The organism is Janthinobacterium breve (assembly GCF_051380895.1).
Taxonomy (GTDB): Bacteria; Pseudomonadota; Gammaproteobacteria; order Burkholderiales; family Burkholderiaceae_D; genus Janthinobacterium.
Genome location: NZ_JBNYXY010000005.1, coordinates 1 through 56,497 on the forward strand (window position 1 = coordinate 1; position 56,497 = coordinate 56,497).

Sequence of the window (56,497 nt, forward strand, 5' to 3'; positions counted from 1 at the left end):
TCTGTCAAAAAATGCATCGCGTCATCAAGCATGTATCGCAGGTTAACAGGCTCTTCTGACGTTTACAAGCCGGAAAATAAAAATGCTGTTCAGTCTTAACTGAACGGCATTAGGCCTTGCGGCCCCTTTCTGATCGGATACAAGCTGAGTTAATGCAGCTTGACCTGCGGCGTGCTGCGCTTGATCAGGAAGCGGCCCATGGCCATGACGGCCGTGCGCACGCTGCCCAGCACGGCGTTGTGGTGCATCAGGTGCAGGCTGACATACATCATGCGCGCGACAAAGCCTTCCACGAACCAGCTCAGGCCCTTCAGGGACCCCATCAGGGTGCCCACCGAGGTGGTGCGCCCGAACGACACCAGCGAACCGTAGTCCAGGTATTCATACGGCTTGGTTTGCGGCGGCTTGCCCTTCGCTTGCAGCAGGAAGGTTTTCAGCAGGTAATCGGCTTGCTGGTGGGCAGCCTGGGCGCGCGGCGGCACCAGCTTGCCGTCCGGCCCCGTGCAGGCGGCGCAGTCGCCCAGCGCGAAAATATTCGCATGGCCCTGCACATTGAGCATGCCCGTCACTTCCAGCTGGCCGGCGCGATTGGTCGGCAAGCCCAGGGTCGACAGGAATTCCGGCGCGCGGATGCCGGCGGCCCACACGCAGATGTCGGCCGCATAGCTGGTGCCGCTGGCCACCGTCACCTTGTCGGACTCGATCGTGGTGACGCGCGTATCGGTCACCACGCTGATGCCATGCTGGTGCAGCAGTTTCGAGGCGGCGATGGAGACGCGCTCGGGCAGCGGCGCCAAAATGCGCGGCGCCCCTTCGAGCAGGGTGATGCGCACGTCCTTGATGGCGTTGAGATTCTGGAAACCATACGCGGCATACACACCGCTCGCTTCGCGCAGCTCGGCCGCCAGCTCCACGCCCGTGGCGCCGCCGCCGATGATGACGATGTCGACGCCGGGATGGCCCGCATCGCCCAGGCGCTGCTCGGCCATGGCCAGCAGTTTCAACAGCGTCAGGCGGAAACGTTCGGCGTCTTCCGTGGCATTCAGGGAAATCGTGTTTTCCTTGGCGCCGGGCACGCCGAAGTAATTCGAGGTGCTGCCCACGGCCAGCACCAGCTGGTCGTAGTGGATCTGCCGTTGCGGCAAGAGCTGCTCGCCCTTGTCGGTGGCGATGGCGCCCACGGTGAGGCTGTTCGACGCCGCGTCGAGCGCGATCAAGGGGCCATAGACATAGGTAAAACCATTGTCATGCGCCAGCATCTGGTAAGACAGGCCCTCCTGATGAATGTCCAGGGTGCCGGCCGCCACCTCATGCAGCGACGGTTTCCAGATATGGTACAGGCGGCTGTCGACCAGGATCACCTGGCCGGGGCCGAGCTTGCGGCTGAGTTTGCAGGCCAGCTCCAGGCCGCCTGCGCCGCCACCTACGATAACGGTTTTACTGTGCAAAGATTCCTCCTGCTTGCGTGTTTAGTCCCTGCGCCCATTGCCATTGCCATTGCCGTTGCCATTGTCGTTGCCATGGCCCCTGCCCGGTTTGTCGTCATGCTTGTCGCGCTTGCCTTCATGCTTATCCCGCTTGTCGTCGCGGCGGTCATCATGATGGTCGCGGTCGCCGTAGTCGGGGCGGCCATGCTGTTGTGGCGGACGTCCGGCTGGACGGCCATGGTCGCCATGCTGCTGGCGGTAACGGGGCACGTACTGATTGTTATACCAACTATCCTGAACGAAATAGACCTCTTGGTTACAGGCATTATACTTGCGGCAGTGCTTGGACCAGTTTTTCGCATGGCCGGGTGGCACGCGCAGATAGATGGGGCGGGCTGAATAGTATTGCGGACGCTGCACGATGACAGGCTGGGCATAGATCAATTGCGGCGCAGGATAGTCACCCACGTCGATGCGTCCGTAAAATCCCGGCTGGCCGATGCTGACGGAAACGCCCACCTGGGCAACAGCGGCGGTGGCGGCCGACAGCAAGACGGCGGCAAGAATCAGGGTTTTCATGGGGACACTCCTTTTATCAGTTATGCCTCGATTGTAGACCTTGTGCGCCGGCTAGTTTGTTCGCAAGGACACATAAGGAAAGCCGTGGCAAACTCACCACAGCTTGCCCAAAGGCACGACCAAGCCGCTGAACAGGGACCAGTCCGGCGACGCTGCCGTCAAGCCGCGCGCCATGCCGATATCGATGGCCAGCCGTGGCGTGGGACTGTACGTGGCCGCCAGCAACAACTGCGCCGTGGCCGCTGCGCCGCGCAAACGCGTGCCCGACACTTCCGCCGTGGCGCCCCAGCGCGCGCTGACGGGCGTGGAAAAGGAGGCCGCCCAGCCCGTCTGCACCCTGCCCGTGCCAGGGTCCGAGGCCCCCAGGCGCGTGGCGTTCAGGTTGGCGTCCATGTGCACGGCGCCCAGGTCGCGGCTGAAAATGCCGTTCAGCGACACGTCACTCTTGCCGCTGCCGATGCTGTCCTTGGCCGTCGGCAACTTCCAGCCCAGTTCCAGACCCAGCGCCGTGGCGCTGTCGAGCAAGAAAGCACGCTTGAGCACGACGGTCGTGTCGCCCACGCCCGTCTCGCGCCGGCCCGTTTCATCGCGCGCGCGCACAAAACCTTCGCCTTCGAGCAGCACGCCCCATTCGGGCGTGAATGCCAGTTTAAACGTGTATGGCAGGCTGGCGCGGCGCGTGTCGTCCGTTTTCGACAGCAAGCCACCCACCTCGAATTCCAGCTGGCCCGGCACGGGCAGCTGGGCGGGACTGGCCACGGAAGGCCGGTACGGCAGGACGGGATCGCCCTCCTGCGCCTGCGCCAATGGCGCCAGGGACAGCAATAGCAGGGAGAAACTCAACAACGGCGAGCGAAGAGACGGCATGGGGGACCCGGAAGTGGCAAATGCGTAATATCGACAGCCTACCACCAAGCCCATGTGTGCGTGTTGTGCCGATCCTGCCGCGTTCAGGCCAGGCGTCGCGCGCCCTGCCTGGCCGGGGGCGCCGGCCGGCGCAATGGCATGACGTTGCTGGCCGGCGCCACGGCCAGCTGTTGCGCCTGGGCATGCAGGCGAAACACGCCCACCAGTTCCGTCAAGGTCTGCGCCTGGTCTTGCAGCGATGCGGCGGCAGCCGCCGCCTCTTCCACCAGGGCCGCGTTCTGCTGCGTCACCTGGTCCATTTGCAGCACAGCCTGGTTGACTTGCTCGATGCCGGCGCTCTGTTCGGCGCTGGCGGCCGTGATTTCCTGCATGATGTCGGCCACCTGGCGCACGCTGGTGACTACTTCATCCATGGTCTTGCCCGCGTCATGCACAAGTCTGGAACCGATTTCCACCTGCTCGACGGAGTCGCCGATCAGGGTCTTGATTTCCTTGGCCGCACTGGCCGAGCGCTGCGCCAGGTTGCGCACTTCGGATGCCACGACGGCGAAGCCGCGCCCCTCCTCGCCCGCCCTGGCCGCTTCCACTGCCGCATTCAAGGCCAGGATGTTGGTCTGGAAGGCGATGCTGTCGATGACGCTGATGATGTCGACAATCTTGCGCGAGGAGGCATTGATCGATTCCATCGTCTGCACCACCTGCCCCACCACGGCGCCGCCCTTGCCGGCCACCTCGGAGGCGGCGCCGGCCAGTACATTGGCCTGGCGCGCATTGTCCGCGTTCTGGCGCACGGCCGACGTCAGCTGCTCCATCGATGAAGCGGTCTCTTCCAGCGAACTGGCCTGCTCTTCCGTGCGTGACGACAAATCCAGGTTGCCCTGGGCGATTTCGCCCGAAGCCGTGTTGATCGTGTCCGTACCCGAGCGCACCTGGCTGACGATGCCCACCAGCTTGTCGCGCATGGTTTTCATGGCGAACAGCAGGCTGGCGCTGTCGTGGCTGGCCGTGCGGATATCCACGGTGAGGTCGCCCCCGGCGATGGCGCCGGCGATCCTGACGGCATACGCCGGTTCGCCACCCAGCTGGCGCGTCAGTCCGCGCGTGATCAGCGCCCCCAGCGCCAGGCCGGCCGCCACGCTGCCCAGCACCAGCGCAATCATGAAGCTGCGGCTGGCCTCGTACACGCCGGACGCCTGCTCGGCGGCTGCCTTGGCGCGCTCTTCTTTCTGCAGCGAGAGTTTATCCAGCACACCGTCGAGTTCATCGGCATGCAGCCGCGTCTTGTTAAGCAGATCGACCAGTTGCGCGCTGTGCTGGGCCAGCGGCTCGGCCGCGGCCAGCGCCAGCGCCTGCTGCATGGTGGCAATATAGTCCGCTTCGACGGCGGCAAAACGGGCAAACAGCTCCTTGGCAGCCGGCGTGACGAACAGCGGCTGCGCCTTGGCCAGGTAGCTTTTATTCATGTCGAGGAATTTGGCGATATCGGCCTGGCGCGTGGCGCGCTCCTCGGCGGTGGTGGCCAGCAAGAAATTACCACGGGCGCGGCCCACCTTGATCAAGGCGATGTTGGCTTCCTTGATGTGCGACAAGCCCAGCAATTCGCTGTTGTACATCTGCCCCGCCATGGTATCGATCTTGCCCATGTTGAAGATGCCGATGCCGGCCACGATGGCCCCCATCAGCGCGACACAGAAAAATGCCGCCAGCAAGCGCGTTCCCACCTTCATCCGGTTCAACATGTTTTCTCCCGTAAACTGGCCGATACTCGATGTAACTGGAGCGTACTGGCTTGAATATAAAGAAAAAACACGGGAAAAAATGCTCGGATTGTCACCAAACAATAATTCCTTGATGTACAACAACATGCAAAACGGCTTGCCATGTTAGCAAGCCGTTCGCCGTCATTCCAGTGATGCCGGAAATTAATGCCCGTTGTGGCCGGCAGGCTTGCGCACCGTCATTTCCACGCCGCCCTTGGCCGGCAGCTTGCCCGTGGCCTGGCCGCGCACCGGTTCCGGCAAGGCGCCCGTCCATTCATAGGCCACGCTGCCGGCCGGGTGCTTGTACCAGCCTGGGTCGCGGTAGTCGCCCGGTTTCTGGTCCTTGCGCACCTTCACCGTGGTAAACATGCCGCCCATGCCGATGGCGCCGAAGGGGCCGTCGCCGGCCATCATCGGCAAGGTATTGTCGGGGATCGGCATCTGCATCTCGCCCATGTCGGCCATGCCCCGTTCGCCCATCACCATGTAGCCGGGCACGAGCTGGTTGATCTTCGCGGCCACGCCCTGGTGGTCGACGCCGATCATGGTGGGCACGTCATGCCCCATGGCATTCATCGTGTGGTGCGACTTGTGGCAATGGAAAGCCCAGTCGCCCAGGTCCGTGGCAGTGAACTCCACGGCGCGCATCTGGCCCACGGCAATATCGGTTGTCACCTCTGGCCAGCGCGACTCGGGCCGGGTCCAGCCGCCATCCGTGCCCGTCACCTCGAATTCGTGGCCATGCATGTGGATCGGGTGGTTCGTCATGGTCAGATTGCCCACGCGCACGCGCACCTTGTCGCCCTGGCGCACGACCATGGGGTCGATGCCCGGGAAGACGCGGCTGTTGAAGGTGAACAGATTAAAATCCGTCATGGTCATGATCTTCGGCGTGTAGCTGCCGGGATCGATGTCGTAGTTGCTGAGCAGGAAGACGAAATCGCGGTCCACCTTCATGAAATTCGGGTCTTTCGGGTGCGTCACCCAGAACCCCATCATGCCCATGGCCATCTGCGTCATTTCATCGGCATGCGGGTGGTACATGAAGGTGCCGGGCCGCTTGGCAACGAATTCATACACGAAGGTCTTGCCCGGAGGAATGCCCGGCTGGGTCAGGCCCGTGACGCCATCCATGCCGTTCGGCAAACGCTGGCCATGCCAGTGCACGCTGGTGTGTTCCGGCAATTTGTTGGTGACGAAGATGCGCACGCGGTCGCCCTCCACCACTTCGATGGTGGGACCGGGCGACTGGCCGTTGTAGCCCCACAGGTTGGCCTGCATGCCGGGCGCCAGTTCGCGCACGACGGGTTCGGCCACAAGGTGGAATTCCTTGACGTTGTTGTTCATGCGCCAGGGCAAGGACCAGCCATTCAGGGTGACGACGGGGTTGAATGGCCGCCCGTTCGGCGGCGGAGGCGGCGCTTTGGTATCGGCGCCGGCCATGCTGACGGCTTCCGGCAACGATGCCGCACCCACGCGGCTGACGGCCGCCGCGCTCAAGGCAACGGCGCCCGCATTCATGAAAAAGTTTCTACGTGTAATCATCATTATTCCTTCGCGGCAGAGCCGCTGCCATTGATGGCTGATTGCAATTCGGTTTGCGCGATCCAGAAATCACGCTGGGTGTCGATGGCGCTGTTGACGCTGGCGACCTGCTCGCGCGCGTCAGCCAGCAGTTCGAATACGCTGGCCAGCATGCCGTTGTAGCGCAGCAAAACTTCATGCGAAATCGTCTTGCGCAGCGGCACGACTTCATCACGGTAGTGGCGCGCCAGGTCATACGCCGTGCGGTAGCTGGAATACGCCTCGCGCACTTCGGAGCGTGCCCGCAGCGCCGTGCCCGCCGTGCGCTGCAGCGACTGCTCGTACAAGGCTTGCGCCTTGGCGTTGCGCGCCGAGCCCCAGTCGAACAAGGGTAATTCGAGGGACACCGCATAGCCGTTTTCACGCGGCGCTTCGCTCGTGCTCTTGTTGGTGTAGCCCACGTCGAGCACATTGACGAAACCCGTCACCTTGGCCAGGCCCAGCGCGTCGGCCGTCGCATGCGCGTCGAGTTTCGCTCTTTGCACGTCGAGGCGCTGCTCCATCGCCTGCGCCTCGATATTGCCCGCCTCAGCTGCCTGGGCCGGCAAGTCGGGCAGGCGCGACGGTAAAGTAAAGGCTGTCTGCTTGCCCCAAAGGCCAAGCAGGCGCGTCAGGTGCTCACGCGTGGCCGTGGCCTGGTGGCGCGCGCGCGCCAGGTCGCCGACGGCGTCCGCATAAAACACTTGCTGGCGCGCCTGGTCGAGGCGGCTCCAATTGCCCGCCTGCTGCAAGCGCGTGGCCAGTTCCGCGCCCGCCTCGGCTGATACCAGCGCCCGCTGCATGAAAGCTTCCGTCTGCACGGCCGCGACGGCATTGAAATACGCGCGGCGCGTGTCAGACGCCAGTTGCACGGCGCTGATGGCCGCCTGCAGCTTGGCTTGCTCGAAACGGCCTCGCTCGATGTTGACGCGCATCGGCATGGTCAGCAGTCCCGCCAGGTCGAAACTGACGCCGCGGTCGATTTCATTGCCATGGCTGCCATGCGAGCGGCCGAACGACAGGCCCGGGTTGCGCAAGCGACCCGCTTGCACCAGGTCCGCCTCGGACGCGCCCAGTTCGGCCAGCGCCACTTTCAGGCTGCGGTTGTTCATCAGGGCGATGCGCACGGCGCTGTCGGCGTCCAGGGGCTGGGCCAGCAGTTGCGTCAGCTTGTCCTCGCCGCCCTTGTCCGCCAGCGCGTCGGGAGCGCCCGTGCGGGCGTCGGCCAGTGCAGACACCGTCTGCATGCCGCCATCCTGGCTGAAGCTGGCGCAGCCGCTGAGCAGCAAGACGGCCGCCAGCGCCAGCGGCGTCAAACAAGTTGATTTTGTGAAACGGGCCATGTCAATGTCCTTCATGCTGGTGTTGCGGGGCGGACTGGGCGGCCGGCTTGGGACTGGACTTATCCATTGGCATCTTGTGGCCCTCCATCTTGTGGCCCTCCATCTTCATCATGCCCATGTGGCCGCCGGCCTTGCCGACTTTCTCGTTGACGGCGCGCCAGGCCTGGTCGGGCGTGGCCTCGTCTTCCACGGCAGGACGGTAGCCGGCAAAGGCGGAGCGGTACGTGGTGGCCGGCACGGGCGCTTGCGCCTCTTGCGGGGTGGGCTGGGGCTGGGACTGAGCGGCGGCGACCGGGCTGGCGGCACTGGCGGCCAGCGGCAGCACCAACAGCGCGAGGCTGAACAGGTATTTCATGGTATTCCTTGAATAGGGTGTGGCGCGGCGGGCGCGCAGGTGAAACGTGAGGGCGCGGCAAGCACGGCCGCGATGGACGTGCTGCAGCCGCACCGCCAGGTTCAACGGGCGGTCAGGCGGAGCGCGTGCTTCTCGGGGGACGTTCGGGACCAGGCGGGATATGCCCGTCGAACAGGGAGTCGGGCGCCAGCGCCGGTGGCGGCGCGCGCAGGGTCAAGGCGTGCAAGGCGGGCATGCCTGGGGGCGCTGTGGCGCCCACCGTGCAGGCGCCATGGTTGCTGCAATCGTGGCCATGCTGCGTGGCGCCGCCATCATCCATGGCCATCTTCATCTGCACCGACTGGTCCGCCATCTGCATGTCGGCCATGTCGTGGCACTGGGGTGCTTGCATTGCTACAGCGGTGACGGTGACCCTTACCGCCAGCTCGTCCACGCAGCAGCTGCGCATGGCCGACGCAAAGCCCTGCAAGGGCAGCGTGACGGCCAGCAGCCAGAGCAGCGAGCGGGCGAGAAAGCGGAAAAAGGCACGGTTCATGGCATGGACTATAAACCTTCCCACATGAGGAAGGTCAAGTCCCTATTTGCCCTCGTTGCCATGCGTCAGCCAGATGAGGTAGACGCCGTAATAGCCCTGCCCTTCGAATACGGCCTGGCCATCGGCAAACGACACTTGCTGCACCTCATTGATGGTGAAATAGGCGCGGCCATCGGCCGCCTCCACATCTCCCCAGTGGCGCGCACGCGGTGGCAGGTAGCCGCTGGCGCGCCCGATGGCGGCCAGCAAGTCGCCGATCATGAAGTCGACCAGCATCCCGGCCAGCAGCGGCCGGTGGCCCGCCAGCATGGCCGTGATGTCGGGGTAGCCGGCTTCCTTGAGTTCGGGCAAGTCGCTTTCCTCGTACTGCAGGTCGTCTTCGCGGCAAGTCTGCAGGAAACTGTTGAAGGGCTCGTCCAGCAGCCCCGCCAGCGCCGCTTCCGGCACGCTCAGGCGAAACGGGTGCAGCGGCAGCGCGCAGCGCTGGCCATAGTTGAGTTCGCGGCAGCCGAGGAAGGCCAGCGGGTGGCGCTGGCCAGCGACCTGACACTGCACGCCGGGCAATCCTGCGTCCGCCATCAACTGCCCATCCCCGCCGCCCGCATCAGCAGGCGCATCGCCCACGCGGCCAGGCCCAGGGCGGCCACGCTGAGCAGCCAGATGCCGGCCATCCAGGCCAGTCGTTTCCACCATGCTTGTTGTCCCTGTTTGATGTGTTTCATCAGTGATATCCATCTTCCGGGTGGACTTTGCCACGAAACACATAATAGGACCACACCGTATACATCAGGATGACGGGGATGATGAACAGCGCCCCCACCAGCGTAAAACCCTGGCTTTGTGGCGGCGACGAGGCTTGCCAGATAGTCACCGACGGCGGGATGATGTGCGGCCACACGCTGATGCCCAGGCCCGTATAGCCGAGGAAAACGAGCGCCAGCGTGCACAGGAATGGCATCGTTTGCTGCCCGCGCCGCAGGGCCCGCAGCAACAGCCAGCCCGCGCCCAGTACCAGCAGCGGCACGGGCAGGAAGCAGAGCAGTTGCGGCAGCGCAAACCAGCGCGCGGCGATGGTCGGGTCGACCAGCGGCGTCCACAGGCTGATGACGGCGATCACGCCCAGCAGCAGCCACACGAGCACGCGCGTGATGCGGCCCGCGCGCGCCTGCAGGCTGCCCTGCGTCTTCATGATCAGCCAGGTGCTGCCCAGCAAGGCATACGCCACCACCAGCCCGGCGCCCGTGAACAGCGAGAACGGCGTGAGCCAGTCCAGCGCGCCGCCCGCATAGCTGCGGTTGACTACCGGCATGCCCTGGATGTAGGCGCCCAAAGTCACGCCCTGGAAGAAGGCGGCGGCCACGGAGCCGCCGATAAACGCCTTGTCCCACACATGGCGTTCATGCTCGCGCGCCTTGAAGCGGAACTCAAAGGCCACGCCGCGGAAGATCAGGCCCATCAGCATGAAGCTGAGCGGCAGATAGCAGGCGCTGAGCACCACCGAATAGGCGAGCGGAAAGGCGGCCAGCATGCCGGCGCCGCCCAGCACCAGCCAGGTTTCGTTGCCGTCCCAGACGGGTGCGACCGTATTCATCATCACGTCGCGCTCGCTCTTCTCCTGGAAAAACGGATACAGGATGCCGATGCCCAGGTCGAAACCATCCATCACCACATACATCATGATGCTGAACAAGATAATGATGGCCCACAGTAGTGGCAGATCAATGCCCATGCGAATTTCCTCCTTCTGCTTCAACATGCGCGGCCGAGATGGGCCGCGCGGGCGTGCGTTCCTGGCCGGGCCCGCCATGCTCGACGCGCTCGCCCTCGTGCGGCTGCGGCCCCACGCGGATCAAACGCAGCAGGTAGCCGATGCCCGTGCCGAAGACGGCAAAATAGATGACGATGAACAGCACCAGGGTGATGCCCAGCTGCGTGGCGCCATGCGCCGAGACGGCGTCCTCCGTGCGCAGCAAGCCGTACACCGTCCACGGCTGGCGGCCGATCTCCGTCGTGTACCAGCCGGCCAGCATGGCCAGCAGCCCGCTGGGTCCCATCCACAGGGCGCAGCGCAGGAAGAGGCGCGAGCGCCACAGGGTGCCGCGCCAGCGCAGCCACGCGCTCCAGAGTCCCAGCGCGATCATCAGCATGCCCAGCCCCGCCATGAGGCGGAAGGACCAGAACACGACGGGCGAATTGGGCCGGTCGCGCGGCGCGAATTGCTTCAGGGCGGGAATCGTGCCATTCCAGTCGTGCGCCAGGATCAGGCCGCCCAGGCGGGGGATTTCCACCTTGTACAGGGTTTCCTCGCGCGCCATGTCGGGCCAGCCGAACAGGATCAGCGGCGTGCCCTCGTTGCCCGTGTTTTCCCAGTGGCCTTCCATGGCGGCCAGCTTCGCCGGCTGGTGCTCCAGGGTATTCAAGCCATGCAGGTCGCCGATCACGGCCTGGAGGGGCGCGACGATCAGCAGCATGGACAAGCCCATGCCCATCATCTTGCGGATGGCCCCATTGTCATTGCCGCGCAGCAAATGCCAGGCGGCCGACGCCACCACCAGCAAGGCCGTGGCGAGGAAGGCGGCCACGCTCATGTGCAGCAAGCGGTACGGGAACGAGGGGTTGAAGATGACGGCCAGCCAGTCAACAGGCACCACGCGCCCGTCGACGATGGCATGGCCCTGCGGCGTCTGCATCCAGCTGTTCGATGCGATGATCCAGGTGGCCGAGATCAAAGTGCCGAGCGCCACCATGGCTGTGGCGAACATGTGCAGGCCGGGCCCCACGCGGTGCCAGCCGAACAGCATCACGCCCAGGAAGCCCGCTTCCAGGAAGAAGGCCGTCAGCACTTCATAGGCCAGCAGCGGCCCCGTGATGCTGCCCGCGTAATCGGAAAAGAAACTCCAGTTGGTGCCAAACTGGTAAGCCATGACGAGGCCGGAAACGACGCCCATGCCGAAATTGACGGCGAAAATCTTCGACCAGAAGTGGTACAGGTCACGGTACACAGCGTCCTGCGTGCGCAGCCACGCCGCCTCCAGCACCGTCAGGTAACTGGCCAGGCCGATGGTAATCGCAGGAAAAATGATGTGGAATGAGATGGTGAAACCGAACTGGACGCGTGCCAGTTCCAGTGACGTAAGCCCTAACATGTGTTGCCTTCCCGACGTGTGACGTCTGTTTTACCCAGGCCTCCACTCTAGGCTTTGCCAGTAAAACATAACAGACTCAGAATCGGGAGTAAACATAGGATCAGTTTGACGTTTGCCGAATGACAAGGTCAAACCGATCCGGTGGGAAAAAGTCTCAGGCGGGCTCGGCAAGGCCCACGCGGTTGCGTCCATTTTCCTTGGCCACATACAGGGCCGCGTCGGCGGCCAGCAGCACGGCGTCCGTGCTGCGCGCACCGTGCGACGACGAGACCACGCCCAGCGAGACCGTGATGGCGCCCGCGCCGGGAATCACGGCGGCGGCCACCTTGGCGCGCAGGCGCTCGGCCACTTGCATGGCCACATCCAGGTCGGCGTCGGGCAGCAGCATGATGAATTCATCGCCGCCATTGCGGCACAGAACGTCGGCATCGCGCGAACAGGCGCGCATCAGCTGCGCCAGGCGCCGGATGACGTCGTCGCCCACGGCATGACCCCAACGGTCATTGACTTGCTTGAAATGGTCGATATCCAAGGCGATGACGGAAAAGGGCCGCGCCTGCGCCTGCCAATCGTCCAGCGCCGCCGCCATGCCGCGCCGGTTCGACAAGCCCGTCAGCGGGTCCGTCTGCACGTCGGTCTTCAGCTTGCCTATCCTGTTCTGCAGCAGCGCCAGGCCTTTCAGCAAGGCTTTCTTGATCTGCGCCGCTTCCACATACCACGAGCGGATGGCGGCGATGCGTTCTGCCGTGCCAGGCGCATCCATGCGCCGCGCGCCCTCGGCCAGCTGCATCAGGGGCCGTGAAATCAGGCTGGCCAGCCACCAGATGAATGGCAGGCTCAGCAAGGCGATCGGCAGCGAATGCCACACCGTATTGACCATCAACTGGTTCAGCGGGGCCAGCGTCATGGCCGTCGGACGCTGTGCCACGATGCCCCAGCCCGTCGACGGCATGATGGCGTAGCCAGCCAGCATGTCCACGCCCAGGCTGTTGTGCATGCGCCGGCTGCCGCCGCCCTGCTGCGCGATGATGGCGTCGATCACTTCATTGCTGCCGGCCACGTCGCCCAGGCGCTCGGGGTCCGGGTGGTATAGCAGACGGCGGTTCTGGTCCACCACGTACAGGTAGGAGCCGTCGCGGTAGTAATGCTGGCCCAGCATGGTGTACAGGATGTTTTTCTGTTTCAGGTAGATGCTGCCGCCCACATAACCGAGGTAGCGGCCATCCTTGCCAAGGATGGGATGCGAGATGAAGACCACCAGGTTGCCGGCCGAGGACATGTACGGCTGCGTCACCAGCGGGCGCCGCTCGCGCAGCGCCTGCACGGCGCCGGCCGAATCGAGCGTGCGGTGCTTGAGTGCCAGCGTTTCCGGCGACACGCCCAGCACCTTGCCCTGGGCATCGACGATGAGCACGGAATTGAAGCTGTTCGTTTGCAGGCGCAGCCGCTGCGCCTCGTCCGTCAGCCAGGCGTCGTCGCCCATGCGCGCCGGCAGCCCACCGGCGCTGTAAGCGAGCTGCTGGCGTGCCGACTGCAGGAAATCCTCGGCCGTGCTGGCCAACTTGCTCGCATACGCGTGGTTCGCTTCCAGCGTGGTATCGATCAGCAACTGGCGCTGCACGCTGTAGCTGGCATAAAACGTATTGGCCAGGGACACCAGGGCGCTGGCAAAGGCCACGAGCACGATCAAACGGCGCAAATTCATGCGCGGAACAGGTTTAGTCCACATGGCGTCGGCAAAAATGGGATGGTGGAAGTGTTGCGCTAAAGAAAAGGCGCATTATACCGAGACACCCGTGCCAATATTGAAATCTTGGCATCAATGGTCAAAGAATGTGTACAAGCGGCAACGCAGGACGCTGCCGCCTTGATTTGCATCAAGCGTGGATGGCGTGCTTCCTGACCCAGTCCACATAGCGCTGCATCCAGCCCTGGAAGAAGCCCAGACTGGCCGGGCCGATGCCGCCATGCTCGTCGAACAGACCTTCCTTGGCCTGGATAAACATCTCGGGCTGGCCCAGCAGGGGCACGTCCAGATAGGCCAGCACATTGCGCAAATGCTGCTGCGCCAGCGCCGTGCCCGTGGCACCCACGGAAACACCGAGCACGGCGCCCGGCTTGCCGCCCCACACGCTCTGGCCGTACGGACGCGAACCATGGTCGATGGCGTTTTTCAGCACGCCGGGGATGGAGCGGTTGTATTCGGGCGTGAGGAAGAGCAAGGCTTGCGAAGCGGAAATATCCGACTTCAGGCGCAGTACCTGCTCGGCCTGCGCGCCATCGTCATCCTGATTGTACAGCGGCAAGTCGCCGATGTCGATATGTTTAAAAGAAAACTCGGGCGGCGCCAGCTTGATGATGGCGTCGGCCAGCTTGCGGTTGAAGGAATCCTTGCGCAGGCTGCCGACGATGATTGCGACTTGATATTGGCTCATGAAAATCCCCGATGATGGTTAAAAAAAAGCCCTGAGGTGCGATGCACGTCAGGGCTATCTTGCCACACAATCATCGGTTTGGCGCTGCCTAGCGTGCGGCGCCGGCCAATCCCTGGTACTCGCGGTAATAGCGCCCGCCCAGGTTCGTCAACACTTCATAGCCGATGGTATTGGCCATGGCCGCCACGGCGTCGACCGGGTGTTCGGCGCAGATCAGGTCGACCAGGCTGCCCGGCACCACGCGCTCCTGCGCGATGGCGCTCACGTCCAGGGTAATGGAATCCATCGAGATGGCGCCGATCTGCGGCACTTTTACGCCGTCGACGATGGCCAGGCCCTGGTTGCTCATGCTGCGCAGCCAGCCGTCGGCATAACCGACGGAGACGGTGGCCACCTGGCGCGGCTCGCTGGCCGTGTAGCGGCGGCTGTAGCCCACGTGGTCGCCGGCGGCGATCGTGCGCGTTTGCAGCACTTTGCCTTGCAGTCGGACCACGGAGCGCAGGGGATTGGGTTCGCCGCCCTGCGGCCCGATGCCGTACAGGGCCGCACCGGGGCGCACCAGGTCGAAGTGATAGTCGGGCGACAGGAAGATACCCGAGGAATTGGCCAGACTGGCGCGGTACTGCGGCAAACGGGCGCGGATGGCGATGAAACGGGCCAGCTGCTCGCCATTCATGGGGTTGCTCCGCTCGTCGGCGCACGCCAGGTGGCTCATGATGTAGCGCACCTTGATGCCGTCAAGAAAGTGTGCATCCAGCAGCCAGCCATCGATTTCCTGCGGCGACAAGCCCATGCGCGACATGCCGCTGTCGACCTGCACGATGGCGTCCAGGGTGGTGCCCAGCGCTGCTGCATGCTTGCGCCAGCCCGCCACCTGCGGCTCGCTGTTGAGCACGGGCGTCAAGCCGTGGGCCGTGAATTCGCCTTCCGTATCGACGGGCGGGCCGTGCAGCACGAAGATGGCCGCATCCGGCGCCACGTGCGGGCGCAGGCTGATGCCCTCTTCCAGGTGGGCCACGAAGAAATGGCGGCAACCCTCTTCATACAGGGCCGCGCCCACTTGCGCGGCACCGAGGCCATACGCGTCGGACTTCACCACGGCCGAGCAGGCGGCCGGATGGGCCTTGTCGCGCAGCAGCCGGTAGTTGGCGCGCAGAGCGTCCAGGTCCACCGTCAGGATGGCGCCGCTACGCTCCTTGAGAGGCATGCTGGCCGCCATCTCAGGCTCCCGCGTATTGCAGTTTGCCGCCGCGCTGCGCGCCGCTGTAGCGGCTGACGGACAGGTCGTCGGCCAGAATCGCCGGCTGTTTCGACGACATCAGGTCGGCCAGCAATTGCGCCGAACCGCAAGACATGGTCCAACCCAGCGTGCCGTGACCCGTGTTCAGGAACAGGTTGCGCAGCGGCGTGCGGCCGACAATCGGCGTGCCATCCGGCGTCATCGGACGCAAGCCCGTCCAGAACGTGGCCTCCGCCGTGTTGCCGCCGCCAGGGAACAGGTCATTGACGACCATTTCCAGGGTTTCGCGGCGGCGCGGATTCAGGTCCAGGTTGTAACCGGCGATTTCCGCCATGCCGCCCACGCGGATGCGGTCGTCGAAACGCGTGACGGCAATCTTGTAGGTTTCATCGAGGATGGTCGACACGGGCGCCTTGGCCGCGTTGACGATAGGCACGGTGATCGAATAACCCTTCAGTGGATACACGGGGATGTCCAGCAGCGGCTTCATGAAGCCGGTCGAGTAGGAACCGAGCGCCACCACATAGGAATCGGCCTTGACGATTTCCGCGCCGCATTGCACGCCAGCAATTTCGTCGCCCTGCGTCAGCAGCGCGTCGATCGCCACGCCATAACGGAACTTCACGCCCAGCGCCACGGCCATCTCGGACAGGCGCGTGGTAAACAGCTGGCAATCGCCCGTTTCATCGTTGGGCAGGCGCAAGCCGCCGAACAGCTTGTCCTTGACACCTTCCAGGGCCGGTTCGGCGCGCGACAACTCGTTGCGCTGCAGCACTTCATACGGCACGCCTGCATCCTTGAGCACTTCGATATCCTTGGCGGCGTCGTTGTATTGCTTTTCAGTGCGGAACAATTGCATCGTGCCTTGCTGGCGGCCTTCATAGGTGATGCCCGCCTCGGCGCGCAGCACCTTGAAGCAGTCGCGGCTGTATTCAGCCAGGCGCACCATGCGCTCCTTGTTCACGGCATACGCTTCCGGTGTGCAATTACGCAACATCTGCCACATCCATTTCAGCTGGGCGGCGCTGCCGTCGAGCGAAATGGCCAGTGGCGCGTGGCGCTGCATCATCCACTTCACGGCTTTCAGGGGAATGCCGGGCGCGGCCCATGGCGAGGCGTAGCCGGGCGAGATTTGCCCCGCATTCGCGAAGCTGGTTTCCAGTGCCGGGCCCGGCTGGCGGTCGATGACGGTCACCTCATGTCCTGCCTTGGCCAGATAGTAGGCACTGGTGACGCCGATGACGCCGCTACCCAGAATCACGATACGCATAGTTTCCTCATTATATTTTTTAGGCTAACGCCAGATTAACCGCTATCATATTGGGAAAGAGCCAGTATTTGTTCACGTATAAATCGAGATATTCAGCAATAAATCATGAGAATCCTTAAAGAATCGGCACGTGGCCTCGACAAGCTGGACCGCCACATCCTGCGCATCCTGCAACAGGATGGCCGCATCTCGATGAAAGACCTGGGCGAACAGGTGGGCCTGTCCATCACGCCCTGCATCGAGCGGGTCAAGCGCATGGAGCGCGACGGCGTCATCACGGGCTACCACGCCAAGGTGAACCCGGCCGCGCTGGGCGCCAAGCTGCTCGTCTTTGTGGAGATTACGCTGAATCAAAAGTCGGCGTCCGCCTTCGAGCAATTCCGCCGCGAAGTGCTGCAAATTCCCGAGGTACAGGAATGCCACCTGGTGTCGGGCGACTTCGATTACCTGATCAAGGCGCGCATCCATGAAATGGCCGAGTACCGCAAACTGCTGGGCGACATGCTGTTGCAGCTGCCGGGCGCCGCGCAATCAAAAAGCTATGTGGTGATGGAAGAAATCAAGGAAACCCTGGCGCTCTCGACCGACGTATTACAGAGCCGGTAAAAGTACCGGCTACCTGTACTGGTGGCATCGTTTTGTGCGCCTTTGTATAATCTTGTAGCACATTCGTCGCGACACAAGCACACTCCCCTCCTGACATCACGCCCGTCCCCTCTGAGATTGGAAGCAGTGATGCACACTGGGAGTCCATATGAACACATTGATAAAACTGGCAGCTTCCTGCCTCGCGGGCCTGGCCGTGGCCATGTGCACCGCCAGTGAATACAAGGTCAACCGCGCGCCGGACAACGGCGCCATCTATCAGAACATCAAGGTCGGCAAGACCACCCGCCTCGACCTCGACGCGGCCCTGGGCAACGCCACCGTGGTCAGCTTCGATCCCGGCTATGAAGTCTGGGTCTACAAGAACCAGTTGCAAACGCCCAAGGTGACGCGGCTGATCCCCCTGCTGGGCGAAAAAGGCACGCGCGAAGTGGCCGTCATGTTCGACCAGGCGGGCATCGTCAGGAAATTCCGGATCCACGAGCCGCGCAAGTAGGCGCAAACCGGCGCTGGCCTCCAGCGCCCGGCCGACCGCGTGCGACAGCGAACGGACGCCGCCAGCCATGCGGCTATACTGGCTGCTGGCTCCGGCCGCCCACCGCTCACTCACCCAGCAAGGAGTTTCCATGCGCCTGCCCCTGATCGCCCCGAAAGACCTGACGCCCGAACAAAAGCCGCTGTATGACGATATGCGCAAAGGCATCGCCAGCAATTTCAACGATTTCATCGCCGTGCGCGAAGACGGCGCCCTGATGGGGCCATGGAATCCGTGGCTGCACGAACCGGCCATCGGCAAGGCCATCTGGGACCTGACCCTGGCCATGACGGCCAACGCCACGCTGCCCGACAATGTGCGCCAGATTGCCATCTTGGTGGTCGGCGCGCGCTACAACGCCGCCTATGAAATCTACGCCCACATCGCCGTCGCGGAGCGTGAAGGCATGTCGGCCGAGCGCCTGGCCACGCTGGTGGCCGACGTCAAGCCGGGCGACCTGGACAAGCACGAAAGCGTGGCCTACGACCTGGCCTACACGCTCAGCCGCGCCGGCACGCTGCCGGAGCCGGTATACCGGCTGGCACTGGCCACCTTCGGCCAGCACGGCGTCAACGAGCTGATTTACCTGGTGGGCCTGTACGCGCTGGTCTCGACCACGCTGAACGGCTTCAACGTGCCGGTGCCGGAACGCGACTGAAGACCACTGACCTTCATCCCGCCCTACCCGTGCCAGGCTTGATGCCGGTCAGCTTGGCGCCGCGCTGGCTTCCCGCTGCGGCCGGTGCGCCGCGGCGCAAGCCGCCACGCCCGCCAGCAGCAGAATCGTCGCAGCCGCTTCCACAGCCGTGGGCCAGCGCTGTTCCCACAAGTAGCCATACAACAAGGCAAACAGGAATTCAAAGACGATCATCTGCCCCATCATGGTCAGCGGCAAGACCCGGCTGGCATGGTTCCACAAGCCATTGCCAACGACAGAGCACAGCAGCGCGACACCCGTAACGACGCCGGCAAATTGCAGCCAGGCCGTGGCGCCATGCTGTGCAGGTGAGGCAAGCGCGACGGGAACGGCCAGCAGCAGCGCGGCAGCCCCCGTGACCACGCCCGTCAGCAAATTCCACTCCTGCGCCGAGACCGAGCGCAGCCGCCCCAGCCAGCGGCTGTTACCGACCGCATACACCGTCCACGACAGCAGCGCCGCCAACGCGCACAACAGCCCCAGCAGGGACGAATGTCCCGGATGCGCCAGCGACTGCCAGCTAATGCAGGCCAGCCCGCCCGCGCTCAGCAGCAGTGAAGGGATCAATTGTCGCAGCGGCACGGCATGCCGGTCGCGGCTGCCCACGAGTGTGACGACCAGCGGCAGCAAGCCGATCACCATCGACGTCATGGCCACGCCGCCCGCCTGCACGGCGCTGGCCAGCAGCACGTAATACACGATATTGCCGGTCAGGCTGAGCCAGATCAACCCGCGCCATTCGCGCCAGGTCAAGATGCGCAGCAGGCGCCGCCACGACGGCGCGACCAGCACGGCCGCGATCAGGCCATACGCCAGGTAGCGGCCCACGGACAGTTCCAACGGCTGGAATGCGGGGATCAGCGCCGGCGCCAGGAACACCAGCCCCCATAGCGCGCCCGCGGCTATGCCGGCCAGCATGCCCAGCCGGATCTTGTTCTCTTGATGCATGCTCAATCTCCTGAAAAGGAGATTGTGGCAAGTCTGCCGCGTCTATTCTTGGCGCCAGCTACTGCCTTATTGACCGTTTCTCGCGACATGCGCGCCGGTAGGCCGCTGGCGTCACATCCATGCTGTCGCGCATGGCACGCGTCAGTGCGCTTTGCTCGGAAAAGCCGGCCGCCAGCGCGATCTCGGCGAGGCTGGCGTCGCTGGCGCCAAGCAAGTCGCAAGCGCGCGCCATGCGCTGCTGCAACAGACAGGCATGCGGGCTGGTATCCATTTCCTCGCGGAACAGCGCGTGCAGGCGGCTGACGCTCAGGCTGGCAAAGCGCGCCATCGACGCCGTCGACCACGGCAAGCCCGGCTCGGCTTGCACGCGGGCAATCAGCGCGCCCAGGCGCGAACGGGGTTGCGGCTCGCCCAGCAGCAAGGTATCGAGCAATAGCGGCGTCCAGCCCGTGACGATGGCCGGCGTCAGCGCCTGCTGCTGCGCCATGACGCCCAGGTATTCAATCAGCTTGCGGGCGCCCAGCCCGATCGCCGTATAAGGACGCTCCAGCAGGCGCTGCCAGCTGCCCGTCGCTACGGCGGCCGCGGCCACATCGAGGATGATGGAATGGTTGGCCACCTTGCTATGCTGGGCATGCCAGGTGTGCGCCGGTATCACCACGCCCAGCTGCGTATCGACTTTCCCCTGCCGGCCGTCGATGTCCAGCAACAGCTGGCCGTGCACGGGCAGCACCAGCTGCACGAAATCATGCCGGTCCGGCGCGCCGATTTCCGCGTAGCTGCGAAGGCTGAGGTCGATTGCAGAGTGTGGAGTGCTGGACATGGCGAGGCCGCCTGGGCGAAGAACTCCCCATTTTATCAGTTCAGATATCACAGGCAGGTGCTCCGATACGCGCGCCTGGCGCTGCCCTCTTGCCCTACACTGGCGTTTTACCCTGCCCGACCTCCATGCAACGACCTGCAAACCTCGCCCATATTTCGGTGGAACAAGACTGGCAACACACGACAGCGTATCCACCGCTCGGCTTCACTCCGTTTTCCGAAGGCGCACTGGGCAATGGCGACACTTTCGGCCTGTACTGGCCCATCGGCCGCGAAGCGGGCGAACCGATCGTCGTCGAAACCTGGCACGACGAGTGGCGCATCCAGCCGCACTTTTCCAGCCTGGCGGCATTTCTGCAAGCCTATGCAGCAGCCGAAGACGAGTATGTCGGCACGCCGTCGCTGGCCGACGACCCCGCTTCACCGCGCGCTGCCTTCCTGGCAGCCAGGGAATTGATTGCGCAGCAAAACCCGGCTGCGGCCATCGCCCTGCTGGAAGCGGCGCTCGCCATCGTTCCCGAATATACGGACGCCCTGGTGCTGCTGCATGGCCAGCATGTGCGCGCGGGAAGAATCGATGCAGCCGTCAAGGTGGCCATCCAGGCGATCATATCGCCACCGTCCTTTGGCGGCCCGCCGCTGAAAGCCTTGCAATGGCTGCGCACGCAGGCGGTGCCGGAGGGGGAATCTGACCCCATCTGGCGCGCCTGCAAGCAGTTGTCGTTCAACTTTGGCGGCAGCAAGGAAATGCAGACTATCCCGTGTTGCACGCCGCCATAGAAAGCTATCTGGCGCACGGCAACTACCTTTGCGCCTCGACTCTGATGCAGACGTATGCCGAACTGATGAGCGCGGAAACCGTGTCATTCCAGGAACGCTACGCCTTCGAGCCGGCCGCCTTCATTGCGCGGCAAATCGCCGTCAGCGCGAAGCTGCCCCAGGGCAGCCGGGACCCGGCGATGCTATGGTTGTCGGGCATGGCTTAGTTGCTGCCGGAACAGCTTGCGATACGCCGAAGGCGAGGTCTGCAGGCTGGCGCGGAAATGCTGGCGCAGCGACAGGGCCGTGCCGAAACCGGCCTCTTGCGCCACGACGTCGATCGACGCCACGCTTTTTTCCAGCATGCCTTGCGCATGCGCCAGGCGCTGGTTCAGCAGCCATTGTTTAAAGGACGTGCCAGTCGCCTGGCGGAAGTGGCGCGTAAAATTGCGCCGGCTCATGGCGGCCCGTTCGGCCAGCGCGTCGATGCTGTGCGCCTGGCCCAAGTTGGCCGTCACGCAGGCGAGCACGTCGGCAAAACGCCCTTCGCTGCCGGACACGGGCAGCGGGCGCTCGATGAATTGCGCCTGCCCGCCCTGGCGGTGCGGCGCCACCAGCAGGCGGCGCGCCACCCGGTTGGCCACCTCGGCGCCCGCCAACTGGCGCAGCAGATACAAACAGCAATCGAGGCCGGCCGCCACTCCGGCCGACGTGAGCACGCCGCCATCGTCCACGTACAGCACTTCCCGGTCCACCCTGACCTTGTGATAGCGGGCCGCCAGCCGGTCCGCCATACCCCAGTGCGTGGCAGCGCTCTTGCCATCCAACAAGCCCGCCTGCGCCAGGGGAAACGCGCCCAGGCACAGGCCCACCATGCGCGCACCGCGCCCACTGGCCGCCTGCAGCGCCGCGATCAGGGGCTGCGCCGCGTCGCGGCAATCGTCGTGCCAGGCCGGCATGATGACGATATCGGCCCCCTCCATTCCTTCCAGCCCGAACTCGGGCGTGATGCAAAAGCCGGCCGCCGTGCGCAAGGGTGAGGGATCGGCGGCGCACACGCGCACGTGGAAGGGCGGCAGATCGGCCTCGTCCGTCTGGGCGCCAAACACGAGGCAAGGCACGGACAAGTGAAATGGCGTCATGCCGTCAAAGGCGATCACGGCCACGCTCAAGGGGGAGCAAGAAGCAGGAATAGTAGACATGGCCCGATTTTATCGCATATAGGCCTTCGGGCCACTTTTTGTTTGCGGCGCGCTGGCCGAGAATGACTGTATCGAGGAAGTCTTTCCTCTTTTTAACCTTTCCAGGAGAACCCATGTCCACCCAAGCTTCCACCGCGCCGCACCGCGCCCTGCTCGTCATCGATGTACAAAATGAATACTTCACGGGCGACATGCCCATCGAATATCCGTCCGTCGACATTTCCCTGCCGAACATCGTCACCGCCATGGCCGCCGCCCGCGCCGCAGGCGTGCCCGTCATCGTCGTCCAGCACGATGCGCCGGAAAATTCTCCCATCTTTGCCAAGGGCAGCGACGGCTGGCAACTGCATCCGCAAGTGGCTGCCTTTGCCGCCGACCACCGCATCAACAAGAGCATGGGCAGCGCCTTTGCGGGCACGGACTTGCGCGCCTGGCTGGACAGCCATGGCATCGACACCCTGAGCGTGATCGGCTACATGACGCACAACTGCGACGCCGCCACCATCTACCACGCCGCGCACGACGGCTTGCAGGTCGAGTTCCTGCAGGACGCCACCGGCACCCTGCCCTACGCCAACGCGGGCGGCACGGCCAGCGCCGAGGAAATCCACCGCGTCTTCAGCGCCGTGTTTCATTCGAATTTCGCCGCCGTCGTCAGCACGCAGGACTGGCTGGCTGCCGTACGCGAAGGCAAGCCACTGGAAAAGGACAATATTTATCTGTCAAACCAGCGCGCGCGCAAGGCGGCCACCGCCGCCTGACTTCCAGCCGTCCACACTCAACCTTGAAGAACAGCAAGCATATGAACAAATTATTCGCTTCCACCCTGCTCGCCTCCTCGGCCTTCACGCTGGCCGCCTGCGCCGCCACGCCGGACAAGGAAGGCGTTCACTTCCAGCAAATCCGCAACGCCACGATCAAGCTCGACTATGCGGGCACGACCTTCCTCGTCGACCCCATGCTGGCCAGGAAAGGCGCCTATCCGGGCTTTCCCGGCACCTATCGCAGCGAGCTGCGCAATCCCCTGGTGGAATTGCCGCTACCGCTGGACGAGGTGATGCGGGCCGACGCCATCATCGTCACCCACACACACCCGGACCACTGGGATGAGGCAGCCAAGCAAAGCTTGCCAAAAAACATACCTATCTTTGCGCAAAACGAGGAAGATGCCGCCAGCATCCGCAAGGACGGCTTTACGCAGGTCAGCGTGCTGGGCGATAACACCCAGTTCCGCGGCACGCGCCTGCACCGGACAGGAGGCCAGCATGGCGGCGACAAGATGATCGCGGATCTGGGTCCCATCCTCGGCGCGGTGTCCGGCATCGTGTTCCAGCATCCAGGTTATAAAACCGTGTACGCGGCGGGCGACACCGTGTGGAATGGCCAGGTGGATGCGGCGATCCAGCAATACCGGCCCGACGTGATCATCCTCAACACGGGCTATGCGCGCGTGTCCGGCTACGACGGTGCCATGATCATGGGCAAGGAAGACTTGCGCCGCGCCAGCCTTGCCGCGCCGCAAGCGGTCATCATCGGCAGCCACATGGAAGCCGTCAACCACGCTATGCAGACGCGCACCGAGCTGCGCGACTACATCCGCGAGCAAAACCTGGCTCCGCAGCGCGTGCTGGTGCCGGACGACGGCGAGTCTTACCGCTTCTAGGCGCGGAGCGGCAACAGCGCGGACATGGTCCGCGCCGACAGGTATGATGCATCCATTGCCCACTTGACGATGAACGATGCGAAAAATAACTGTGCTGGGTTCAAGCACCGTCGGTATTTTCCTGCTGGCCACGACCGCGCTGGTATTGACGGGAATCAACGACAAACTGGCGCCCGCCGACGTCATCGTCGTGCCGGGCAACACCATCATGCCCGACGGCACGCCCAGTCCTCGCCTGCAGGCGCGGCTCGATGTGGCGCTCAAGCAGTTCCAGGCGCATAGGGCGCCGCGCATCCTCGTCAGCGGGGCGACGGGCAAGGAAGGTTTTGACGAGGCCGCTTCCATGGCCCGCTATCTACAGTCGCGTGGCGTGGCGTCCAGCGCCATCATTGAAGATAATCAAGGCTGGACCACAGATGCCACGGCCCGCAATGCGGCGGCCCTGATGCGCGCACATGGCTGGAAGACAGCCATGGTCGCCACGCAATATTTTCATGTGCCGCGCTTCCGGCTGGCCCTGGAACGGGCCGGCATCGCCGTCAGCGGCCAGGTGCACGCGCCCTACTTCGAGCTGCGCGACCTGTATTCCGTGCCGCGCGAAACGGTGGGCTACGCCGTGTATTTCATGCGGCCCTGATCCCGGCTCTTACAAGGTCTGACAAAACCGTCGTGAGCGGCAGTGATTTGTGGCTAAGAAGCGCAGCCGTGCTTGAGCACGGTGAACATCGCAGGCTGCAAAGCGCGACGCGCAGCAGGTTTGGTCAGATGTTCCTATTCGCTCCAGTCGCGCGAGCGTTCCACTGCCCGCTGCCATTTGTGCAGCCGCGTCAGACGCTCATCGGCCGCCATGGCCGGCTCGAAACGGCGCCCCACCTGCCACTGGGCGGCGATTTCTTCCTGCGATTCCCAGAAACCCACGGCCAGGCCCGCCAGGTAGGCGGCGCCCAGCGCCGTCGTCTCCGTCACCACGGGGCGCACCACGGGCACATTTAATATGTCGGCCTGGAACTGCATCAGCATGTCGTTGCGGGCAGCGCCGCCGTCCACGCGCAACTCGGATAGCGCAATGCCCGCGTCGTCCTGCATGGCGGACAAGACGTCCACGTTCTGGTAGGCCACGCCCTCCAATGCCGCGCGCGCGATGTGCGCCTTGCCCGTGCCGCGCGTGATGCCGATCAGGGTGCCGCGCGCATACGGGTCCCAATACGGCGCACCGAGGCCCGCGAACGCGGGCACGAAGACCAGGCCGCCCGAATCGGGCACGCTGGTGGCCAACGCTTCCACTTCGGACGAGTCGCGGATGATGCCGATGCCGTCGCGCATCCATTGCACGGCCGCGCCCGCGATAAAGGCGCTGCCTTCGAGCAGGTAATCGGTCTTGTCGCTGCCCGCGCCCAGGCTCCAGCCCACCGTCGTCAACAGCCGGTTTTTCGATGGCAGCGGGCGCTTGCCCACGTTCATCAGCATGAAGCAACCCGTGCCATAGGTATTCTTCGCCATGCCAGGTTTTAAGCACGCCTGGCCAAAGGTGGCGGCCTGCTGGTCGCCCGCGATGCCGGCGATCGGCACGGAGACGCCCAGCAGCGCCGCATGCGTGTGCGCGGCCACACCGCTCGATGGCACGACGTCGGGCAACAGCGAGGCGGGAATGTCCAGCAGCGCCAGCAGGTCCGTGTCCCACTGCAAGGTGTGGATGTTGAACAGCATGGTGCGCGCCGCGTTGCTCGTGTCCGTCAAGTGGGCGCCGCTCATCTTGTAGATCAGCCAGCTGTCGACCGTGCCGAAGGCCAGCTCGCCCCGTTCGGCGCGCGCGCGGGCACCGGGCACGTTGTCGAGCAGCCATTTGAGCTTGGTGGCGGAAAAATAGGCGTCCAGCACGAGACCCGTCTTGCGCTGGATCAAGTCTGCCTTGCCCTGCTCGACCAGTTGCTCGCAATAAGCCGCATTGCGCCGGTCTTGCCAGACGATGGCGTTGGCGACGGGCTCGCCCGTGGCGCGGTCCCACAACACCGTCGTTTCGCGCTGGTTGGTCACGCCGATGGCGGCCACGTCGCTTGCCGCCACGCCGCTGTCGCGCAGCACCTGGTGCAGCACGCCCTCTTGCGAAGCCCAGATTTCGCCCGCGTCGTGTTCGACCCAGCCCGGTTGGGGGAAAATCTGGCGAAATTCGCGCTGCGCGCTGGCGTGCGGCCGGCCCGCATGGTCAAAAAGAATGGCGCGCGAACTGGTCGTGCCCTGGTCTAAAGCAAGTATGTATTTGGTCATGGTCGCTACTACGTCTATACAGTGAAGAGGCACGGGCAAGCGCCCGTGCCCCGGGACAACGGCGGCAGAAGTTTACACGACTACCTTACCTTGCCTTCTTTCCACGCCTGCAATAATTTATCGTAGGCAATCGTTTCACCCTTCGGCTTTTCATTCGCCAGCTTTTTCCATGGGGCGTGCTGGTCCGACAGATACTGGTTCGGGTCGCCCTTGGGATTGAGCTTGGGTGCGCACGCCTTCATGCCCGCCCGCTGCAGGCGCGCCATGACCTGATCCATTTCCTCGGCCAGGTTATCCATGGCGGCCTGTGGCGTTTTTTCCGCCGTGATGGCCGTGGCCACGTTCTTCCACCACAGCTGCGCCAGCTTCGGATAGTCGGGCACGTTGTTGCCCGTCGGCGTCCACGCCACGCGGGCGGGGCTGCGGTAGAACTCGATCAAGCCGCCGTACTCGTTCGCGTGTTTCGTGAAGTAATCGTGGCGGATGTCGGAATCGCGGATGAAAGTCAGGCCGACAATCGATTTCTTCAACGACACGGTTTTCGAGGTGACGAATTGCGCGTACAGCCAGGCGGCGGCCTTGCGGTCGTCCGGCGTGGACTTGAACAGGAACCACGAACCCACGTCCTGATAGCCGTTCTGCATGCCCTCTTTCCAGTACGGGCCGTGCGGCGACGGCGCCATGCGCCATTTCGGCGTGCCGTCCTTGTTGACCACCGGCAATCCAGGCTTCGTCATTCCGGCCGTAAATGCCGTGTACCAGAAGATTTGCTGGGCAATTTCACCCTGCGCCGGCACGGGACCCGATTCCGAGAAATTCATGCCGTTTGCCTGCGGCGGCGCGTATTTCTTCATCCAGTCGATGTATTTCGTCAGCGCAAACACGGCCGCCGGCGAATTGGTGGCGCCGCCGCGCGACATCGATGCGCCCACGGGCGTGCACTTGTCGGCCGCCACCTTGATGCCCCATTCATCGACGGGCATGCCGTTCGGAATGCCCTTGTCGGCCGCGCCAGCCATCGACAGCCACGCATCGGTGAAGCGCCAGCCCAAGGACGGGTCTTTCTTGCCGTAATCCATGTGGCCATAGACTTTTTTGCCGTCCAGTTCCTTCACGTCATTCGTGAAGAAATCGGCGATGTCTTCATACGCGGACCAGTTTTGCGGCACGCCCAGTTCGTAGCCATACTTGGCCTTGAACTTGGCTTGCAAATCCTTGCGCGCGAACCAGTCGGCGCGGAACCAATACAGGTTGGCAAACTGCTGGTCGGGCAATTGATACACCTTGCCATCGGGCGCCGTGGTAAAGCTGATGCCGATGAAATCTTTCAGATCCAGGCCGGGATTCGTGAATTCCTTGCCCTTGCCAGCCATGTAGTCGGACAGGGGTTCAACGGCGCCATAGCGGTAATGCGTGCCGATCAGATCGGAATCGGAAATCCAGCCGTCATAGATGCTCTTGCCCGACTGCATGGACGTTTGCAGCTTTTCCACCACGTCGCCTTCCTGGATGATGTCGTGGCGCACCTTGATGCCCGTGATTTCCTCGAAGGCCTTGGCCAGGGTCTTCGATTCGTAGACGTGGGTGTCGATGGTTTCCGAGACCACGGAAATTTCCTTGATGCCCTTGGCTTTCAGCTTGGCCGCCGCATCGATGAACCATTTCATTTCAGCAAGCTGTTGCTGCTTGCTCAAGCTGGATGGCTGGAATTCCTTGTCGATCCAGGTTTGCGCCTGCTTGGCGTCGGCCAGGACCGCATTCGACACGAGCATGGCCGCAGCCGCGAAGACCGTGAACTTCAATTTCATCGTGAATCTCCTTATAGTTTTTACCGTCCGCCTGCTGGCGGTACGGCCTCCATCAACACCGGCAAGCCGGTTATCCCCACCGCATGACAATCAACAACAAGACAAAACTGATGGCAGCGCCTATCGCCTGCTGCATTTCCGTGAACCCCGCCCAGGCCAGGTTGACATACGCAGCCAGCAAGAGGCCGATGAACAGACGGTCGCCACGCGTCGTCGGCATGGGCAAAAAACCCTTGCGCTCGATGCTGGGCGAACGGATTTGCCAGACCGTCATGCCAGCCAGCATCAAGCCTATGCAAATGAAAAAGATGGCCACTTCCGGCGTCCACGCCATCCAGCCGAACAGGCTGGTTGTGCTATCACTCGTATTTTCCATGTCACACCCTCCCCATCGCGAAACCCTTGGCGATGTAATGCCGCACGAACCAGATCACCAGCGCGCCGGGCACGATGGTCAGCACGCCAGCGGCCGCCAGCACGCCCCAGTCCATGCCGGCCGCCGACACGGTGCGCGTCATGGTGGCGGCAATCGGTTTGGCATTGACGGAAGTCAAGGTGCGCGCCAACAGCAATTCCACCCAGCTGAACATGAAGCAAAAGAAAGCTGTCACGCCCACGCCGGACTTGATCATCGGCAAGAAGATGCGGATGAAGAAGCGGGGAAAGCTGTAGCCGTCGATATACGCCGTTTCATCGATTTCCTTGGGCACGCCGGACATGAAGCCTTCCAGTATCCACACGGCCAGCGGCACGTTGAAGACCATGTGCGCCAGCGCCACGGCCAGATGCGTATCCATCAGGCCCACCGTCGAATACAGCTGGAAGAAAGGCACGAGGAAGACGGCGGGCGGCGTCATGCGGTTGGTCAACAGCCAGAAGAACAGATGCTTGTCGCCCACGAAGTTGTAGCGCGAAAAGGCATACGCGGCCGGCAAGGCGACGGTGACCGACATCACCATGTTCAAGGCCACGTAAATCATGGAATTGATGTAGCCGCTGTACCAGGACGGGTCCGTAAAGATCGTGTGGTAGTTGGCGAACGTCAGTTGCCGGGGCCACAGGCTCAGCACGCCGACGATTTCCTCGTTGGTCTTGAGCGACATGTTGAGCATCCAGTAGATGGGCAACAGGGACGCCAGCAAAAAGACGACGAGGATGGCACTGCTCATTTTCTTGTGCATCATTTCTGGTCTCCCGTGCCGACGCGCTGCATCCACGTGTACAGCACAAAGCAGAACAGCAGGATGATCAGGAAATAAATCAGGGAAAACGCGGAAGCCGGTCCCAGGTCGAACTGGCCCACGGCCTTTTGCGTCAGGTATTGCGACAGAAAGGTGGTGGCATTGCCCGGGCCGCCACCCGTCAGCACGAACGGTTCCGTGTAGATCATGAAACTGTCCATGAAGCGCAGCAAGACGGCGATCATCAGCACATTGCGCAGTTTCGGCAGCTGGATGTAGCGGAACACGGCCAGGCGCGAAGCGCCGTCGATACGGGCCGCCTGGTAATACGCGTCGGGAATGGCGCGCAAGCCCGCATAGCACAGCAGCACGACCAATGGCGTCCAGTGCCAGATATCCATCACCATCACCGTCAGCCAGGCGTCGAGCGAATTGCCGTTGTAGTTGTAATCAAAACCCAATTGATTCAGGGTGTAGCCCATCAGGCCGATGTCGCCGCGGCCAAAGATTTGCCAGATGGTGCCCACCACGTTCCAGGGAATCAGCAGGGGCAGCGCGATCAGCACCAGCGCCAGCGACGCCTTCCAGCCATCGGCCGGCATGCACAGGGCGATCAAAATGCCGAGCGGAATCTGGATCGCCAGCACGGAACCGGAAAACAGCAGCTGGCGCAGCAAGGCACTGTGCAAGTCGCCGTCGAGCATGACCATGCGGAACCACTCGGTGCCCACAAACACCTTCTGCGTGGGGCTCAGGATATCCTGCACGGAATAGTTCACCACTGTCATCAGGGGCAGGATGGCGGAAAAGGCCACGCACAGCAGCACGGGCAGGATCAGTAGCCAGGCGCGGCGGTTGTTATCGGTTTTACCGTTATGTATCATCAGGCCACCCGCTTATCGTTGACATAGAACAAGGTACGTTGCGGTGGAAAGCGCAGCCGCACAGTCTCTCCCGCCACCGCATCGATGGCGCGCAGCCTGGCCGCCACCGTGGCGCCGCCCAGCTGGAATTCCGCCAGGTAATGCGTGCCCATGTTGCGTACGGCAGTCACCGTGGCGTCCAGGCAATGGTCACCGCTCGTGCCCGTCTTCAGACATTCGACGAATTCCGGCCGCACGCCCAAGGTGATTTTGCCTTGCGCCCCTAGCAGCGCCGCGCGCGCCGCAGCGGACACGGCCAGTGCCTGTCCCGCCACCCTCGCCCCGCCATCGTCCAAGGTGCAATCGAGCAAGTTCATGCCCGGATTGCCGATGAAATAGCCGACAAACGTGTGTTCCGGCTCCTCGAACAGCGCTTGCGCGCTGCCCGTCTGCACCACTTCGCCCTGCGTCATGACCACCACCTGGTCGGCAAAGGTCAAGGCTTCCACCTGGTCGTGCGTGACGTAGATCAACGATAACTTCAGTTCGTGGTGGATTTCCTTGAGTTTTCTACGCAACAGCCATTTCAGGTGCGGATCGATCACCGTCAGCGGCTCGTCGAACAGCACGGCCGCCACGTCGGGGCGCACGAGACCCCGGCCCAGCGAAATCTTTTGCTTGGCGTCCACGGACAAGCCGCTGGCGCGCAATTTCAAGTCGCCCGTCAACTCCAGCATCTGCGCCACCTGCTGCACGCGCTTTTTCACCTCGATCTCTTTCCAGCCGCGATTGCGCAGCGGAAACGCCAAGTTGTCGTGCACGGTCATGGTGTCGTAGATGACGGGAAACTGGAACACTTGCGCGATATTGCGCGCTTCCGTGGGCAACTGCGTGACATCCTTGCCGTCGAACAGCACCTTGCCATGCGACGGTTTGACGAGGCCGGAGATAATATTGAGCAAGGTCGTCTTGCCGCAGCCGGACGGCCCCAGCAAGGCGTACGCGCCGCCGTCATGCCACGCCATGCTCATGGGCCGCAGCGCATAGTCGGCGGGTGCCGTCGGGTTCGGTTTATAGGCATGGGCAAGGTCGACCAGTTCGATGCGCGCCATGTCACACTCCTCCTTGCACAGGGGCGAACAGCAGGCCGCCGTCATCCGCAAAGATCAGCAAGGCATGCGGCTGGCAATACACGGTGCAGGCGCTGCCGATCTCCAGGTTGTGCACGCCACCGAGCTGCGCCACCAGGGCCAGGTCGCCGCGACGCGCATGCACATAGGTTTCCGAGCCGCTGATTTCCGCCAGGTCCACCTGCGCCGCGATGGCCACGTCGCCATCGGACTGGGGCGACAGATGCAGGCTGTGGGCGCGCACGCCGAGGATCACCCTCGTGCTGTCGCCCAGGCGGACGCGCTGCTCGCCACTCAGGTGGATGGACAGGCCGTCCGCCGCCTGCGCCACGCCCTGCGCATCCACGCGCGCGGGAATCAGGTTGATGGGCGGGTCGCTGAAGGTGCGCGCCACGGCGATGGAATTGGGCGCGTTGAAGACATCGAGTGTCGGTCCCTGCTGCAACAAGCGTCCCTCGTGTAGCACGGCCACGTGACCGCCCAGTTGCAGCGCTTCCAGCGGTTCCGTAGTGGCATACACGACCGTCGTGCTGCCGCTGGAAAACAGTTCCGTCAATTCGCGACGCAGTTCCTCGCGCAGTTTGTAGTCGAGATTGATGAGCGGCTCGTCGAGCAGCAACAGCGAGGCATCCTTGATCAGCGCGCGCCCCAGCGCCGTGCGCTGCTGCTGGCCGCCCGACAGTTCCCCGGGCGTGCGCTGCAGATACGGCGTGATATGCAGGCGCTCGGCCAGCGCCAGCACTTTGGCCCGTATCTGTTCCTCGGGCACCTTGCGCAAGCGCAAGGGCGAGGCGATATTGTCGTAGACGGTGAAGGCCGGATAGTTGATGAATTGCTGGTACACCATGGCCAGGTTGCGGCGGCTGACGGGCACGCCCGTCACGTCCACGCCATCGGCCGTGACGGTGCCCCCGCTGGGCTTGTCCAGGCCCGCCATCACGCGCATCAGGGTCGTCTTGCCGGCACGCGTGGTGCCCAGCAAGACGTTGATGGCGCCCGGCACCAGCGCCAGCGACATCGGATATAAAAAGTCGTCAGCCCCCTGCTTCCTGCTGATCTTGTCCAGTACCAGTTGCACGCGCTTCTCCTCCAGTGATGGTTTCTTATTCTTCGCCGCGCCCTCTGCGGGGCGCGGTCGCCAGCGTGTGCTTCCTACGGCGACACGGGATGCTGCAACAGCCAGGCATCGAGCCTGCCCGCCGTCTCGCGCGGCAGGTGCAGGCCCAGCTTGGAGCGCCGCCACAGGATGTCGGCTGCGCTGACGGCCCACTCATGGCGCCGCAAATAGTCGACTTCCGCCGCGTACAGGCCGGCGGCGATTTCCTCGCCCATGGCCGCCACGTCCCGGCGTCCATCGAGCAGCACATGGATGCGCGTACCGTAGGCGCGCGCATAGCGCGCCACCAGCGCCGCCGGCAGCCACGCGTACTCGCGCTGCAAGCCTTGCACGAACTGGCCGAATTCGCGCACTGACCTGTTCTGCGGCGTGCTGCCGAACAGGTCGCCGCCGGGCAGGCAGGCCTTGGCCGTCCAGGCTGGCCGCGTGTTGCCCAGCAAGGGCGCCAGCAAATCGAGCGCTTCCTCGGCCAGCTTGCGGAATGTGGTGATCTTGCCGCCGAAAACGCTGAGCAACGGCGCCCCTTCCTGGTCCAGCTCGAAGCGGTAATCGCGCGTGACGGCCTTGGCGTCGGCGGACGCGTCTTCCACCAACGGGCGCACGCCCGCATACGTCCAGACCACGTCAGCAGGATTGATGGGCTTGCTGAAATAGTAACTTGAAAGCTCGCACAAGTAACGAATTTCCTCGTCATCGATTTCCACCTTGCCGCGGTCGCCGTGGTAGTCGAGGTCGGTGGTGCCGATCAGCGTGAAATCGTGCTCATACGGAATGGCAAACACGATGCGTCCGTCCGGATGCTGGAAGATATAGGCATGATCATGCGCGAACAGACGCTTGACGACGATATGGCTGCCCTTGATCAGGCGCAAATGCCGGCCCTGTCCGCCGGGCGCCGCCTGTTGCAGGAATTCGGCCGTCCAAGGCCCGGCCGCATTGACGACGCTGCGCGCGCGCACCATCGTCTGCCTGCCGCTGGCGTGCTGCAAGGTGGCCAGCCAGGAATCGTCCTCCCCCTCGCCCTGGCGCACGAGCGCCGCGCAGCGCGTCTGCGTCAGTACGTGCGCGCCCTTGTCCGCCGCGTCGATGGCATTGAGCACCACCAGGCGCGCATCGTCGACCCAGCCATCGGAATACACGAAGCCGCGCTTGAACCGGGGTTGTAACGGTTCTCCCGCCGCGTGGCGCGTCAGATCGATGCCGTGCGAGGCTGGCAGGATTTCCCGCTTCGCCAGCATGTCGTAGAGGAACAGGCCGGCGCGTATCAGCCAGGCCGGACGCTGGCCCTGCGCATGCGGCATGACAAAGCGCAGCGGCCACATGATGTGCGGCGCCGAGCGTAGCAGCACTTCGCGCTCGATCAGCGCCTTGCGCACGAGGCCGAATTCATAGTATTCGAGGTAGCGCAGGCCGCCGTGTATCAGCTTGGTGGACGCCGACGAGGTGTGGGCCGCCAGGTCGTCCTTTTCGCACAGCACCACGGACAAGCCCCGCCCTGCCGCGTCGCGCGCGATGCCGGCGCCATTGATGCCGCCGCCTACCACCAGCAGGTCGCATTCCATTGCAGACTCCGGCACTGCGTCGATACCCTGCTGTATTGAGGCCATCGGGACTCCATCGTTATCAAGGACAGGCGGTCAAGAAAGACTAGGCACACCCGGCGACTGTGGTTAAGATCAATACGGATGTCATACGAATGCAATATGGATAAGATTACGCCATAAATCGAACTCATAGCAACATGTTTTCACCCGCATTTGTTCGATTTTGTTCGTTTGTGGAATTTTAAAGAGACACGCCCATGAATTTGAATCCCCGCCAGCGCCGCTTGCTTGAAGTGGTGCGCCAGAAAGTCACCATGTCGGTCGAGGAATTGGCCCAGCAGCTCGACGTCACGCCGCAAACCGTGCGGCGCGACGTCAAGCAGATGGAAGAAGCGCGCTTGCTGGCCCGCTATCACGGCGGCGTGGGCTTGCCCTCGTCCGTGGAAAACATCGATTACAACCAGCGCCAGGTATTCAACAGCGAAGCCAAGCGGCGCATCGCCACCGCCGTGGCGGCGCAAGTGCCGCATGGCTGTTCGCTCCTGATCAATATCGGCACCACCACCGAGGAAGTGGCGCGCGCGCTGGGACAGCACACGGGCTTGCACGTAGTGACGAACAACCTGAACGTGGCCGCCATCCTGGCCGACAACGCCGCCTGCGAAGTCATCGTGGCCGGCGGCGTGGTGCGCGGGCGCGACCGCGGCATCGTGGGCGAAGCGACCATCGACTTCATCCGCCAGTTCAAGGTCGATATCGGCATCATCGGCATTTCCAGCATCGACGAAGACGGCAGCTTGCGCGACTTCGATGCGCGCGAAGTGAAAGTGGCGCAAGCCATCATCGAGCAGTCGCGCGAAGTGTGGCTGGTAGCCGACCAGCATAAATTCGGCCGCAAGGCGCTGGTGCGCCTGGCCGACCTGGCGCAAGTCGACATCCTGTTTACCGACGCGCCGCCGCCGGCCCGCTTTGCCGAAGTATTGCGCGAAGCGGGCGTGAAGGTGGTAGTGGCCGCCTGACGCCGAGCATCCCACGGCTGGTGGCGGGCGCCATCGCCGGGCAAGACAGGGCGTCCCCAGCTCAGTGCGCGATGGCAAGCTTGCCGAAGTGGCGCCCGCCGGCAGCCAGTTGCGCATACGCTTCGGCAGTGTCGTCGATGCCGAACACGCGGTCGATGACGGGCACGATGCCATGCGCTGCGATGGCCTGGGCCGCCTGCGCCAGATCGGCCACGGAACCGGTGTTGTTGCCGACGATGCGCAAGGCCTTGACGATGACTGGCAACAAGTCGATGCTGGCGGCCGTGCCGCCGACAAAGCCCACCGTGAAGACCGTGCCGCCCACCGCCGCCGCATTGAGCGAGCGCACGATGGTGGCGCCGCCCACCGTCTCGACCACCAGGTCGGCGCCCCGCCCTCCGGTCAGTTTCAGCACTTCCGCATCCCAGGCGGGCGTGGCCCGGTAGTTGATCAGGTGATCGGCGCCCAACTGGCGCGCCCGTTCCAGCTTTTCATCGCTGGACGACGCCAGGATCACCGTGGCGCCCGACGCCTTGGCGAACTGCAAGGCAAAGAGGCTGACGCCGCCCGTTCCCAACAACAACACCACCGATCCGGGGCGCACTGGCGCCGAACGCACGGCGTTCCAGGCCGTCGTCGCCGCGATGGGCAGCGCCGCGCCCTGGACAAAATCCAGGTGGGCCGGCAAGGCGACCAGGCTGGCAGCGGGGACGGCCACGTATTCGGCCAGCGAGCCCGGCAAGGTGACGCCGCGCATCGCGCCCACGTTGTGCGACGTGATGGCGCCGCCCTGCCAGTGCGGCATGAAATGGGGAATGACGCGGTCGCCGACGGCCAGGCCGCTGACGCCCTCGCCCAGCGCCGCCACTTCACCCGCACCGTCGGCGACGGGGATCAGCGGAAAGGCTGCGCCGGCAAAATTGCCCGTCGCAATGGCCACGTCCAGGAAGTTCAGCGTGGCGGCGCGCAGGCGCAGCAGCACCTCGCCCCGGCCGGCCTGCGGCTGGGGCAGCTCGGTCGGGCGAAACGCGGTGAGGGAAGGAGCGCTCAGTTGTATGGCTTTCATGGTCTGTTCTCGGGCGATGTGTGTCAGGGTGGCCGCACACTGGCGGGAAAAACATCAGTGTCATTTAAAATCATTAATAGATAAACTATGACTTGATTCAATGATTTGACACTGAGGATTGCCAATGGATTTGCTCGACAGCATGAAAGTGTACGTATTGGCCGTTGAGAAAGGCAGTCTGAGCGCTGCCGCGGCAGCCTGCGGGATCTCCGCGACGATGGCCGGCAACCACCTGCGGACGCTGGAAAAACGCCTGGGCATGCAACTGCTCCAGCGCACCACCCGGCGCCAGCACCTGACCGCCTTCGGCGAGGATTACTATGCGCGCTGCAAGGAAATCCTCAGGCTGGTGGCCGAAACCGATGTCCAGGCGCAAAACCTGCAACTGGCGCCCGCCGGCAAATTGCGCATCACGGCGCCCCTCACCTTCGGCGCGGAAGCGCTGATGCCCGCCATGGCCGTGTACCTGGAGCGCTATCCCGAGGTGAGCATCGATGTGGCCCTGAGCGACCGCGTGGTCGATCTGGTGGAGGAAGGCTTCGAGGCCGCCATCCGTATCGGCCAGCTGCCCGATTCATCGCTGATCGCCAGGCCGCTGGCGCCCTACCGGCTGATGATCTGCGCCTCGCCAGACTACCTGGCGCGCAAGGGAACGCCGCGCCAGCCGGCCGACCTGAGCCAGCACGAATGCCTGTCCTTTTCGCCCGCCGCCCTGGCGCACTGGCGCCTGACGGGCCACCAGGACGATGTATGCAGCGTACCCGTCTCGGGCCGCCTGCAAGTCAACCACGGCCAGGCGCTGCGTGTTGCCGCATTGCATGGCATGGGCATCGTGCTGCAACCGACCTTCCTGCTGGAAACGGACGTGCGGGCGGGTCGCCTGGTCCAGCTGTTTCCCACGCATGCGCTGCCCAGCCGTCCCTTGAGCGTGGTCTTCCTGCCGGACCGCTACCGCTCGCCCAAGTTGCGCAGCTTTGTCGATTTTCTGGTGGAACGGTTCAGCTGAATGGCAGCAGTAACAAGCCGCTGTCATTCGACATCCATTGCAGTTGAAATATTTATCAATTCGGCAAAAAATCATGTTACCATTGATGCAACATGAGTTATTTTTTTAATCTTCCTCTCCGTCAATACGATTATTTGCTTGATATTGATTTTTATCTATCCAGAGCAAGAAAAAAAGGAAAAACTCTTTGTCGGTCAGGGATTTCCTGTGAAAACAGTGTTAGAACTACCTCAAGCACGATGATTGTTCCCAAACAAACCACTCGACAGCAAGCGTGAAGGCCATAACCATGCCGGCAACGCCGCCCAGTGAAGGAAAAAAAATGAGCCATAATTTTGAAACGGCTGCCACGCAAGCCGGCCATCCCAACAGCGTTCCCGTCAGCGAGCTGGAAGCCCATCTCGGCTACTGGCTGCGTTTCGTGTCCAACCACGTTTCCCACAGCTTCCAGAAAAAAGCCGAGGCCAACGGCGTGACGGTGTCCGAATGGGTGGTGCTGCGCGAAATGTTCCGCCTGGGCTGCACCTCGCCCACGGTGCTGGCGCAAGTATCGGGCATGAGCAAGGGCGCCGTATCGAAGCTGATCGACCGCCTGGAAAGCAAGGGCATGGTCAGCAAGTCGATCCTGCTGGCCGACCGCCGCCAGCACTCGATCGAACTGACCACGGAAGGCGAAGCGCTGGTACCCGTACTGGCCGGGATGGCCGACCAGAACGACGAGGAATTCTTCGGCAAGCTGCCACGCCAGTTGCGCGACGACCTGCTCGAAGCGATGAAGGAAGTGGCGCGCACGCATCAGCTCAAAAGTGCGCCCTTGAATTAAGGCAGCTTGCGGCAAGGGTGAGACGGTGGCACGGGCGCTTCGGCTATGATGCAGGCCTGACCGTCTACCAGGAACACGCATGGCCCTGCACATCGAAACCCCTCTGCTCAACTCGCGCGCCCTGAGCCTGCACAGCGACCGCGCCATCTGGCTCAAGCTCGAAGCCTTGCAGCCGCCCGGCTCCTTCAAGATCCGCGGCATCGGCCTCGCCTGCGAAGAATACGCGCGGCGCGGCGCCAGCCGTTTCATCTCTTCTTCCGGCGGCAATGCCGGCATCGCCGTGGCCTACGCGGGACGCCAGTTGGGCATTCCCGTCATCGTCGTGGTGCCGGAAACGACCAGCGCGCGGGCCAGGGCCCTGATCGCGCAGGAAGGCGCCGAAGTCATCGTGCACGGCGCCGCCTGGCAAGAAGCCAACGCGCTGGCGCAATCCATGCTCACGCCGCAAGACGCTTTCCTGCATCCCTTCGACGACCCGCTGCTGTGGCAGGGCCATGCCGGCATGATCGATGAAGTGGCGAGCGCGGGGCTGAAACCGGACGCGGTGGTGCTATCGGTGGGCGGCGGCGGCCTGCTGGCCGGCGTGGCCGAAGGCTTGCAGCGCAATGGCTGGGACGACGTGGCCCTGGTGGCCGTGGAAACCGAAGGCGCGGCCTCGCTGGCCGCCGCCGTGGCCGCGCGCGAACACGTGGCCCTGCCCGCCGTGAGCAGCATCGCCACCTCGCTGGCCGCGCGCCAGGTGTGCGCGCAAGCCTACGCCATCAGCCAGACGCGCCTGCTGCACAGCGTGGTGGTCTCGGACCGGGCCGCCGTCGATGCCTGCCAGCGTTTCATTACCGACCAGCGCCTGGTGGTGGAACCGGCCTGCGGCGCGGCGCTGGCGGCCGTCTACGGCAAGGCGCCGGAACTGGCGCCCTACCGCAATGTGCTGCTCATCGTCTGCGGCGGCGTGACGGCCACCGCACAGCAGCTCGACCACTGGAGCGCCACCCTGTAACTCCGGCTACGCCGCCGCCTCGAGCAGCGCCACGCCATCTCGGCCCTGGCCCTTGGCGGCATACAGGGCCTGGTCCGCCAGGTCCAGCAATTGCGCCGGTGTCAGCGCGCCTTCGCGGAAGATGGCGATGCCGATGCTGGTCGTCACCGGCAGCGGACCGCTGGCCAGGTCGAAAGGCTGGCGGATGGCGTCGATGATCTTCGCGCCGATCTGGCGCACTTCGGCCGCGCTGTTCACGCCTTCGAAAATGATCACGAATTCATCGCCGGCCAGGCGCGCCACCAGGTCGCTGGCGCGCACGCTACGCACCAGGCGCGCGGCGAATTCCTTCAGCACTTCATCGCCGGCATGGTGGCCCAGGCTGTCGTTGATGGCCTTGAAGCGGTCGATATCAAGATAGGCCAGCGCCATCGGCGCGCGCGCGGCGCGCGTGCGCTGCATGCTTTGCGCCATCTGTTCGTCGAAGCGGCGGCGGTTGGCGATGCCCGTCAGCGTGTCGGTGGCGGCGGCAAACTGCAGCGCCGTATGCACCGCCTTGGTCTTGGTGATTTCGTGGATCAGGCCATACACGCCTTCCACCGTGCCGCTCGCGCCCACATCGGGCACGTAGCTGGTCTGGAAGGCGCGCAGGCCCGCCTCCCCCCCGCCGTCGATGGTGAATTCATATTCGACCTCCTCGCCCGCGAAGGCGCGCTGCAGGTAGGCTTCGCGCAATTGATACGCTTCTTCGCCCAGCACGTCGCGGATCGACTGCATCATGCTTTCCTTGCGCGACCGGCCGAACCATTTTTCAAACGTGGCGTTGATGAACTGGTAGCGGTGCTCGCGGTCGATGTAGACGATCACCACGGGCACATGGTCCGTCAGCAACTTCAGGCGCCGCTCGCTGTCGCGCGTCTGCGCCTCGGCGATTTCGCGCTCGGCCACCAGCGAGTAAAAATCGCGGCTCAAGTCGCCGATCTCGTCGCGCCGCTCGATTTGCAGCGCCTCGATGCCCAGGCGCTGGCGGCGGATCTGGTGCACCTGGCGGCGCAGACGCTCCAGTGGCTGCAGCAGGCGCAGCACCACGCGCCAGCCGGCCAGCCCTGCCAGCGCCGCCAGCAGCACGGCGGCCAGCAGGATCTTGCTGCGAATGGCGTGCAGCGGCGCGAACGCGTCACTCATGGGATACACGGACGCCAGTATCCAGCCCGTCGAGGCAATACGGTGGTAAGCGAACAAGGCATCGACACCTTGCGTGGTGGTGCCCGTCAGCCAGCCATCGAAGCCCTGCATGGCGCGCCGCGTCGGTTCGCTGACGGGGCCATGCGCGTCGATATGCTGCATGATGCGCGACTTGTCGGGATGCTCGACGATGACGCCGTCGCTGGTCATGATGTACAAGTAGCCGCCCGTGCCCGGCTTGAGCGCGCCGAGGCGGCCCAGAAAATCGGGCTGGCGCAGGTTCACGCTGGCCGCCAGCACATAGCGCACGGCGCCCTGCGCATCGAACACGGGTTGCGTCACCACCACCAGGGGCATGCCGGAAATGCTGCCGTTGAGCGGCGCGGAAATCACCGGGCGCCGGGTCGCCAGCGTCTGTTCGAAATAGGCACGGCCCTTCAGGTTCAGCCCCGCCTGCGGCTTGAAGGGACTCACGCTGGCCAGGACGACGCCATCGACACCGACCACGCCGGCCGTATAAAATTCCTTGCCCAGCACCGTTTGCGCGGCCAGGAAGCGCTGCAGGCTGGCGCCATCGTGCGCGCCGCTGGCCGCCAGGCTGTCTGCCATCGCGCGCAGCACGTTGCGCTTCGCGTCAAGTTCTTCATCGATGAAGACGGCGGCGCTGGCCAGCGATACGTATTGCTGGCGCCCCGTCACATCGCGCATGCCGCGTTCGGCCACGCTCAGGGTGGCAAGCGCCAGCGAGGCCACTGCGGCCAGCACGAGTAGGAAGACAACCACGCTCATGCGCGCCTTCAGGCTGGCCGGCAGGCGCCGGCGCAGCAGTTTGCGCAATCTCATACGCATCGCCACCACCTCATCACAGCCGCTGCTGCAAATGCCGGCACAGACGCTCGACCGATTCTTCCAGCGCCAGCACCTGGGTGTCGAGGCTCAGCGCAGGCGACAGCGGTGCTTCGTAGGGAGCGGAAACGCCCGTAAATTGCGCAAGCTGCCCCGCGCGCGCCTTTTCATACAGGCCCTTGGGATCGCGCGCCTCGCACACGGCCAGCGGCGTGCTGACGTGGACTTCAATGAAATGCTCGGCGCCGATGATGTCGGCGGCCATGGCCCGGTCGGCGCGGTACGGTGAAATGAAGGCGGCGATGACGATCAGGCCCGCGGCGTTCATCAGGCGCGCCACTTCGGCCGTGCGGCGGATGTTTTCATGCCGGTCTTCCGGCGTAAAAGCCAGGTCGCGGTTCAAGCCATGGCGCAACTGGTCGCCGTCGAGCAGCGCCACGGCGCGGCCCTGCGCCTTGAGCGCCTGCGCCAGCGCCAGCGCAACGGTAGTCTTGCCGGCGCCGCTCAAGCCCGTCAACCATACCGTGGGGTGTTGTGCTGCTGTCATCACACTGCCTCTCTGTTATAGAGCTGGCAATATAACAAAGCCGTGCCGGAAAGGACAGATTTTCAGGCCGCGCTGCGCGCCTCAAACAGCAACTGTCGTATCTCGGGCACGCAGGAGCCGCAATTGCCGCCCGCCTTGACGCAGGCCGTCACCTGCGCCGTCGTCGTCAGTTTCTGTTCCTGGATTGCCGCGCAAATGGTATTGCGCCCCACGCCAAAGCACGAACACACGGTGGGACCGGCGTCGACGCCCTTGCCGATCGGCTGGCCCAGCAGCACGCCGGCGCGGTCCGCCGCGTCCATTTGCGCATGCGCAAACAGGCTGGCCAGCCAGCTGCGTGACGGCAGGTCGGGACGGGGCGAGACATACACGCATTGTGCGATGCGCCCCTGGTCCAGGTGCACGGCGCGGTACACGCCGGCGCTGGCGTCAAGGTAATCGAGCCAGTCGGCCTCTTCCCCTTGAACGCCGAGCAGCGTGCGCGCCCAGGCGCCCAGGTCCCTGATGCGCTGGCGGCCCGCCAGCTCGTAGCGCAGGAACTGCTCGCCCTGGATGCGCGTCCAGTGCGCCACGCCATCCAGATTCAAGGGCGTGCGGCTCAGGACAAACGCATGCCAGTGCACGCGGAACTGCTCGATGCGCACGGGCGTGTGCTTGAATTCGGGCTCGCCCGAGACAGGATCGACGACCGGATTGACGACGGCGCCCACGCGCGCGTCGGAGGCATTCGCGTCGCTCCAGTGTATCGGTACGAAGACCTGGCCACGCGCGATGCCGCCGCCATGCACGACGCGCGCCACCATCGCGCCCCAGGCGCTGGAAACGCGCGCCAGCTCGCCTTCGCGCACACTGTACAGCAGCGCATCCTGCGGGTGAATGTCGATGAACGCTTCGGCGACATGGCCCGACAGTTTGGCTGCCTTGCCCGTGCGCGTCATCGTGTGCCACTGGTCGCGCACCCTGCCCGTGTTCAAGATCAGCGGATAATCTTCGTCGGGCGCGTTGCGCGGCGCGCGCGGCGCCGTGGGCACGAAACGCGCGCGGCCATCCGCATGCGCAAAGCGGCCGTCGCCGAACAGGCGTGCCCGGCCCTGCGGCCACTGCTGCGGCGCCAGGGCGTCGTATTGCGCCGCATCCAGCTTGTCCAGGCCCGCCAGGTTGAACAAACGCGCCTGCTCGCCCACATTGCGGAAGGTGGACAGGCGCGCGTGCTCGTCGAAGATGGCTTGCGGCGACGTGAAATCAAAACCGGCATAACCCATGCGCCGCGCCACGTCGCACAGCACATCCCAATCGGCGCGCGCCGCGCCAGGCGCCGGCAAGAAGGCGCGCTGGCGCGAAATACGCCGCTCGGAATTGCTCACCGTGCCATCTTTCTCGCCCCAGCCCAGCGCCGGCAGCAGCACGTCGGCATGCGCGTTCGTATCCGATGCGGCGCTGATGTCCGACACCACCACCAGCTCGCACTTGCCCAGCGCGCGGCGCACCTGGTCGGCGTCCGGCATGCTGACCAGCGGATTGGTGGCGATGATCCACACGGCCTTGACCTTGCCCGCTTCGATCGCGTGGAACAGTTCCACGGCCTTCAAGCCAGGTTGGCTGGCGATGCGGGGAGCATCCCAAAACGTCTGCACGGTGTCGCGGTGCAGCGGGTTATCCAGCTCCAGGTGCGCCGCCAGCATGTTGGCCAGGCCGCCCACTTCACGTCCGCCCATGGCGTTCGGCTGGCCCGTGAGGGAAAACGGCCCCATGCCGGGCTGGCCGATGCGCCCCGTTGCAAGGTGGCAGTTGATGATGCTATTGACCTTGTCCGTGCCGCTCGATGATTGGTTCACGCCCTGCGAAAACGCCGTGACGACCTTGCGCGTGGCGGCAAATGCCTGGTAAAACGCCAGCAAGGCGTGCGCATCGACCTTGCAGATTTTCGCCACCTGCAGCGGATCGCCGCAGTCCACATGGGCGGCCGCCAGCGCCTCGTCGAGTCCCGAACTGTGGCGCGTGACGAAATCGCCGGCGATCACGCCTTCCTTCGCCAGATGGCACAGCAAGCCGTTGAACAGCCACACGTCGGTGCCCGGTTTGACGGGCAAGTGCAGGTCGGCCAGCTCGCAGGTGGCGGTGCGGCGCGGGTCGATCACCACCAGTTTGACTTCGGGCCGGCTTTCCCTGATGCGCGCGATGCGCTGGAACAGGATGGGGTGGCACCAGGCCGTGTTCGAACCGACCAATACGATCATGTCGGCCAGTTCCAGGTCTTCATAGCAGCCCGGCACGATATCCTCGCCAAACGCGCGCTTGTGGCCCGCCACGGCAGACGACATGCACAGGCGCGAATTGGTGTCGATATTCGCGCTGCCCACATAGCCCTTCATGAATTTATTGGCGATGTAATAGTCTTCCGTCAGCAGCTGGCCCGAGACATACAGGGCCACGGCGTCGGGGCCGTGTTCATCGATGATGGCGCGCAAGCCGCCAGCCACCTTGTCCAGCGCCAGGTCCCATGAAGCCGGCTGCAAGACGCCGTCGACGCGCACCTGCGGCTGCAGCAGGCGATTCTCGGGCCCCAGTGTATCGCCCAGCGCCGAGCCTTTTACGCACAGGCGCCCCAGGTTGGCCGGGTGGCTGCTATCGCCGGCGATGCGGATGGCGCCGTCGGGCAGGCGTGTCGCTTCCACGCCGCAGCCGACGCCGCAATACGGGCAAGTGGTTTTTACGGGCGTGCAGGTGGTCATGAGGTGTCCTATCAGGCGGCCTGGCCGCACAGAGCCCGGCCAAACAACAAGTGGGAGCGCAGCTTGCTGATATCGCGGCGCTGCTGGATCAGGTCGAAATACCAGGGACCGTCCTGCACGTCGCCATACAGCACGGCGCCGGCCAGGTGCTTGCCCTGCACTACCAGGCGCTTGTAGACGCCGCGGCGCGGATCGCGCAGCACCAGGTCTTCGCTGCCTTCGCCGCCGATGATGTCGCCGGCCGAATACAGATCGATGCCCGTCACTTTCAATTTGGTGGCGCTGGCCTGCTGCACGTAGCGCCGGTGCCCGGCGCCTGCCAGGTGCGCGCCGCAGACGCGCGCCTGTTCCCAGATGGGCGCCACCAGGCCGAAGGTGGCGCGCCGGTGCTGCACGCATTCGCCCACCGCATACACGCGCGGGTCATAGCTTTGCAGGCAGTCATCGACGACGATGGCCCGCTCGCAGTGCAGGCCGGCCGCCTGCGCCAGGGCGATGTTGGGGCGCACGCCGGCCGTCATTACCACCAGGTCAGCGGGAATGCTGCTGCCGTCAAGAAAACGCACGCCTTCCACCCTGTGCATTCCGGTGATTTCGCTGGTTTGCGCGTGCATCAGGAAACGCAGGCCGCGCGCTTCCAGCGCCGTTTTCAGCAGCATCGATGCGGGTGCGTCGAGCTGCTGGTTCATCAGGGCGCCGCTCATGTGCACCACGGTGACGTCCATGCCCTGGCGCTGCAAGCCGTTGGCCGCTTCCAGTCCCAGCAAGCCACCGCCGATGACCACCGCATGGCGGTGCGTGCGCGCCGCCTGCAGCATGGTGTCGACGTCGCTGATGTCGCGAAAGCCGATCACGCCGGGCAGCGCGTGGCCCGGCACGGGCACGATGAACGGCGTCGAACCGGTGGCCAGCAGCAGGCGGTCATAGCGCACCTCGATGCCGGACAGCGCCGCTACCTTCCGCGCCTTGCGGTCGATGCGCACCACGGGGTCGCCCGCGTGCAGGGTGATGCCGTTTTGCGCATACCAGTCGCGCGTGTGCAGCATGATGTCGTCCACCGTCTTTTCGCCGGCCAGCACGGGCGACAGCAAAATGCGGTTGTAATTGCCGTGCGGCTCGGCGCCGAACACGGTGATGTCGTACAAATCCGGGGCGAGTTTGAGCAATTCCTCGACCGTGCGCATGCCGGCCATGCCATTGCCGACCACCACCAGCGAGGGGCGAGCAGTTGCCTTGGCTGGCGGGTTCACAGGGCCACCCACACCATGTCCGCAAACACGCGCGCGGGCCAGGCGGCGACCGAGTTTTCAGGTGCTTCGATGCACTCGCCGGTGGCCAGGTCGAAGTGCTGCTTGTAGATGGGCGACGCGACGACGACGCGCTCGCCGATGCTGCCCACCAGCCCCCGCGACAGCACGGAAGCGCCCGCATTCGGGTCGACATTGTCGATGGCGTACACGCGCGGCGACGCATCGCCGACGCGGAATACGGCCACGTGGCGCCCATTCAGCAGCGCGCACACGCCCGTGTCGGGCACGATGTCCATCAGGGGGCAGATGGCCATCCAGTTGTCGGCGCTGGCGCCGGTCAGTTCATTCATCGCATTCATGGCTCAAGCCTCCACGGCAAGGATGGGGATCACGCTGCTGCGGCGTTCAACGGGCGTGGCGGGCCGGATCTGGCCCCGCTCTTCCACGAACACCACGTTTTCATCGCTTTTTTCGCTGTTGACGAAGTGGCGGAAACGCTGGCGCACGGCGGGGTTAGAGATGGCTTCCTGCCACTCGCAGGCATAGGTGTCGACCACGTGCTGCATGTCCGCTTCCAGCTCGTGGGCAATGCCCAGGCTGTCGTCGATGATGACGCGCTTGAGGTAATCGAGGCCCCCTTCCAGATTGTCGCGCCACACACTGGTGCGCTGCAGGCGGTCGGCCGTGCGCACGTAAAACATCAGGAAGCGGTCGACATAGCGCACCAGGGTGGCTTCATCGAGGTCAGATACGAGCAGTTCGGCGTGGCGCGGCTTCATGCCGCCATTGCCGCACACGTACAGATTCCAGCCTTTTTCCGTGGCGATCAGGCCGATATCCTTGCCCTGCGCCTCGGCGCACTCGCGCGTGCAGCCGGACACGCCGAACTTGATCTTGTGCGGCGTGCGCAAGCCCTTGTAGCGGTTTTCCAGCCGGATCGCAAAACCCACGCTGTCGGCCACGCCATAGCGGCACCAGGTGGAACCGACGCAAGATTTCACCGTGCGCAGCGATTTGCCGTAGGCGTGGCCCGACTCGAAACCGGCCGCAATCAGTTCTTCCCAGATGGCCGGCAATTGATCGACGCGCGCGCCGAACAGGTCGACCCGCTGGCCGCCCGTGATCTTGGTGTACAGGCCATATTTTTTCGCCACCATGCCCACGGCGATCAAGCCGTCGGCCGTCACTTCGCCACCCGGCATGCGGGGCACGACGGAATACGTGCCATCCTTCTGGATATTGCCAAGGAAATAATCGTTGCTGTCCTGCAGGCTGGCATGCACGGGCGACAGGACGAAATCGTTCCAGCAAGAAGCGAGGATATTCGCCGCCACGGGCTTGCACACGTCGCAACCGAGGCCCTGGCCATGCGCCGACAGCAGCGCGCCGAAGCTGCGGATCTTGCCTACGCGCACCAGGTGGTGCAATTCCTGGCGCGAGTACGCAAAATGCTCGCACACGTGATTGTTGACGGCCAGGCCCTGCTTCTGCATTTCCGCCTTCATGATCTGCGTCACCAGCGGCACGCAGCCGCCGCAGGCCGTGCCGGCCTTAGTGCAGCTTTTGAGCGCGGCTATGCTCGTGGCGCCATCGGCCACGGCCGCGCACAGCGCGCCTTTCGAGACGTCGTTGCAGGAGCAGATTTGCGCCGACTCAGGCAAGGCATCCACGCCCAGTCCCACCTTTTGCTGGCCGTCGGCCTGCGGCAGGATCAGGAATTCGGGGGATGCCGGCAGCTCGATTTTATTCAGCATCATTTGCAAGAGCGTGCCATATTCGCTGGCGTCGCCCACCATCACGCCGCCCAGCAGATATTTGCCGCAATCGGAAACGACGATCTTCTTGTAAATCTGCTTGCGCTCGTCCATGAACTGGTAGGAGCGGCTACCGGGAGCATTTCCGTGCGGGTCGCCCAGGCTGGCCACGTCCACGCCCATCAGTTTGAGCTTGGTGCTCATGTCGGCGCCCTTGAACGATGCTTCGCCCTCCTCCTGCCGCACGTGGCGCGCGCAAATGCGCGCCATTTCATAGCCGGGCGCCACCAGGCCAAAGGTCAGGCCGCCCCACAACGCGCATTCGCCTATCGCGTAGATGTCGGGATCGGAGGTGACGCAGCTGTCGTCGATGGCGATGCCGCCGCGCGGCCCCACGTCCAGGCCGCAGGCGCGCGCCAGCTCGTCACGGGGGCGGATGCCGGCCGAGAAGACGATCATGTCCGCTTCCAGGTGGCTGCCGTCGGCGAACTGCATGCGGTGCGTGGCCGCTACACCGTCGACAATGGCCAGGGTGTTCTTTTGCGTGTGCACGGTCACGCCCAGTTCCTCGATCTTGCGGCGCAGGACGCGCGCGCCGCCTTCATCGACTTGCACGGCCATCAGGCGCGGCGCGAATTCCACCACGTGAGTGTCCAACTTCAAATCGCGCAAGGCCTTCGCGCATTCGAGGCCCAAGAGTCCCCCGCCGATGACCACGCCCGTGGTGGACTTGGCGCCCCAGGCCAGCATGGCTTCCAGGTCTTCGATGGTGCGGTAGACGAAGCAGCCATCCCTCTCCTTGCCCGGCAGCGGCGGCACGAAGGGCGTGGAGCCGGTGGCGAACACCAGTTTGTCGTAGCTCAAGACTTCGCCCGTGCTGGCCGTGACGGTTTTCGCCACGCGGTCGATGCCGATGGCCCGCGCATTGAGTTTCAAGACGACGTTGCCCTTGTCGAAGAAACCGGGCGCCACCAGCGACAGGTCGTCCGCCGACTTACCGCTGAAAAATTCGGACAGGTGCACGCGGTCATAGGCGGGACGCGGCTCTTCGCACAGCACGGTGACATGCAGGTGCGGCGCATTTTCCAAGGCCAGACGTTCGAGGAATTTGTGCCCGACCATGCCATGGCCAAGGACGACGATATTCAAGGGGTGGTTCATGCTTGTCTCCTCAGGCCGCGGCCATGTTCGGTTCGGCCGCCAGCCCCGTGAAACGGGCGGCGATGGCGCACAGGGCCGAGATCACCACCAGCGCGCTCAGGATGATCAGGGTCTGGCGGATGTCGCCCGTACCCTTCATCAGGAAGCCGGCCGCGACGGCGCCCACATTGCCGCCCGCGCCGATGATGCCGGCCACGCCGCCCAGCGCCTTACTGTCGATGAAGGGCACCAGCGCATACGTGGCGCCGCAAGCCATGTGGGTGAACAGGCCGAAGACCAGCATGGCGATGACGGCATAGGTAACGCTGTCGACTTTCGCAAACCACAGCAGACCCACGCCTTCGCCTATCATCAGCATGAACAGCAGAGTCACGCGGCTGTTCAGGTTGCCGCGCAGGGCCAGTTTGTCGGACATCCAGCCGCCCAGGGCGCGGGCAAACAGGGCCAGCAAGCCGAAGCTGCCGGCGGCGAGACCCGCCGATTTCAGGGACAGGCCGAAATGGTCGACGTAGTACACGGCGGCGATGTTATGGATGAAAATTTCGATGCCGAAGCAGGCGCCGTAGGTGACGAACAGCAGCCACACGCGATAGTTGGAACTTGCCGCCTTGAAGCTGTCCCAGCCGCCGCTTTTGCCACCACCTTTGCCACCTTCGATGGCCGTGCCGGCAGCGCGCAAGTCCGAGTAATTTCCTTCAGGGCAATCCTGCGTATAGCGCCAGTACAGCACGGCCATCACCAGCATCAGCACGCCCGGCACCAGCAGGGCGATGCGCCAGCCCAGCGACTCGGACACGCCCAGCATGACTACAGCACCGAGCAGCAGCGGCATCAGCGCCTGCGCCGCGCCGCCACCCGCATTGCCCCAGCCGGCGGCAGCGGCATTCGCCGTTCCCACTACGCGGGGCGCGAACATCACGGAGGTGTGATATTGCGTAATGACAAAGCTGGCACCCACGGCGCCGATGCCCAGGCGGAAGAACAGAAAGCTTTCATAGCTTTGCGAGGCGGCCACGCCCAGCACGGGAATGGCGCCCAGCAGCAGCAAGCCCGTATACGTCTTCCGCGGGCCGTAGCGGTCGCACAATGGCCCCACGATCAGGCGCACGAGGATGGTGATGGCGACAGCTGCGATATTGATGTTTGCCACTTGTGCCAGGGAAAGACCGAACTCGCCCTTGATGACAGGCATCAGGGGCGCGCAGGCGAACCAGGCGAAGAAACACACGAAAAATGCCATCCACGTCAGGTGGAATGCCCGCATGGGCGGCGTGGCGAGGGAGAAGAGCGCGATGCGCGTTGCTTTTTGGCTGGCCATGATGGTTCCCGAAGTATCCCGAAAATAACAAAAATGCAAACAAAAACGGCGCCCGCCCCCGCCGATGAAAAATCAGCCAGAGCGGACGCCGTTGTCCATGTGGTCCGTCGTTGGACCGTTGTGCGTTTATTCAGGGGATCGCCGTTGATCCGTACCTTCTGTCTAGCAAGCGCCGTGCCAGCTTCCGTGAGGGGCCCACAGCGCCATTGACACCTGTTTTGCGCCAGATCATGGCCAATCACGGTGCAAGAGCGCCACTTGCTGGTGCATGCGGGAACCAGTACGTGGCAATTTTTGTCTAACTGCCATCTGAAGCAGTCGCGGGAGGCCACGATGGCCAAGACACTGCGGACATTGCGCCGCCGCTTGCGATCACCCTGTCCGCCATGGCTGGCTTGCGTGTGCGCCGGTGTGTTGCTCATTACGTGGAGCAACACTGCCGCCGCGCAAGAGCCGAAGGAACACAGCGAACTCGATGCCACCGTCGTCGCGCCCTTTCGCGCCGCGCGCGCTGACGGTGCCACGCAGGCACGGACGTTTCTTATCCACCTCGCCTATCCGGACGAGGGCCGCACCCATGCCGTGCGCTGGACATTGACACTGTCCAGCCCCGACCCGCAAGGCGCAGTGCTGCGGCGCTGGTCGGGCACGCAACAGCTGCGGGCCGGGGGCGTAAGCTTGGTCCTGCCCTGGGATGGCCGCGCCGACGCCCATGCGCGCGCGCGTCACGCGCTGGCGCCGGGCGGCCTGTACCAGCTGCGCCTGCTGGCCGTGGCGGACGCCGATACGCCGCAGGAGACGCAGGTGGAACAGCAATGGCCCATCCAGGTACTGCGGGGCCGCAGCACGGCACCCAGAGTGCCCGCCTTCCAGGCGGGACTGCAGCAACTGCGCAGCCGGGATGGCCAGCCCGACTACCGCATCGTCTACGCCAACCTGCACAGCCAGACGCGCCACAGCGACGGCGGCGCGGCGCTGGACGCTTGCCATGGCGCACAGGAACCGCAGACGGCGCCCTACGGCCCCATCGACGCCTATGTCTACGCGCAGCAACATGGGCTCGACGCCCTGCTGACCTCCGAGCACAACCATATGTATGACGGTTCGGACGGCACCAACAGTGCCGCCGTGCCGGCAGAAGCCAAGGCCCTGTACCAGACGGGCCTGGCCGAAGCGGCCGCCTATACAAACGCCCACCCGGGCTTCCTGGCCTTGTACGGCATGGAATGGGGCGTCATCAACAAGGGCGGCCATTTGAATATCTTCAATAGCGAGCAGTTGCTGGGCTGGGAAAGAAATGCCGGCGGCGAACTGCTGGCCGACCTGGAAACGCCGAAGGGCGATTACGTGGGCCTGTACGCGCTGATGCGCGAACGGGGCTGGATCGGGCAATTCAACCACCCGGCCTATGCAGGGCAGTTTCTCGTCGACGGCCAGTCGCTGGGCTACACGCCGGACGGCGACGCGGCCATGGTGCTGTGCGAAGTCATGAACACGTCCGCCTTTTCCACCAACGACCTGGAAACGGAGACGCGGCGCAGCAACTATGAAGCGGCTTGCAACCGGGCCTTGGCGGCCGGCTACCATGTGGCCTTCAGCAGCAACCAGGACAACCACTGCGCCAACTGGGGCGCGGCCTATGGCAACCGCACGGCCGTGCTGGTGGTCAGCCCGGCCGCCGGCATGCCCGTGTCACGCGAGAGTTTCCTGGAGGCACTGCGCGCGCGCCGCGTCTTCGCCACCATGGACAAGCATGCGCAACTGCTGTTGACGGCGAATGGCAAGTTGATGGGCGAACGCTTCGAGAACCGGGGACCGCTGCACCTGGCCACCCATTTCAGCAACAGCGCGGGGCGGCAAGCGGCCGCCGTCGCCATCTTCCACGGCGTGCCCGGCGGCAACGGGTCCGTCACACTAGTGTCGGACCAGGCCAGCATCATCGTCACACCCGCGTCCGGCCCCCATTTCTATTACGCGCGCCTGACGCAGGATGACGGCAATATCGTCTGGTCGGCGCCCGTGTGGATCAATCAGTTGCCGTGAAGGGAGCTCACCGTGGCGGCAAAAATTCCCGCGTGTGTGGCTGCAGCGGCGCATGCTGTGTCATCAATTCAACGACCCAGTCGATGAAGACCCGCAGTTTCTTGCTGACATGCCGGTTCGGCGGATATGCGAGATACAGCGGCATCGGCTCGATCCGCCATGCCGCGAATAGGGGCACCAGCGCGCCAGCCGCCACGTGCGCCCGGGCCATGTAGTCTGGCAGCCACAGCACGCCCAGGCCAGCCAGCCCCGCCGCCAGATAGGCATTGCCATCGTCAATCGACAGCACGTACTGCCCCGCTATCGTTACGCTCTTGTCGCCCTGCCGCATCACCGTGGAAAGACCGTTGCCGCCCCGCCCCCAGCGAAAGCGAACGATACGGTGCTGGGGGTCTTCCAGTTCATGCGGATGGCTGGGCGTGCCGACGCGCTGCAGATAAGCCGGCGCTGCGTACACGGCCAGCTGCAAGTCGCCGATCTTGCGCGCCATCAAGGACTGGTCGCGCATCTCGCCGCCACGAATGACGCAATCAACGTTGTCGCCAATCACATCGACCATGCGGTCGCTGGCGCCCATATCCAGCTGGATGTCCGGATAGCGCGCGTGAAATTGCGGCAGCGCCGGCACCAGCAGCATGCTGGCGAGCGGACTGGGCACATCCACCCGCAACTGGCCACTGGGTAGCGCCGCAGCGCCGGGCAAGCTCGTTTCAATCTCGTCCAGGCTGGCCAGCACGGGCACGATGCGTTCGTAATACTCGGCGCCATCGGCCGTGACATTGACCTTGCGCGTCGTACGGTTGAGCAACTTCAGGCGCAAACGGGCCTCCAGCTGCTGCACCAGCTGCGTCACGCTGGTGCGGCTCATGTGCAAGGTGTCTGCCGCTTTGGTAAAACTGCCCGTCTCGACCACCCGCACGAACGCCCGCATCGTATCCAACTTATCCATTGCTACCTCATCATACCTATTGTTTGGATTATACAAACAGTCTTGGGGTAGTTTGCCCCTTTATCTGCGCGCCGGCCGTGGATAAAGTTCTGTCCAGGCCGCCGTTGGGCGGCAACATCCAAGGAGCCATCCCATGCGTAATGCAATGACCACCCGCGACGTCGTCTTCCCACCTGGACGCCAGGCGCTGTATGAAAAAAACCGCTATTCGCCAGCCGTGCGGGCCAACGGCCTGCTGTTTGTCTCCGGCCAGGTGGGCAGCCGCGCAGACGGCTCGCCAGAGCCGGAACTGGAAGCGCAAGTCAGGCTGGCCTTTGACAACCTCAACGCCATCCTGCAGGCCGCCCATTGCACCTTCGACCACGTGGTCGACGTGACCATCTTCCTCGTCGAACCAGAAGCGACATTCCAGCGCATCTGGGACATTGTGCAGACGGAGTACTGGGGCGACGCACCCCACCCCGCCGTCACGGCCGTGGGGGTGACATGGCTCTACGGTTTCCAGTTTGAAATCAAGGTGGTGGCAAAGTTGCCAGCGTAGTACTTTCCAGCAAGCACGAAATTAAAGCCAGAAAACACCGTCAAATGCCACAAAAAATATGGCTAATAGAACTCGAATAAAATAATATATGAAAAACATACCAAACCTATACTAATCGCGCTGTCGCACTGGTTCCCCACAGCAATTCATGGCACGATGAATGCGCCGTTTTGCCTGCAACGCGGCCTCCATCGGACCAACCAGGAACCCTATATGTCGTCATATCGCACCTTTGCCAGCAGCATGCTGCTCGGCCTGGCCGCAGCGGGCATTGCCCATGCACAAGCACCTACGCCCGCCGCTTCCACTGCGCCGGCCGATCCCCACCTGTGGCTGGAAGAAGTCCTCGGCGACAAGCCGCTGGCCTGGGTCAAACAGCACAATGCCGTCACCACCAAGGAATTGGAAGCCCAGCCCGGCTTCTCCGCCCTGCAGGCGCGCCTGAAAACCATCCTCAATTCGAAGGAACGCATTCCCTACGTCAGCAAGGAAGGCGAGTTTTACTACAATTTCTGGCGCGACGCCCAGCATGTGCGCGGCATCTGGCGCCGCACCACCCTGGCGCAGTACCAGCTGGCCGAACCGACCTGGGAAACCGTCATCGACCTCGACCAACTGGCCGCCGGCGAGCATGAAAACTGGGTCTGGGGCGGCGCCTCCTGCCTGTATCCGAAGGGCGAACGCTGCCTCATTTCCCTGTCGCGCGGCGGCGGCGACGCCAAGGTGGTGCGCGAATACGACGTGGCGAAACGCGCCTTTGTCGACGGCGGCTTTACCCTGCCGGAAGCGAAGGGCAGCGCCAGCTGGATCGACCAGGACACCCTGTTCGTCTCCACCGATTTCGGCCCCGGCACCATGACCAGCTCCGGCTACCCGCGCATCATCAAGGAATGGCAGCGCGGCACGCCGCTGGCGCAGGCGCACACGCTGTACGAAGCCAAGGCCGACGACCTGAGCGCGGGCGCCTACAAGGACTTCACGCCCGGCCACGAACACCAGTTCATCGAGCGGCAAATCGATTTCTACAGCGGCGAAACCTTTTTGCGCGACGGCGCGAGCCTGACCAAAGTGCCGAAACCGGACGATGCCACCGTGTTTACCGTGCGTGATCAATTGATCATCACCCTGCGCTCGGACTGGAAAGTGAACGGCAATACCTACCTGCAAGGCTCCCTGCTGGCCACCGACTTCAAGGCCTTCATGCAAGGCAAGCAGGAGCTGGAAGTGCTGTACGCGCCCACGGCCACGTCTTCGCTGGACAATGTCACAGCGACGAAATCAACCATCCTCGTGACGACCCTGGACAAGGTGAAGAACCGCCTGACCGAACTGCGCCACGTGAACGGCAAGTGGCAGCGCCGCGCCGTCGATGCGCCGAAACTGGGCACCCTGGCCGTCAGCGCGCTCGATCCGGTCGACACGGACCAGTACTTCCTGACGGTGACGGACTTCCTCAACCCCACCACCCTGTACCTGGCCACGGCGCAAAGCGACAAGCGGACAAAAATCAAGTCGCTGCCAGCTTACTTCGACGCGGCGCCGTACAAGGTGGAGCAGTTCGAATCGACGTCGAAGGATGGCACCAGGGTGCCGTATTTCGCCATCATGGGCAAGAAGACGAAGTTCGACGGCAGCAACCCCACCGTGCTGTATGGCTATGGCGGCTTTGAAGTGTCGCTGAAACCCAGCTACAGCGGCACCACGGGCGTGGCGTGGCTGGAAAAGGGCGGCGTGTATGTACTGGCGAATATCCGCGGCGGCGGCGAATTCGGCCCCCACTGGCACCAGGCGGCGCTGAAGGAAAACCGCCAGCGCGCGTATGACGATTTCATCTCGGTGGCGCAGGATTTGATCAAGCGCAAGGTCACCAGTCCGCGCCACCTGGGCATCATGGGCGGCAGCAATGGCGGCCTGCTGACGGGCGCCGTGCTGGTGCAACGTCCCGACCTGTTCAACGCCGTCGTCAGCCAGGTGCCGCTGCTCGACATGCGCCGTTATAACAAGCTGCTGGCGGGCGCCTCGTGGATGGGAGAATACGGCGACCCGGACGTGCCGGAACAATGGGCCTACATCAGCAAGTACTCGCCGTACCAGAACGTCTTCAAGGATAAAAAATATCCGCGCGTGCTGTTTACCACCTCGACGCGCGACGACCGCGTCCACCCTGGCCATGCGCGCAAGATGGTCGCCAGGATGGAAGAGCAAGGCCACGACGTGCTGTACTGGGAAAACACGGAAGGCGGCCATGCGGGCGCCGCCAACAACGACCAGCAGGCGCTGATGTGGGCGCTGACCTACACCTTCCTGCTGGAGCAGCTGAAGTAAAGTGGTGGTGTCGGATTACGCGGCGTGGCCGCTAATCCGACCTGCGCTGCCGCAGCATTGCTTACTTCGCCTGCGCGCTGGGGCGTTCGGCGATGCGGTCGCGGTAGGCCTGCAAGTGCTGCAGCCCTTCCGCGCCCGGACGGTACTTCATCAAGCCGCGCGCAAATTCCAGCGCGCAGAAGGCCGTGATGTCGGCAATCGTAAACCGTTCGCCGGCGATATACGGCTGCTGCGCCAGCACCTGGTCCAGCCATTGCGCCGTTTCGCGCAGCTTGCCCGCCTGCGCCGTGGCGAAATCGGGAAACTGCGGGTTTTCCAGCGCCACCAGGGCCGGATGGCCATGGCGCACCCAGTTGGCGGCGGCACTGAACAAATGCAGTTCCACGCGGCGGTCGGCCATTTCAATGAAGGCGCGCTCCTCGAAACCTTCGCCCATCAGGTTAGGCTGCGGCTGCAAGCCTTCCAGGTAGGTGCAGATGGCGCGTGTCTCGGTCAGCACGCGCCCGTCCGCCAGCTCCAGCACGGGCACGCGGCCCAGCGGGTTTTTCGCCAGGAAGGCGGGATCGCGGTGCTGGCCCGCCATCAGGTCGAGCGCCACTTCCTCGATGCCGGTGATGCCCTTCTCGGCGATGAACATGGTGACGCGGCGGGGATTGGGCGTGCGGGGGCTGATAGTCAGTTTCATGTGCAGGTCTCGTCTCGTTGTAGTGGTGGATGGTGGTTGACAATCAGCTGCGGCACCAGCCTGTGGCAATGCAGTCAGGCACCCATCATACCAGCGCGCGGCAGGCGTGCGCCGCCCCTGGCGCGTTGACTTTGCCCCCGTTTCACCTTAGATTGCTGTACGGGAACGCTGGCTTTCAGTTCCAGCGATGTCCCGCTACCGCCATCAACGCTCGCAGCCTACCCGGCTGACGGGCGTTTTACTCATGAACCAAGGGCATACCATGCATCGCACACCGACTCCGCGTTTCCGCCGCAGCCAACTGGCTGCCGCCGTCCTGGCACTGGCTGCCGCCACCGCTTTCAACACGGGCCACGCCGCCCCCGCTGTCAAATATGCCTCGGCCAGCCATGCCGCCACGACCAACACGCAGCTGCCGCGCGGCGTCACGCCTTTGCACTATATTGTGTCGATCACGCCGGACGCCGCCGCCTCCACTTTCAAGGGCGAAGCCGCCATCAAGGTGGCCGTCGACACGCCAACGGCCAGCATCACCTTCAATGCCCTGAACCTGGCGTTTGCCGCCGCCGCCATCGAAGGCGCAGGCGGCAGCAAGCAGGTGACGCGCAAGA

The 56,497-nt window shown here is 63.9% G+C and carries 52 protein-coding genes and 1 pseudogene (1 of these 53 cut by a window edge); 16 read left to right on the top strand and 37 right to left on the bottom strand.

Going from position 1 to position 56,497, the window contains the following annotated elements; all coding sequences use genetic code 11:
• Positions 1–149 precede the first annotated feature (149 nt).
• The 16 genes from ACQ4W0_RS10310 to ACQ4W0_RS10385 form a co-directional block, all read right to left on the bottom strand.
• A complete protein-coding gene (locus tag ACQ4W0_RS10310; RefSeq protein WP_436576643.1) occupies positions 150–1,448 on the bottom strand; it encodes an NAD(P)/FAD-dependent oxidoreductase in 1,299 nt (432 codons plus the stop codon).
• A 21-nt stretch (positions 1,449–1,469) separates the two neighbouring features.
• Entirely contained in the window at positions 1,470–2,006 is a 537-nt protein-coding gene (locus ACQ4W0_RS10315; protein WP_436576644.1) for a hypothetical protein, read from the bottom strand.
• Between the two features lie 93 nt (positions 2,007–2,099).
• A complete protein-coding gene (locus tag ACQ4W0_RS10320) occupies positions 2,100–2,873 on the bottom strand; it encodes a transporter (RefSeq protein WP_436576645.1) in 774 nt (257 codons plus the stop codon).
• 83 nt (positions 2,874–2,956) lie between these two features.
• Positions 2,957–4,612 carry a methyl-accepting chemotaxis protein gene (locus ACQ4W0_RS10325; RefSeq protein ID WP_436576646.1) on the bottom strand — a complete coding sequence of 552 codons (1,656 nt, stop codon included), beginning with the start codon at positions 4,610–4,612 and terminating at the stop codon, positions 2,957–2,959.
• Positions 4,613–4,795: 183 nt separating this feature from the next.
• Positions 4,796–6,178, bottom strand: a complete 1,383-nt coding sequence (locus ACQ4W0_RS10330) for a multicopper oxidase family protein (RefSeq protein WP_436576647.1) — start codon at positions 6,176–6,178, stop codon at positions 4,796–4,798.
• A 2-nt stretch (positions 6,179–6,180) separates the two neighbouring features.
• Positions 6,181–7,539: a TolC family protein gene (locus ACQ4W0_RS10335; RefSeq protein WP_436576648.1), complete on the bottom strand. Its 1,359-nt coding sequence runs from the start codon at positions 7,537–7,539 to the stop codon at positions 6,181–6,183.
• Between the two features lies 1 nt (position 7,540).
• Positions 7,541–7,894: a hypothetical protein gene (locus ACQ4W0_RS10340; RefSeq protein WP_436576649.1), complete on the bottom strand. Its 354-nt coding sequence runs from the start codon at positions 7,892–7,894 to the stop codon at positions 7,541–7,543.
• A gap of 112 nt (positions 7,895–8,006) precedes the next feature.
• Complete coding sequence (locus ACQ4W0_RS10345; RefSeq protein ID WP_436576650.1) at positions 8,007–8,429, bottom strand: hypothetical protein; 423 nt, start codon at positions 8,427–8,429, stop codon at positions 8,007–8,009.
• Between the two features lie 42 nt (positions 8,430–8,471).
• On the bottom strand, positions 8,472–9,008 hold the full coding sequence (locus ACQ4W0_RS10350) for a hypothetical protein (protein WP_436576651.1): 537 nt from the start codon (positions 9,006–9,008) through the stop codon (positions 8,472–8,474).
• Positions 9,008–9,151 carry a DUF2474 domain-containing protein gene (locus ACQ4W0_RS10355; protein WP_436576652.1) on the bottom strand — a complete coding sequence of 48 codons (144 nt, stop codon included), beginning with the start codon at positions 9,149–9,151 and terminating at the stop codon, positions 9,008–9,010. The genes ACQ4W0_RS10350 and ACQ4W0_RS10355 overlap by 1 nt, the downstream gene beginning before the upstream one ends.
• Positions 9,151–10,158, bottom strand: coding sequence for a cytochrome d ubiquinol oxidase subunit II (gene cydB, locus ACQ4W0_RS10360; RefSeq protein ID WP_436576653.1), 1,008 nt, complete (start codon positions 10,156–10,158; stop codon positions 9,151–9,153). Before cydB ends, ACQ4W0_RS10355 begins: the two co-directional genes overlap by 1 nt.
• Entirely contained in the window at positions 10,148–11,575 is a 1,428-nt protein-coding gene (locus ACQ4W0_RS10365) for a cytochrome ubiquinol oxidase subunit I (RefSeq protein WP_436576654.1), read from the bottom strand. The genes cydB and ACQ4W0_RS10365 overlap by 11 nt, the downstream gene beginning before the upstream one ends.
• 154 nt (positions 11,576–11,729) lie before the next feature.
• Positions 11,730–13,304 carry a sensor domain-containing diguanylate cyclase gene (locus ACQ4W0_RS10370; protein WP_436576655.1) on the bottom strand — a complete coding sequence of 525 codons (1,575 nt, stop codon included), beginning with the start codon at positions 13,302–13,304 and terminating at the stop codon, positions 11,730–11,732.
• A 148-nt stretch (positions 13,305–13,452) separates the two neighbouring features.
• Complete coding sequence (locus ACQ4W0_RS10375) at positions 13,453–14,010, bottom strand: NADPH-dependent FMN reductase (protein WP_436576656.1); 558 nt, start codon at positions 14,008–14,010, stop codon at positions 13,453–13,455.
• Positions 14,011–14,098: 88 nt separating this feature from the next.
• Positions 14,099–15,217, bottom strand: coding sequence for an alanine racemase (gene alr / locus ACQ4W0_RS10380; RefSeq protein WP_436576657.1), 1,119 nt, complete (start codon positions 15,215–15,217; stop codon positions 14,099–14,101).
• A gap of 13 nt (positions 15,218–15,230) precedes the next feature.
• Positions 15,231–16,520 (bottom strand): D-amino acid dehydrogenase, encoded by a 1,290-nt coding sequence (locus tag ACQ4W0_RS10385; protein WP_436576658.1) that lies wholly within the window; start codon positions 16,518–16,520, stop codon positions 15,231–15,233.
• Between the two features lie 105 nt (positions 16,521–16,625).
• On the opposite strand from ACQ4W0_RS10385, the gene ACQ4W0_RS10390 reads away from it, so the two are divergent.
• From ACQ4W0_RS10390 to ACQ4W0_RS10400, 3 genes are all read left to right on the top strand, one after another.
• Positions 16,626–17,126 carry an Lrp/AsnC ligand binding domain-containing protein gene (locus ACQ4W0_RS10390; RefSeq protein ID WP_034754979.1) on the top strand — a complete coding sequence of 167 codons (501 nt, stop codon included), beginning with the start codon at positions 16,626–16,628 and terminating at the stop codon, positions 17,124–17,126.
• 148 nt (positions 17,127–17,274) lie between these two features.
• The gene (locus tag ACQ4W0_RS10395; RefSeq protein WP_436503023.1) at positions 17,275–17,622 is read left to right on the top strand and encodes a hypothetical protein; all 348 of its coding nucleotides are present in this window, start codon (positions 17,275–17,277) and stop codon (positions 17,620–17,622) included.
• 130 nt (positions 17,623–17,752) lie between these two features.
• Positions 17,753–18,319 carry a carboxymuconolactone decarboxylase family protein gene (locus ACQ4W0_RS10400; RefSeq protein ID WP_436576659.1) on the top strand — a complete coding sequence of 189 codons (567 nt, stop codon included), beginning with the start codon at positions 17,753–17,755 and terminating at the stop codon, positions 18,317–18,319.
• 48 nt (positions 18,320–18,367) lie between these two features.
• Here the strand turns inward: ACQ4W0_RS10400 and ACQ4W0_RS10405 are convergent, their stop codons facing one another.
• Entirely contained in the window at positions 18,368–19,306 is a 939-nt protein-coding gene (locus ACQ4W0_RS10405; RefSeq protein WP_436576660.1) for a DMT family transporter, read from the bottom strand.
• 58 nt (positions 19,307–19,364) lie between these two features.
• Entirely contained in the window at positions 19,365–20,129 is a 765-nt protein-coding gene (locus ACQ4W0_RS10410; RefSeq protein ID WP_436576661.1) for a helix-turn-helix domain-containing protein, read from the bottom strand.
• A gap of 125 nt (positions 20,130–20,254) precedes the next feature.
• On the opposite strand from ACQ4W0_RS10410, the gene ACQ4W0_RS10415 reads away from it, so the two are divergent.
• Positions 20,255–20,908: a tetratricopeptide repeat protein gene (locus ACQ4W0_RS10415; RefSeq protein WP_436576662.1), complete on the top strand. Its 654-nt coding sequence runs from the start codon at positions 20,255–20,257 to the stop codon at positions 20,906–20,908.
• Complete coding sequence (locus ACQ4W0_RS10420; RefSeq protein ID WP_436576663.1) at positions 20,890–21,114, top strand: hypothetical protein; 225 nt, start codon at positions 20,890–20,892, stop codon at positions 21,112–21,114. Before ACQ4W0_RS10415 ends, ACQ4W0_RS10420 begins: the two co-directional genes overlap by 19 nt.
• Here ACQ4W0_RS10420 and ACQ4W0_RS10425 read toward each other — a convergent pair.
• The gene (locus tag ACQ4W0_RS10425) at positions 21,091–22,059 is read right to left on the bottom strand and encodes a GlxA family transcriptional regulator (RefSeq protein ID WP_436576985.1); all 969 of its coding nucleotides are present in this window, start codon (positions 22,057–22,059) and stop codon (positions 21,091–21,093) included. The two genes, ACQ4W0_RS10420 and ACQ4W0_RS10425, sit on opposite strands and share 24 nt — an antisense overlap.
• A gap of 143 nt (positions 22,060–22,202) precedes the next feature.
• Here ACQ4W0_RS10425 and ACQ4W0_RS10430 point away from each other — a divergent pair, with 143 nt between their 5' ends.
• The 3 genes from ACQ4W0_RS10430 (at position 22,203) to ACQ4W0_RS10440 (ending at position 24,389) form a co-directional block, all read left to right on the top strand.
• The gene (locus ACQ4W0_RS10430; protein ID WP_436576664.1) at positions 22,203–22,850 is read left to right on the top strand and encodes a cysteine hydrolase family protein; all 648 of its coding nucleotides are present in this window, start codon (positions 22,203–22,205) and stop codon (positions 22,848–22,850) included.
• A 41-nt stretch (positions 22,851–22,891) separates the two neighbouring features.
• On the top strand, positions 22,892–23,752 hold the full coding sequence (locus tag ACQ4W0_RS10435) for an MBL fold metallo-hydrolase (protein WP_436576665.1): 861 nt from the start codon (positions 22,892–22,894) through the stop codon (positions 23,750–23,752).
• Between the two features lie 76 nt (positions 23,753–23,828).
• Positions 23,829–24,389: a YdcF family protein gene (locus ACQ4W0_RS10440; RefSeq protein WP_436576666.1), complete on the top strand. Its 561-nt coding sequence runs from the start codon at positions 23,829–23,831 to the stop codon at positions 24,387–24,389.
• Positions 24,390–24,523: 134 nt separating this feature from the next.
• Here the strand turns inward: ACQ4W0_RS10440 and glpK are convergent, their stop codons facing one another.
• The 8 genes from glpK to glpD form a co-directional block, all read right to left on the bottom strand.
• A complete protein-coding gene (glpK, locus tag ACQ4W0_RS10445; RefSeq protein WP_436576667.1) occupies positions 24,524–26,017 on the bottom strand; it encodes a glycerol kinase GlpK in 1,494 nt (497 codons plus the stop codon).
• Positions 26,018–26,097: 80 nt separating this feature from the next.
• A complete protein-coding gene (locus ACQ4W0_RS10450; protein WP_436576668.1) occupies positions 26,098–27,825 on the bottom strand; it encodes an ABC transporter substrate-binding protein in 1,728 nt (575 codons plus the stop codon).
• Positions 27,826–27,895: 70 nt separating this feature from the next.
• Positions 27,896–28,171 carry a DUF2160 domain-containing protein gene (locus ACQ4W0_RS10455; RefSeq protein WP_436576986.1) on the bottom strand — a complete coding sequence of 92 codons (276 nt, stop codon included), beginning with the start codon at positions 28,169–28,171 and terminating at the stop codon, positions 27,896–27,898.
• A 31-nt stretch (positions 28,172–28,202) separates the two neighbouring features.
• The gene (locus ACQ4W0_RS10460; RefSeq protein ID WP_436576669.1) at positions 28,203–29,009 is read right to left on the bottom strand and encodes a carbohydrate ABC transporter permease; all 807 of its coding nucleotides are present in this window, start codon (positions 29,007–29,009) and stop codon (positions 28,203–28,205) included.
• Positions 29,006–29,890, bottom strand: a complete 885-nt coding sequence (locus ACQ4W0_RS10465; protein ID WP_034754965.1) for a carbohydrate ABC transporter permease — start codon at positions 29,888–29,890, stop codon at positions 29,006–29,008. Before ACQ4W0_RS10465 ends, ACQ4W0_RS10460 begins: the two co-directional genes overlap by 4 nt.
• A complete protein-coding gene (locus tag ACQ4W0_RS10470) occupies positions 29,890–30,981 on the bottom strand; it encodes an ABC transporter ATP-binding protein (RefSeq protein WP_436576670.1) in 1,092 nt (363 codons plus the stop codon). Before ACQ4W0_RS10470 ends, ACQ4W0_RS10465 begins: the two co-directional genes overlap by 1 nt.
• A 1-nt stretch (position 30,982) precedes the next feature.
• Positions 30,983–32,077, bottom strand: coding sequence for an ABC transporter ATP-binding protein (locus ACQ4W0_RS10475; protein WP_436576671.1), 1,095 nt, complete (start codon positions 32,075–32,077; stop codon positions 30,983–30,985).
• A gap of 74 nt (positions 32,078–32,151) precedes the next feature.
• Entirely contained in the window at positions 32,152–33,723 is a 1,572-nt protein-coding gene (gene glpD / locus ACQ4W0_RS10480; protein ID WP_436576672.1) for a glycerol-3-phosphate dehydrogenase, read from the bottom strand.
• A gap of 194 nt (positions 33,724–33,917) precedes the next feature.
• On the opposite strand from glpD, the gene ACQ4W0_RS10485 reads away from it, so the two are divergent.
• Positions 33,918–34,679: a DeoR/GlpR family DNA-binding transcription regulator gene (locus ACQ4W0_RS10485; RefSeq protein ID WP_426070386.1), complete on the top strand. Its 762-nt coding sequence runs from the start codon at positions 33,918–33,920 to the stop codon at positions 34,677–34,679.
• A gap of 61 nt (positions 34,680–34,740) precedes the next feature.
• On the opposite strand, the gene ACQ4W0_RS10490 is transcribed toward ACQ4W0_RS10485, so the two are convergent.
• Positions 34,741–35,745, bottom strand: coding sequence for a zinc-dependent alcohol dehydrogenase family protein (locus ACQ4W0_RS10490; RefSeq protein WP_436576673.1), 1,005 nt, complete (start codon positions 35,743–35,745; stop codon positions 34,741–34,743).
• A gap of 124 nt (positions 35,746–35,869) precedes the next feature.
• On the opposite strand from ACQ4W0_RS10490, the gene ACQ4W0_RS10495 reads away from it, so the two are divergent.
• The 3 genes from ACQ4W0_RS10495 (at position 35,870) to ACQ4W0_RS10505 (ending at position 38,571) form a co-directional block, all read left to right on the top strand.
• Positions 35,870–36,751 carry a LysR family transcriptional regulator gene (locus ACQ4W0_RS10495; protein WP_436576674.1) on the top strand — a complete coding sequence of 294 codons (882 nt, stop codon included), beginning with the start codon at positions 35,870–35,872 and terminating at the stop codon, positions 36,749–36,751.
• 322 nt (positions 36,752–37,073) lie between these two features.
• Positions 37,074–37,574 (top strand): MarR family winged helix-turn-helix transcriptional regulator, encoded by a 501-nt coding sequence (locus ACQ4W0_RS10500; protein ID WP_436576675.1) that lies wholly within the window; start codon positions 37,074–37,076, stop codon positions 37,572–37,574.
• Positions 37,575–37,653: 79 nt separating this feature from the next.
• Positions 37,654–38,571, top strand: a complete 918-nt coding sequence (locus tag ACQ4W0_RS10505) for a pyridoxal-phosphate dependent enzyme (protein WP_436576676.1) — start codon at positions 37,654–37,656, stop codon at positions 38,569–38,571.
• A gap of 6 nt (positions 38,572–38,577) precedes the next feature.
• Here the strand turns inward: ACQ4W0_RS10505 and ACQ4W0_RS10510 are convergent, their stop codons facing one another.
• The 7 genes and pseudogenes from ACQ4W0_RS10510 to ACQ4W0_RS10540 form a co-directional block, all read right to left on the bottom strand.
• Positions 38,578–40,578 carry a diguanylate cyclase domain-containing protein gene (locus ACQ4W0_RS10510; protein ID WP_436576677.1) on the bottom strand — a complete coding sequence of 667 codons (2,001 nt, stop codon included), beginning with the start codon at positions 40,576–40,578 and terminating at the stop codon, positions 38,578–38,580.
• 19 nt (positions 40,579–40,597) lie between these two features.
• Positions 40,598–41,107, bottom strand: a pseudogene (gene cysC, locus ACQ4W0_RS10515) (adenylyl-sulfate kinase); the annotation flags it as partial.
• Positions 41,108–41,190: 83 nt separating this feature from the next.
• Complete coding sequence (locus ACQ4W0_RS10520) at positions 41,191–43,860, bottom strand: molybdopterin-dependent oxidoreductase (protein WP_436576678.1); 2,670 nt, start codon at positions 43,858–43,860, stop codon at positions 41,191–41,193.
• Between the two features lie 11 nt (positions 43,861–43,871).
• A complete protein-coding gene (locus ACQ4W0_RS10525; protein ID WP_436576679.1) occupies positions 43,872–45,110 on the bottom strand; it encodes an NAD(P)/FAD-dependent oxidoreductase in 1,239 nt (412 codons plus the stop codon).
• Positions 45,107–45,460, bottom strand: a complete 354-nt coding sequence (gene nirD / locus ACQ4W0_RS10530; RefSeq protein WP_436576987.1) for a nitrite reductase small subunit NirD — start codon at positions 45,458–45,460, stop codon at positions 45,107–45,109. The genes ACQ4W0_RS10525 and nirD overlap by 4 nt, the downstream gene beginning before the upstream one ends.
• Before the next feature lie 12 nt (positions 45,461–45,472).
• Positions 45,473–48,025 carry a nitrite reductase large subunit NirB gene (nirB, locus tag ACQ4W0_RS10535; RefSeq protein ID WP_436576680.1) on the bottom strand — a complete coding sequence of 851 codons (2,553 nt, stop codon included), beginning with the start codon at positions 48,023–48,025 and terminating at the stop codon, positions 45,473–45,475.
• A gap of 10 nt (positions 48,026–48,035) precedes the next feature.
• Positions 48,036–49,343, bottom strand: coding sequence for an MFS transporter (locus ACQ4W0_RS10540; RefSeq protein WP_436576681.1), 1,308 nt, complete (start codon positions 49,341–49,343; stop codon positions 48,036–48,038).
• Between the two features lie 333 nt (positions 49,344–49,676).
• On the opposite strand from ACQ4W0_RS10540, the gene ACQ4W0_RS10545 reads away from it, so the two are divergent.
• Positions 49,677–51,386, top strand: a complete 1,710-nt coding sequence (locus ACQ4W0_RS10545) for a CehA/McbA family metallohydrolase domain-containing protein (protein ID WP_436576682.1) — start codon at positions 49,677–49,679, stop codon at positions 51,384–51,386.
• 7 nt (positions 51,387–51,393) lie between these two features.
• On the opposite strand, the gene ACQ4W0_RS10550 is transcribed toward ACQ4W0_RS10545, so the two are convergent.
• The gene (locus ACQ4W0_RS10550; protein ID WP_436576683.1) at positions 51,394–52,335 is read right to left on the bottom strand and encodes a LysR family transcriptional regulator; all 942 of its coding nucleotides are present in this window, start codon (positions 52,333–52,335) and stop codon (positions 51,394–51,396) included.
• A 145-nt stretch (positions 52,336–52,480) separates the two neighbouring features.
• Here ACQ4W0_RS10550 and ACQ4W0_RS10555 point away from each other — a divergent pair, with 145 nt between their 5' ends.
• A complete protein-coding gene (locus ACQ4W0_RS10555) occupies positions 52,481–52,876 on the top strand; it encodes a RidA family protein (protein WP_436576988.1) in 396 nt (131 codons plus the stop codon).
• A 213-nt stretch (positions 52,877–53,089) separates the two neighbouring features.
• Positions 53,090–55,201 (top strand): prolyl oligopeptidase family serine peptidase, encoded by a 2,112-nt coding sequence (locus ACQ4W0_RS10560; protein WP_436576684.1) that lies wholly within the window; start codon positions 53,090–53,092, stop codon positions 55,199–55,201.
• A gap of 61 nt (positions 55,202–55,262) precedes the next feature.
• Here ACQ4W0_RS10560 and ACQ4W0_RS10565 read toward each other — a convergent pair whose 3' ends face one another.
• A complete protein-coding gene (locus tag ACQ4W0_RS10565) occupies positions 55,263–55,886 on the bottom strand; it encodes a glutathione S-transferase family protein (RefSeq protein WP_436576685.1) in 624 nt (207 codons plus the stop codon).
• A gap of 262 nt (positions 55,887–56,148) precedes the next feature.
• On the opposite strand from ACQ4W0_RS10565, the gene ACQ4W0_RS10570 reads away from it, so the two are divergent.
• Positions 56,149–56,497 carry the start of a M1 family metallopeptidase gene (locus ACQ4W0_RS10570; protein WP_436576686.1) on the top strand. It continues 2,351 nt past the right edge of the window, so 349 of the gene's 2,700 nt are visible here — the first part of the coding sequence; it begins with the start codon at positions 56,149–56,151; the stop codon falls past the right edge of the window.

What these genes read in the sequence shown, in the direction of transcription:
- ACQ4W0_RS10315 (WP_436576644.1), bottom strand. Translation starts at nt 2,006, where the DNA reads ATGAAAACCCTGATTCTTGCCGCCGTCTTGCTGTCGGCCGCCACCGCC.
- ACQ4W0_RS10320 (WP_436576645.1), bottom strand. Translation starts at nt 2,873, where the DNA reads ATGCCGTCTCTTCGCTCGCCGTTGTTGAGTTTCTCCCTGCTATTGCTG.
- ACQ4W0_RS10325 (WP_436576646.1), bottom strand. Translation starts at nt 4,612, where the DNA reads ATGTTGAACCGGATGAAGGTGGGAACGCGCTTGCTGGCGGCATTTTTC.
- ACQ4W0_RS10330 (WP_436576647.1), bottom strand. Translation starts at nt 6,178, where the DNA reads ATGATTACACGTAGAAACTTTTTCATGAATGCGGGCGCCGTTGCCTTG.
- ACQ4W0_RS10335 (WP_436576648.1), bottom strand. Translation starts at nt 7,539, where the DNA reads ATGGCCCGTTTCACAAAATCAACTTGTTTGACGCCGCTGGCGCTGGCG.
- ACQ4W0_RS10340 (WP_436576649.1), bottom strand. Translation starts at nt 7,894, where the DNA reads ATGAAATACCTGTTCAGCCTCGCGCTGTTGGTGCTGCCGCTGGCCGCC.
- ACQ4W0_RS10345 (WP_436576650.1), bottom strand. Translation starts at nt 8,429, where the DNA reads ATGAACCGTGCCTTTTTCCGCTTTCTCGCCCGCTCGCTGCTCTGGCTG.
- ACQ4W0_RS10350 (WP_436576651.1), bottom strand. Translation starts at nt 9,008, where the DNA reads ATGGCGGACGCAGGATTGCCCGGCGTGCAGTGTCAGGTCGCTGGCCAG.
- ACQ4W0_RS10355 (WP_436576652.1), bottom strand. Translation starts at nt 9,151, where the DNA reads ATGAAACACATCAAACAGGGACAACAAGCATGGTGGAAACGACTGGCC.
- cydB (WP_436576653.1), bottom strand. Translation starts at nt 10,158, where the DNA reads ATGGGCATTGATCTGCCACTACTGTGGGCCATCATTATCTTGTTCAGC.
- ACQ4W0_RS10365 (WP_436576654.1), bottom strand. Translation starts at nt 11,575, where the DNA reads ATGTTAGGGCTTACGTCACTGGAACTGGCACGCGTCCAGTTCGGTTTC.
- ACQ4W0_RS10370 (WP_436576655.1), bottom strand. Translation starts at nt 13,304, where the DNA reads ATGTGGACTAAACCTGTTCCGCGCATGAATTTGCGCCGTTTGATCGTG.
- ACQ4W0_RS10375 (WP_436576656.1), bottom strand. Translation starts at nt 14,010, where the DNA reads ATGAGCCAATATCAAGTCGCAATCATCGTCGGCAGCCTGCGCAAGGAT.
- alr (WP_436576657.1), bottom strand. Translation starts at nt 15,217, where the DNA reads ATGCCTCTCAAGGAGCGTAGCGGCGCCATCCTGACGGTGGACCTGGAC.
- ACQ4W0_RS10385 (WP_436576658.1), bottom strand. Translation starts at nt 16,520, where the DNA reads ATGCGTATCGTGATTCTGGGTAGCGGCGTCATCGGCGTCACCAGTGCC.
- ACQ4W0_RS10390 (WP_034754979.1), top strand. Translation starts at nt 16,626, where the DNA reads ATGAGAATCCTTAAAGAATCGGCACGTGGCCTCGACAAGCTGGACCGC.
- ACQ4W0_RS10395 (WP_436503023.1), top strand. Translation starts at nt 17,275, where the DNA reads ATGAACACATTGATAAAACTGGCAGCTTCCTGCCTCGCGGGCCTGGCC.
- ACQ4W0_RS10400 (WP_436576659.1), top strand. Translation starts at nt 17,753, where the DNA reads ATGCGCCTGCCCCTGATCGCCCCGAAAGACCTGACGCCCGAACAAAAG.
- ACQ4W0_RS10405 (WP_436576660.1), bottom strand. Translation starts at nt 19,306, where the DNA reads ATGCATCAAGAGAACAAGATCCGGCTGGGCATGCTGGCCGGCATAGCC.
- ACQ4W0_RS10410 (WP_436576661.1), bottom strand. Translation starts at nt 20,129, where the DNA reads ATGTCCAGCACTCCACACTCTGCAATCGACCTCAGCCTTCGCAGCTAC.
- ACQ4W0_RS10415 (WP_436576662.1), top strand. Translation starts at nt 20,255, where the DNA reads ATGCAACGACCTGCAAACCTCGCCCATATTTCGGTGGAACAAGACTGG.
- ACQ4W0_RS10430 (WP_436576664.1), top strand. Translation starts at nt 22,203, where the DNA reads ATGTCCACCCAAGCTTCCACCGCGCCGCACCGCGCCCTGCTCGTCATC.
- ACQ4W0_RS10435 (WP_436576665.1), top strand. Translation starts at nt 22,892, where the DNA reads ATGAACAAATTATTCGCTTCCACCCTGCTCGCCTCCTCGGCCTTCACG.
- ACQ4W0_RS10440 (WP_436576666.1), top strand. Translation starts at nt 23,829, where the DNA reads ATGCGAAAAATAACTGTGCTGGGTTCAAGCACCGTCGGTATTTTCCTG.
- glpK (WP_436576667.1), bottom strand. Translation starts at nt 26,017, where the DNA reads ATGACCAAATACATACTTGCTTTAGACCAGGGCACGACCAGTTCGCGC.
- ACQ4W0_RS10450 (WP_436576668.1), bottom strand. Translation starts at nt 27,825, where the DNA reads ATGAAATTGAAGTTCACGGTCTTCGCGGCTGCGGCCATGCTCGTGTCG.
- ACQ4W0_RS10460 (WP_436576669.1), bottom strand. Translation starts at nt 29,009, where the DNA reads ATGATGCACAAGAAAATGAGCAGTGCCATCCTCGTCGTCTTTTTGCTG.
- ACQ4W0_RS10465 (WP_034754965.1), bottom strand. Translation starts at nt 29,890, where the DNA reads ATGATACATAACGGTAAAACCGATAACAACCGCCGCGCCTGGCTACTG.
- ACQ4W0_RS10470 (WP_436576670.1), bottom strand. Translation starts at nt 30,981, where the DNA reads ATGGCGCGCATCGAACTGGTCGACCTTGCCCATGCCTATAAACCGAAC.
- glpD (WP_436576672.1), bottom strand. Translation starts at nt 33,723, where the DNA reads ATGGCCTCAATACAGCAGGGTATCGACGCAGTGCCGGAGTCTGCAATG.
- ACQ4W0_RS10485 (WP_426070386.1), top strand. Translation starts at nt 33,918, where the DNA reads ATGAATTTGAATCCCCGCCAGCGCCGCTTGCTTGAAGTGGTGCGCCAG.
- ACQ4W0_RS10490 (WP_436576673.1), bottom strand. Translation starts at nt 35,745, where the DNA reads ATGAAAGCCATACAACTGAGCGCTCCTTCCCTCACCGCGTTTCGCCCG.
- ACQ4W0_RS10495 (WP_436576674.1), top strand. Translation starts at nt 35,870, where the DNA reads ATGGATTTGCTCGACAGCATGAAAGTGTACGTATTGGCCGTTGAGAAA.
- ACQ4W0_RS10500 (WP_436576675.1), top strand. Translation starts at nt 37,074, where the DNA reads ATGAGCCATAATTTTGAAACGGCTGCCACGCAAGCCGGCCATCCCAAC.
- ACQ4W0_RS10505 (WP_436576676.1), top strand. Translation starts at nt 37,654, where the DNA reads ATGGCCCTGCACATCGAAACCCCTCTGCTCAACTCGCGCGCCCTGAGC.
- ACQ4W0_RS10510 (WP_436576677.1), bottom strand. Translation starts at nt 40,578, where the DNA reads ATGAGATTGCGCAAACTGCTGCGCCGGCGCCTGCCGGCCAGCCTGAAG.
- ACQ4W0_RS10520 (WP_436576678.1), bottom strand. Translation starts at nt 43,860, where the DNA reads ATGACCACCTGCACGCCCGTAAAAACCACTTGCCCGTATTGCGGCGTC.
- nirD (WP_436576987.1), bottom strand. Translation starts at nt 45,460, where the DNA reads ATGAATGAACTGACCGGCGCCAGCGCCGACAACTGGATGGCCATCTGC.
- nirB (WP_436576680.1), bottom strand. Translation starts at nt 48,025, where the DNA reads ATGAACCACCCCTTGAATATCGTCGTCCTTGGCCATGGCATGGTCGGG.
- ACQ4W0_RS10540 (WP_436576681.1), bottom strand. Translation starts at nt 49,343, where the DNA reads ATGGCCAGCCAAAAAGCAACGCGCATCGCGCTCTTCTCCCTCGCCACG.
- ACQ4W0_RS10545 (WP_436576682.1), top strand. Translation starts at nt 49,677, where the DNA reads ATGGCCAAGACACTGCGGACATTGCGCCGCCGCTTGCGATCACCCTGT.
- ACQ4W0_RS10550 (WP_436576683.1), bottom strand. Translation starts at nt 52,335, where the DNA reads ATGGATAAGTTGGATACGATGCGGGCGTTCGTGCGGGTGGTCGAGACG.
- ACQ4W0_RS10555 (WP_436576988.1), top strand. Translation starts at nt 52,481, where the DNA reads ATGACCACCCGCGACGTCGTCTTCCCACCTGGACGCCAGGCGCTGTAT.
- ACQ4W0_RS10560 (WP_436576684.1), top strand. Translation starts at nt 53,090, where the DNA reads ATGTCGTCATATCGCACCTTTGCCAGCAGCATGCTGCTCGGCCTGGCC.
- ACQ4W0_RS10565 (WP_436576685.1), bottom strand. Translation starts at nt 55,886, where the DNA reads ATGAAACTGACTATCAGCCCCCGCACGCCCAATCCCCGCCGCGTCACC.